We start from the raw sequence: 55,910 nt of genomic DNA, 5'->3' as shown, positions 1-55,910 counted from the left end.
CTTCCGCGCTTGCCATCCGGCTCGGATTTGCCGATCTGCCGGTCAATGCCGGCTGGCTGCACATGATCGGTATTTCACTGCTCTGCGGCATCGGCTTCACCATGAGCCTGTTCATCGGCCTGCTCGCCTTCGCCAGCGACGTCGCTCTGCAGGACGCGGTCAAGGTCGGCATCCTCGCCGGCTCTTTCATCGCAGCGATCCTCGGCGCCGCTGTGCTGCTGGTTGCGCCGGCCGCGAGCGGGGCGGAGGAGGCGGAAGAATAATCGCGTGGCGCCTTCGGCCTGAGGCCACCGTCTCCCCGAGGGCGCTATCCGTGCGCAATCATGACGTGGCGGACTGCGGTATAGTCCTCCAGCGCATATAGCGACATGTCCTTGCCGTAGCCGGATTGTTTCAACCCGCCATGCGGCATCTCGTTGGTCAGCATGAAATGGGTGTTGATCCAGGTGCAGCCATATTGCAGGCGGGCGGCCGTCGCCATGGCGCGCGAAACATCCTTGGTCCACACCGACGACGCCAGGCCGTAGTCAGAATCATTGGCCCAGTTCACCGCTTCGTCGACTTCGGAAAAGCGGGTGACCGAGACCACCGGGCCGAACACTTCGCGGCGCACGATCTCGTCCTCCTGCAGCGCGCCGGCGACGACGGTCGGCTGGTAGAAGAAGCCGGAGCCCTCACCCGGCTTGCCGCCCGTAGTGATCTCGATGTGCTTGAGCTCCGAGGCGCGCTCGACGAAGCTCGAGACGCGGTCACGCTGGCGACGCGAAATCAGCGGGCCGATCTCGTTCTCGGTATCATCGGGGCGATCATACTTGAGGGTCGAGACCGCAGCGGAGAGATCCGCGACAAGTTTGTCATAGATCTTCTTGCCGGCATAGATGCGGCAGGCGGCGGTGCAATCCTGGCCGGCATTGTAATAGCCGAAGGCGCGCAGGCCGTTGACCACCGCACCGAGATCGGCGTCGTCGAAGACGATGACCGGCGCCTTTCCGCCGAGCTCGAGATGTGTGCGCTTGACCGATTTAGCGGCGGCCTGCAGCACCTTCTTGCCGGTGGCGACGTCGCCGGTGATCGAGATCATGTTGACCTTCGGATGGTTGATCAGCGTGTTGCCGACGCTGTCGCCGCGGCCGAGCACGACGTTGACGACGCCTTCCGGCAGGATCTCGACGAGGATTTTCGCCAGCTTCAGCGCGGTCAGCGGCGTCTGTTCCGACGGCTTGAAGACGACCGTGTTGCCGCCGGCAATCGCCGGCGCCAGCTTCCAGGCCATCATCATCAGCGGATAGTTCCACGGCGCGATCGACGCCACAACGCCGATGGCGTCGCGGCGGACCATCGAGGTGTGGCCGGGAATGTATTCGCCGGCGACCTGGCCAGGCATCGAGCGGACCGCGCCGGCAAAGAAGCGGTAGCAGTCGACGATCGCCGGGATCTCGTCATTGAGCACGGCATTGATCGGCTTGCCGCAGTTCAGCGCCTCGAGCGCCGCGAAATCCGTTGCCGCAGCCTCGATGCGATCGGCGATCTTCAGGAGATAGCCGGCGCGCTGCGCCGGTGTTGTGCGGGACCAGGTGACGAAGGCTTTTTCGGCGGCAAGTACGGCCGCCTCGATCTGCCCGGGGCTGGCCTCGGGCAGATTGAGTATGGTCGCCCCGGTCTTCGGGTTGAGGATCGGTTCCTCGGTCTCGGTGCCTTTTTCGAATTTCGAGCCGATCAGCATCTGCGTGTCCATGGAAGTCTCTCCCTTATGAACGAGATTATTTGCCCGAACCGGCGATCTGGTCGCCGTCGCGGGTCAGGTAATAGGCAGCGAGGATGGGAAGCAGCGTCACCAGCACCACGACCATGGCCACGACATTGGTGACCGGACGCTGGCGCGGACGGATCAATTCTTCGAGCATCCAGATCGGCACCGTCTGCTGCTGGCCGGCGGTGAAGGTGGTGACGATGACCTCGTCGAAGGACAGCGCAAAGGCAAGCATGCCGCCGGCCAGCAGCGCGGTTGCGATGTTGGGCAGCACGACATGCCGAAAGGTCTGGAAACCATCGGCGCCGAGGTCCATCGACGCCTCGATCATCGAGCCGGACGTGCGGCGGAAACGGGCGACCGCATTGTTGTAGACGACGACCACGCAGAAGGTGGCGTGGCCGAGCACGATCGTCCAGAACGAGAACGGGATTTCGGCCAGCGCGAAGGCTGAGCGCAGCGCGATGCCAGTAATGATGCCGGGCAGCGCGATGGGCAGGATGACCAGCAGCGAGATGGTTTCGCGGCCGAAGAATTTTGTGCGCGACACGGCAGCGGCGCACAGCGTGCCGAGGACCAGCGCGATGGCGGTCGAGATCGCCGCGACCCGCACCGACAGCGATAGCGCCTGCCAGACGTCGGGGCGATTCCAGGTGACGGCGAACCATTGCGTGGTCAGGCCCGGCGGCGGCCAGACGAAGCTCTTCTCCTCGGTGGTGAAGGCATAGACGAAGATCAGCAGAATCGGCAAATGCAGGAAAAGCAGGCCGCCGGTGGCAGCGAGCTTCAGTCCGATCGGCGCGGATGGGCCACGGTCAGAGCGCATCGAAGGCCCCCATGCGCTTGGCGCCCCAGAGATAGAAGCCCATGATGACGATAGGCACCACGGTAAAGGCGGCGGCGAGCGGGATGTTTCCGGCGGTGCCTTGCTGCGAATAAACGGCCTGGCCGATGAACAGCCGCGAGGTGCCGATGATCTGTGGGATGATGTAGTCGCCGAGCGTCAGCGAGAAGGTGAAGATCGAGCCGGCGACGATGCCGGGCAGCGCCAGCGGGAACAGCACGTTGCGGAAGGTCTGCCCGGGCGAGGCACCGAGATCGGACGAAGCCTCGACCAAATTGCCCGGCACGCGCTCGAGTGCGGCCTGCACCGGCAGGATCATGAACGGCAGCCAGACATAGACGAAGACGATGAAGGTGCCGGTTGAGGAGACCGACAGCGAGTTGCCGCCGACGACCGGCAGCGACAGCCAGGCGTCGAGCAGCCACAGAAGATGCAATTTGGCCAGTAGCCACGTCAGGATGCCTTCCTTGGCGAGAATCAGCTTCCAGGCATAGATCTTGACCAGGTAGCTCGACCACAGCGGCAGCATGACGCCGAGATAAAACAGCGCCTTCCAACGGCCGCGCGCATAGCGCGCCGCGTAATAGGCGATGGGAAAGGCGATGACCGCCGCCGCCAGCGTCACCAGCGCCGCCATCGTCACCGTGCGCAGGATGATGTCGAGATTGGCGGCCTGCAGCAGGTCGCCATAAGTCTTCAGCGTGAACTGCCGGTTGATCAGGCCGGAGAACTCGTCGATCGAAAAGAAGCTCTGCAAAAGCAGTGCGAAGAGTGAGCCGATATAGACGATGCCGAGCCACAGGACCGGCGGCAGCAGCATGAGCAGAAGCAGGAATTGCGGCCGGCGCCAGAAGAGGTCGGAGAGCGCGCCACGCAGGCCGCCGCTTCCCGGCAGGATGGCGGGCGCCGTGGCCCGCGGCATGGCAGCGTCCAGGCTCATCCGAGATCGTCCATCAGATGTAACTGCTCGCGGTTGAAGGTGAGCGCCACCGCCTCGCCTTCCCGGGGCAAGGCAGCACCCGCCGGCACGATGACATGCAGCCGCAAGCCCTCTGCATCGAGTGCCAGTCTTGTCGTGGCGCCGAGATAATTGGTCGACACCAGGCGGGCGGCAACGCCGTCGCCCTTGGCCGCCCGGCCGATGCGAATGGATTCGGGCCGCAGGCTGCCCCAGCGATGCTGGCCGGCATAGCGCTGGACGAAATCCGGCGGCAACACGTTGGACGAGCCGACGAAATCGGCGACGAAGCGGGTCTTGGGGCGCTGATAGATGTCTTCCGGCGTGCCGATCTGCATGATCTTGCCATCGTTGAACACGGCGACGCGGTCGGCCATCGACAGCGCTTCGCCCTGGTCGTGGGTGACGAACACGAAGGTGATGCCAAGCGCCTTCTGCAGCGATTTCAACTCCTCCTGCATGTTTTCGCGAAGCTTGAGGTCGAGCGCGCCGAGCGGCTCGTCGAGCAGCAGCACCTTGGGCTGGTTGACCAGCGCACGGGCGAGCGCGACGCGCTGGCGCTGGCCGCCGGAAAGCTGGCCAGGGCGACGCGCCCCGTAGCCGGGAAGCCGCACCAGCGCCAGCGCGTCTTCCGCCGCCTTTTGCCGCTCCGGTCTGCCGATGCCCTTGACCATCAGCCCATAGGCGACGTTGTCGAGCACGTTGAGATGCGGGAACAGCGCATAATCCTGGAACACGGTGTTGACGTTGCGGCGATAGGGCGGCACGCCCTCGGCGCGTTCGCCGAAGATCGAGATCGAACCCGCCGTCGGCTGCTCGAAACCGGCAATGAGGCGCAGGCACGTCGTCTTGCCCGAGCCGGAAGGCCCGAGCATGGCGAAGAACTCGCCCGGCACGATGTCGAGATCGACCGCGTCGACCGCACGCACGCTGCCGAAATGGCGGGAGACTTTTTGGAAGGAAACGGCGGAGGTCATGGGGCTGTCCTGATCTGTCAGGCTCATTAAATTTTCATGCGGTTGCGCCGCCCCTCTTCCGTCTGCCGGCACCTTCTCCCCGTATGGTGGACGGGGAGAAGGGAGGCGCTCTAACGCTGGCGGCCCCCCGTTCTTCACCGGGAGAGGGTAAGGGTGACGGGCAGCGCCGGGCTTCGTAGGTGAGGCGAACTCACCGCCCGCCGATGACGCCGATATAGTCCGACACCCAGCGGTAGTAGGGTACGCACTGGTCGTTCTGGGTGGCGCATTTCGAGACCGGCGTCTTCCAGAACTTGATCTTGTCGAAATTGTCGTAGCCGTTGGTCTTGCAGCCTTCTTCGCCGAGCAGTTCGTTGCCCTTGCAGGCGGCAGGCACCACCGGCAGCGAGCCGAACCAGGCGGAGACGTCGCCCTGCACTTTCGGCGACAGCGAATGCTCCATCCACATGTAGGCGCAGTTCGGGTGGGCAGCATCGGCCTCCATCATCGTGGTGTCGGCCCAGCCGGTAACGCCCTCCTCGGGGATGGTCGAGGCGACCGGCTTCTTTGCCGCGATCAGCGTGTTGACCTGGTAGGGCCAGGAGCCGGAGGCGACGACGCCTTCGTTCTGGAAATCGTCGACCTGGATGGCGGCGTCGTGCCAATAGCGTCCGACCAGCGTACGCTGGACCCGCAGAAGGTCGAGCGCGGCCTTGTACTGGTCTTCGGTCAGTTCGTACGGATCCTTGATGCCGAGCTCCGGCTTGTGGGCCATCAGGTAATTGGCAGCATCGGCGATGTGGATGGGCCCGTCATAGGCCTGGACGCGGCCCTTGTTCGACTTGCCGTCGGGAAGCTTCATTTCCTCGAAGACCACCTTCCAGCTCTTCGGCGCCTCCTTGAACACTTCGGTGTTGTACATCAGCACGTTCGGCCCCCACTGATAGGGGACGCCGTAATGGACGCCGCCGACGGTAAACCAGGGTGCATCCTTCAGCCGGTCGTCAACCGTCTTCCAGCTCGGGATGAGATCGGTGTTGATCGGCTGGACACGCTTGCCTGCGACAAGGCGCAGCGAAGCGTCGCCCGAGGCGGTGACGAGATCGAAGCCGCCCTCGTTCATCAGCGAGACCATCTCGTCGGAGGTGTTGGCGGTCTTGACGTTGACCTTGCAGCCGGTTTCCTTCTCGAACGAAGTGACCCAATCATAGGCCTTGTCGGTTTCGCCGCGCTCGATATAGCCCGGCCAGGCGACGATATTGACCTCGCCTTCGCCTTTGCCGAGCTCCTTGACCTGGGCGATGGCCTGGCCGGAGAAGCTCAGCGCGACCGTCAAGGCAGTGCATGATTTCAGCAATGAATTCATCGTCGATCTCCCATTTTTGCATGACCTCGAAACCGGTTTCGGGCTTCGGAAGAAGATCATGCGCCCGTTCAAAGACATTGGATGCGCGGCTCTGAGGCCGTGCTCCGGCGGCAGCTTTGTTCCCTGACCGAAAAGTGCTGCGAAATTTCCGGTTTCGCAAATTCATTTATCAGAAAGCCGATATCGATTTTTCCGATACGTCAGCGGCCGATCTTCTCGGGTCGTTGGCGCACGATGCGCTGCGACTGGGCAAGTCCGATGAAGTCGCGCGCCGCTTGCGGCAGGCCGGAGCCGCGCCGCCAGACCATGCCGACCTGGACGACCGGCAACGACCCCGAAATATCGCGCGATTCGATGCGGTCGCCTTCCAGCGACCATGGCCGGTAGACGAGATCGGGCAGCAGCGCCACGCCGGCGCCGGTAGCGACGAGGCTGCGCACCGCTTCGACCGAGCGGGTGCGGAAGGCGACATGCGGCTTGGCGCCGATTGCCGTCAGCAGCTTTCCGGTATTCTCCTCGATCTCGTCGACGGTCAGCATGATCAGCGGTTCCGAGGCGATGTCGCCGATGCCGATGATGTCGGCACCGGCCAAGGGGTGGCCGAGCGGCAGCCACAGCCGGTAGGCCGAGACTTCGAGGATTTCGGACTGCAGCGCGGTGCGGTCGCGCAGGTTCGAGGTTGACCATGACGGCAATGTCGAGCTTGCCGCCGATCAACAGATGCTCGAGATAGTCGCCATTGTCCTCGATCGCCGAGACCTCGACACCCGGATAGGCGCGGCGGTAGCGGGCAAGAAGATCGGAAAGAACATAGCCAGCGACCAACGAGGTGACGCCAAGTTGCAGCCGCCCGCTTGCCGCGATCCGTTCGCCGAAGAAGGCGCGGCGCGCATCGGAAACGTCCGCCAGGATCTTCCTCGCATGGCGCAGGAACTGGTGGCCTTTGTGGGTGATGTTCAAGCCGCGCGGGTGGCGCTCGAACAGCTCGACGCCGAGATCGTGCTCCAACTCCTTGATCGCTTCGGTGACCGAGGATTGCGAGATCGACAGGTTCTGGGCGGCGCCCGACACTGTGCCCTGCTCGGAGACGGCGATGAAGAACTGCAATTGGCGGATGGTGAAAGCCATGGCCGGACTAAACACGGCCGAGGCGGCGCTGGGAAGTGGTGCTGGTGCCGATCTGCCGATAGAGCTCAGCCCTCGCTTCCGCCGTCCGCAATGCTGAGCCGCGCGCCGGCCTGGACGAGGGCGGCGGCGATGTCGTGCGGCGGCGGCCAGTCGGTGGCGAGTTCGGAAAAGCCGCCGAAGCCGCAGACCTGAACAAGGCCCTGGCGGCCGAATTTGCTGTGGTCGGTGACGACAAGCGAACGCTGACCGCGCGACAGCACCATGCGGGCGAATTCGGCCTCTTCCAGATCATAGTCCATGACGCCGGTGACGGCATCGACCGCACCGGTCGATATCACCGCATGGCTGACGGAAAAGCGGCTGACGAATTCGATGGCCGAGACGCCGAAGGCAGCACCGGAATCGCTGCGCAGCTCGCCGCCGGCCATATAGACCTTGTTGCCGTTGACGGTGGCCAGTGTGCGGGCGATGTCGGAGGAGTTGGTGACGACCGTCAGCCGCCGGTGGCCGAGCAGTTCCCGGGCCAGGAAAGAGGTGGTGGTGCCGGTGTCGAGCATGATGGACTCGCCGTCGCGGATGGTGGCGGCGACCATGCGGGCAATAGCCCGCTTGGCATCGGCGTTCTCGCGCATGCGCCGCTCGAACGGCGCTTCGCCGGCAAACGACGGCAGGCCGATGGCGCCGTGCATCTTGAGGACGGAACCGTCGCTGGTCAGTGGCTTGACGTCGCGGCGTACCGTCTCCAGCGAGACGCCCAGCCGGTCGGCCAGGCTGGCAATGGTGACAGTGCCTTCCTCCTTGAGGAGGCGCAGGATTTCGCCATGCCGCTTCGAGTGGACCATCGGTTCCATCCGGTCGGATTGTTGCAGCGTTGACCGTTTCTACGGCATAAACGCCACTAACTTCAATAAATTTCACAAAATTCGGGCAAAAACGCAGAAAACACCACAATTTCGCGTTGACAACGCGTCCAGCGTGGCGCGACATTATCGCTGTGACAGGCTCGGAACGGAGGACTACGGCTGAGCCGCACGAAAAATCGCCTGCCCGAACGCCCGGGAAACTGTTGGTGCAAGGGTGCCGAAATTCAGGATCCGCGGGGGCGGATGCCGGCGTCGAAGAACCCGGCACAAAGGGGCTCGTCGGTGCGGTGCGGGATACCGATCCCGAGATCTGCACCGACGAGATCTTCGCGTTGCCGCCATTCCTCCGTCCGATTGTCATCGCTGGCCAGCCGTGACATGCGTGGGAAATTGACCCAATGTTGGACGAGATCGTGACTGTCGAAGACCGCATCCGCGCGCTGCCTTGCTGGACCGGCAGCATCGACATTGCGCCGCTGCCGGGTGGACTGAGCAATGCCAATTATCTGGTCAAGGACGCGGCCGGGCGGCACGTCGTACGGCTCGGCCAGGATTATCCGTTCCACCATGTCTTTCGCGAGCGCGAGATGATGACCGCGCGGGCAGCGCACGCGGCAGGCTTCGCTCCGGCCGTCCACTACACCGGACCGGGCGTCATGGTGACGGAGTATCTCGGCGCCAAGGCCTACGTCGCGCAGGACGTGCGCGCCGATCTCGGCCGCGTTGCCGCGTTGCTGCGCGGCTTCCACCGGGAGATGCCCAGTCACATCTCCGGCGCCGGCTTCATGTTCTGGGTATTCCATGTCATTCGCGACTATGCGCGCACGCTGGAGGAAGGCCGCAGCCGCAAGCTGGGCGAATTGCCACGCCTTTTGACCCTGGCGGACGAGCTCGAGCGCGCGCAAAAACTGCTGCCGATCGTCTTCGGTCACAACGATCTTCTGCCGGCCAACATAATCGACGACGGTCACAGGCTGTGGCTCATCGACTTCGAATATGCCGGCTTCAACACCGCGATGTTCGACCTTGCTGGCGCGGCTTCGAACGCCGGCATGAGCGACGAGGAATCCTTCGCCTTCCTGACCGCCTATTTCATGAAGGAGCCAGACCCGGCGATACGGCGCTCGCACGCCGCCATGCAATGCGCGTCGCTGCTGCGCGAGGCGATGTGGGGCATGGTTTCCGAGCTCTACCTCGATGCTCCCGGTGTCGACTACGCCGCCTACGCGGACGAAAACCTGGCGCGGCTCGAAGCCGCCCTGGAAAACTACAGGACAAAATACGGGACGCGGACATGACCTTGCCCGCCCAGGCCGGGATCGTGGTCATCGGCGGTGGCATCATCGGCTGTTCGACGGCCTATCATCTGGCGCGCGACCACAAGGCCGAAATCGTTCTGCTCGAACAGGGCAAACTGACCTCGGGTTCGACCTGGCATGCTGCTGGGCTGGTCGGCCAGCTACGCTCGTCGGCGTCGATCACGCGCGTGCTCAAATATTCAGTCGATCTCTACAAGGGGCTGGAAGCCGAAACCGGCCTCGCCACCGGCTGGAAGATGACTGGCTGCCTGCGCCTCGCCACCAATGCCGACCGCTGGACCGAGTATGAGCGGCTGGCAACGACGGCCAAGAGCTTCGGCATGGACATGCATCTGCTGTCGCCGGCCGAGGTCAAGGAAATGTGGCCGCTGCTGGAAACCGGCGACCTCGTCGGCGCGTCCTGGCTGCCGACCGACGGTCAGGCAAGCCCTTCCGACATCACCCAGTCACTGGCCAAGGGCGCGCGCATGCATGGCGCAAAATTGTTCGAGGAGGTGCGGGTCACCGGCTTTGAAATGACCAACGGCCGGATCGTCAAGGTTAGGACGACCAGGGGCGATATCGCCTGCGAAAAGGTGGTGAACTGCGCCGGGCAATGGGCGCGGCAGGTGGGTGCGCTGGCCGGCATCAACGTGCCGCTGCAGCCGGTGAAGCACCAGTACATCATCACCGAGAAGATCGTCGGCCTGGCGACCGACGCGCCGACAATTCGCGACCCCGATCGCCGCACCTATTTCAAGGAGGAGGTCGGCGGGTTGGTGATGGGCGGCTACGAGCCGAACCCGCAGGCGTGGACGACCGGTCTGCCCGGCGGCGATGTGCCGGACGATTGGGAGTTCCGGCTGTTCGACGATGATTACGATCATTTCGAGCAGCATATGAGCCAGGCGATCGAGCGCGTCCCGGCGCTTGCCAATGTCGGCGTCAAACAGATGATCAACGGGCCGGAGAGCTTTACGCCGGACGGCAATTTCATCCTCGGCGTGGCGCCGGAATGCCCCAATATGTTCGTCGGCGCCGGCTTCAATGCCTTCGGCATCGCGTCCGGCGGCGGCGCCGGCTGGGCGCTGGCGCAATGGGTCGTCGACGGCGAGGCGCCGCTCGATTTGTGGGTGGTCGATATCCGCCGCTTCTCCGACCTGCACCGCGACCGGAAATGGATCGGCGACCGCACGCTGGAAGCCTACGGCAAGCACTACACGATCGGCTTCCCGCATGAGGAATATGCCAGCGGACGGCCGCGCATCGTCTCACCTTTGTACGAGCGGCTGCAAAAACATCGCGCCGTGTTCGGCTCGAAACTTGGCTGGGAGCGGCCGAACTGGTTCGCACCGGCAGGCATCGAGCCGAAGGACGTCTATTCGATGGGCCGGCAGAACTGGTTTTCACCCGTCGGCGACGAGCATCGCCATGTGCGCGAAAAGATCGGTATTTTCGACCAATCGTCGTTTGCCAAATACGAAATGACCGGAGCCGACGCGCTGACGGCGCTGGACTGGATCTGCGCCAATGACGTCGCCAAGCCGGTCGGCCGTGTGACCTACACACAGCTCCTCAATACGCGCGGCGGCATCGAGGCCGATTTGACCGTGGCGAGGCTCGGCGAGGAAAAATTCTACATCGTCACCGGCACCGGGTTCCGCACGCACGATTTCTCCTGGATTGCCGATCATATCGGCAGGGAGTTCGACGTGACGCTGACCGACATCACCGAGGATTTCGGCACATTGTCGCTGATGGGGCCACGCGCACGTGATGTGCTGTCGGCGGTGACCGATGCTGACGTCTCGAATGCCGCCTTTCCGTTCGGCCATGTTCGCGAGATCGCCATTGCCGGCCACGCCGTGCGGGCACTGCGCGTCACCTATGTTGGCGAACTAGGCTGGGAATTGCATGCGCCGATCGCGGCGACAGGCGAGGTTTTCGACGCGCTGATGGCGGCGGGCGCTACCCACGACATCCGCCCGGTCGGCTACCGGGCGCTGGAATCGCTGCGGCTGGAAAAAGGCTACCGCGCCTGGGGCGCCGACATCACGCCCAACGACACGCCGCAGGAGGCCGGCCTCGGCTGGGCGGTGAAGCTCAGGAAGAACACCGATTTCCTCGGCCGGCGGGCGCTTGAAAAGCTCGGTGGCTCGACGCTCAGGAAACGCTTTGCCGGCTTCACTGTCGACGATCCCGACGTCGTGCTGCTCGGGCGCGAGACCATCCTGCGCAACGGCCAGGCGGTCGGTTATCTCACCAGCGGCGGCTATGGCTACACCATCGGCAGGAACATCGGCTACGGCTATGTGCGCAATGCCGATGGCGTCGACGATGATTTCCTCACCTCGGGCGACTACGAGCTGGTGGTGGCAATGGAACGGACGCCGGCTAAGATTCACCTCGAGCCGCTTTACGATCCGACGGGAGCAAGGGTGAAGGCGTAGAGCCTTCCGCCTCAGTTCACGATGAGCACCAGCCCCCGGCTCGGCACCGTATCGGCCTCGCCTGGCATCGAGACATAGGGCGGCGTCTCCTCGGCGCGGGTGACGATGCCTTGCGCCTCGAGCTCGGCGATCCGCGCGGCAAAGCCCGTGTCCCACAGCGTGTTCTTCACCGTCAGTACGATCACTCCGCCCGGCCGGCAGATGCGGATCAGCTCGTCCAGCCCCTCGGCTCCGACATGGCCCGACGTGAAGACGCCGGCTGAGATGATCCCGGCATAGGCATCGTCCACGAAGGGCAGCGGCCCGCCAAGCGCCAGGCAGTGCAGCGCCGAATAGATACCTTTGCGCGCCGCTTGCGCCAGCATGCCTTCCGAGATGTCGAGCGCCTCGACCTGCGGATAACCGGTAATGGCGAGCCACTCGCCGATGAGCCCGGTGCCGGCGCCGGCATCGAGCAGAGGTGCGGCGCCGCGCGGCAGATGGCGGGCCAGCAAGGCAAGGCAGATGGTGGGATGGCGATAGCCGGCCGCCGACATGTCGGCGTCGTAAGTGCCGGCCCAGCTGTCGTAGAGCGCGGCTACGTCTTCCGGCCGCTTCGCCGCATAGGCTGCGGCGAGTGCGCTCTGCTGTTTGCTGTCCGTCATTGCTGTTTCGTCGCCCGGTATTGATCCGCTACGCGATGATAGCCAAACGGTGAAAACTGTGGAACCGTCGTCGCGACAATAAAGATGGGAAAAGGAGCGAAAGCCATGGCGGATGACCAGGCACGCGCCGCGCTTGCGGCCATTCCGATGCTGGCCGGCTATGACGGCCCGCTGGAACGGCTCGGCGGCCTGACCAACCTCGTCTTCAGAGGTAAGGATTTCTGCCTGCGTATCCCCGGCAAGGGTACCGAGGAATACATCAACCGCGCCAACGAGGCAGTGGCGGCCCGGGAAGCGGCGAAGGCCGGCGTCAGCCCGGAAGTGCTGCATGTCGATGCCGAGACCGGCGTGCTGGTGACCCGCTTCATCGCCGGCGCCGAGACGATGTCGCCGGAAAAATTCAAGACCCGACCGGGCAGCCCGGCACGCGCCGGCAAGGCCTTTCGCAAGCTGCACACATCCGGCGCGGTGTTCCCCTTCCGCTTCGAGCTGTTCGCGATGATCGACGATTATCTGAAAGTGCTGTCAACCAAGGACGTCGCCCTGCCTGCCGGCTACCACGATGTGGTCCGCGAGGCGGAGGCAGTGCGCTCAGCACTTGCGGCTCAACCTCTGCCGATCGTCGCCTGCCACTGCGACCCGCTCTGCGAAAACTTTCTCGATACGGGCGACAGGATGTGGATCGTCGACTGGGAATATTCCGGCATGAACGATCCGCTCTGGGATCTCGGCGACCTCAGCGTCGAAGGGCAATTCGACGCCGCGCAGGAGGAGGAAATGATGCTGGCCTATTTCGGCGGCGAGCCGAGACCGGCGGAGCGCGCCCGCATCGTCATCTACAAGGCGATGTGCGACCTTTTGTGGACGCTGTGGGGACTGATCCAGCTTGCCAACAAAAATCCGGCCGACGACTTTCGCGCCTATGCAGACGGCCGGTTTGCGCGCTGCAAGGCACTGATGGAGATGCCGGAATTTTCGCGGCATCTCGCAGCGGTGCGCCGGGGTTAATTCACACCCTTCGGCACGTTCTCGGGCGGCACCACGGTTTCGACCACCTTCTGGCGATGGAAAATGAACAGGCCGGCCATCACGACGATGGCCGAGCCGATCAGGATGCGCGGCCCAGGCACATCGCCGAAGAAGGCGAGGCCGAAGACCACTGCCCACAACAGCAGGCTGTAATGCAGCGGCGCCAAGGTCGAGGCCGGCGCCAGCTTCAACGCCCTGGTGATCATCAGATGCGCGCCGCAGGAGACGATGCCGAGAAGCAGCATGGCGCCGAAATCGAGCGAGGACGGCGTCCTCCAGCTGCCGAGGGTCAGCGCAGCGCCGACCAGCAGCGTGCCGATGGTTTGCCAGGTGACCAGCGAAGTGTCGCTGGTGCCGCGCAGCCGCCGATTGAGGATGATGGCGAAGGCAAAGGAAATGCTGCCGGCGAGCGCGAACATCGAGGACAGCGAGAACGCGGCCGACGACGGCTTCAGCATGATCAGCACACCGCAGAAACCGAGCAGGATAGCCGCCCAGCGGCGCCAGCCGACCCTTTCGCCGAGCAAAAAGTGCGACAGCGCCGCGACGTAGATCGGCCCGGCCATGTAGAAGCTCATCACATCGGCGAGCGGCAGATAGACGACCGCCGCGTAGAACAGCGCCGTGTCAAGCGTCGTCATCACCACGCGCAGCAGCTGCAGCTCCGGCCGCTCCATGAGAAACAGCTTGGCCGCACCCTGATGGGCAATCATCGGCCCAAGTATGAAAAACGCGCCGATCGAGCGGATCAGCACGACCTGGCCGACGGAAAAACTGGCAACCAGCCACTTGCCCATCGCATCGTTCAGCGCAAACAGGAAATCGCCGGCGAGCATCAGCAGGATGCCGGCCAGCAGCGCGTTCCTGATCGTCGAATTATGGGCTGCGGGCTGCGCCATTCCGTTACCGGTTCCTCGCCGTGGGGTACGGTGACCCGCGTCGTAGTCGCAAGCTGCGGCCATGACGAGGCGAAAATCGAGAATTCGGTAAGACCAGCGCCGGAAATCGGCTGGACTAATGCATGTCGCGCAAAAGTGTGCAGCGGTTTTGCGACAACGACATGCATCAACACAGGAACTTAAGCGCGTCGCATGAGGCCGGTCGAGCGCGACGCGCTTTAAGCGTGACGCCGGTTCACCGTGCCCGGCCTTCCGGCGATCGAAAGCCGCGTGTCCTGCCGGCTGCGCTCGGCCACCACCTTGCCCCTGGCAATGACGCAGAGACGCTCTGGGCGCAGCCGCAGCGCCTCGACTGGGTTGCCGGCATCGAGAACGACCAGGCTGGCGCGCTTGCCGACCGCCAGGCCAAGGTGGTCGAGGCCCATGATGGCGGCATTGACGTTGGTGACCATGTCGAAGCAGCGCGCCATCTCGGCCGGGCTCGACATCTGGGCGACATGCAGGCCCATGAAGGCGACGTCGAGCATGTCGGCGGTGCCCAGCGAATACCAGGGGTCGAGCACGCAATCCTGGCCCCAGCCGACGCGGATGCCGTGCGCCAGCATCTCCTTGACCCGCGTTAGCCCGCGGCGCTTGGGAAAGGTGTCGTGGCGGCCCTGCAGCATGATGTTGATCAGCGGATTGGGGATCGCCGAAACGCCGGCCTCGGCAATCAGCGGCAATAGCTTCGAAACGTAGTAATTATCCATCGAATGCATCGATGTCAGGTGCGAGCCGGCCACTCTGCCCTGCAACCCGAGCCGCTGCGTCTCATAGGCCAACTGCTCGATGTGGCGCGATAGCGGATCGTCGGTCTCGTCGCAATGCAAGTCGACCATCAGGCCGCGTTTGGCCGCGATCTCGCAGAGCTCGGTGACGGAGCGCGTGCCGTCGGCCATTGTGCGCTCGAAATGCGGAATGCCGCCGACTACATCGACGCCTATGTCGAGCGCCCGGATGGTGTTGCTGCGCGCCGTCGGCGAGCGATAGAAACCGTCCTGCGGGAAGGCGACCAATTGCAGGTCGATATAGGGGGCAACGGTCTTCTTCACGTCGAGCAGCGCTTCGACCGCCAGCAGGCGGTCGTCGCAAACATCGACATGGGTTCGGATGGCGAGCAGGCCCATCGACACCGCCCAGTCGCAATAGGCAAGCGCACGGTCGCGCACCGCCTCATGGGTCAGAAGCGGCTTCAGCTCGCCCCACAGCGAAATGCCTTCGAGCAACGTGCCCGAGACATTGATGCGCGGAATGCCGAGCGAAAGCGTTGCGTCCATATGGAAATGCGGATCGACGAAAGGCGGCGAGACCAGATTGCCACGGGCATCGATCGCCGTGCCGGCGCTGACGTTCAGCTCGGGCTCTATCGCTGCGATCGTTTCGCCGACGATGCCGATATCGGCGATCCTGCCGTCCGGCAGCGTGCCGCCGCGCACCACAAGGTCGAAATCCATCTGTCGTTACCCCTTTGAAGAGTATGCCTATTCCGGCACGTACCGCACCGCCCCCTTGGCGGCACTTGTCGCCATCGCCGCATAGGCGCGCAAGGCCGTCGTCACCTTGCGCTTGCGCTTTTCCTCGGGCTTCCAGGCAGTTGGCCCCTTCGCCTCCATCGCCGCACGACGGGCGGCGAGCTCCGCGTCGCCGACAGCAAGCCTGATGGTGCGGTTGGGGATGTCGATCTCGATCGTGTCGCCTTCCCTGACCAGCCCGATCAGCCCGCCTTCAGCCGCTTCCGGCGAGACGTGGCCGATCGACAGGCCGGAGGTGCCGCCGGAAAAACGACCGTCGGTGATCAGTGCGCAGGCTTTGCCGAGGCCCTTCGATTTGAGATAGCTGGTCGGGTAGAGCATTTCCTGCATGCCGGGGCCGCCGCGCGGGCCTTCATAACGGATAACGACGACATCGCCGGCCTTGATCTCGTTCGACAGGATCGCCTTGACGCTGGCGTCCTGGCTTTCGAAGACTCTTGCCGGACCGGTGAATTTCAGGATGGATTCATCGACTCCGGCCGTCTTCACGATGCAACCGTCGAGCGCGAGATTGCCTTTCAGCACGGCAAGGCCGCCATCCCTTGAGAAAGGATGTTCGGCCGAGCGGATGACGCCCGTCTCGCGGTCGAGATCGAGATCGTCCCAGCGGCGGTCCTGGCTGAAGGCGACCTGCGTCGGCACGCCGCCGGGTGCCGCGAGAAAGAAGTCGCGGACATTCTGGCTTGACGTGCGGGAGATATCCCAGTGGTCGAGCGCTTCGCCGAGGCTTGCGGTGTGCACCGTCGGCAGATCGCGGTTGATCAGCCCGGCGCTATCCAGCTGGCCGAGGATCGCCATGATGCCGCCGGCGCGGTGGACGTCCTCCATGTGGACGTCGGCCTTGGCCGGCGCCACCTTGCACAGCACCGGCACCCGCCGCGACAGCCGGTCGATGTCCTCCATTGTGAAGTCGACCTCGCCCTCATGTGCTGCGGCGAGGATGTGCAGCACGGTGTTGGTCGAGCCGCCCATGGCGATATCGAGCGTCATGGCGTTCTCGAAAGCGCCCTTCGACGCGATGCTGCGCGGTAGCGCGGTGTCGTCGTCCTGCTCGTAATAGCGCTGGGCGAGATCAACGATCAGATGGCCGGCCTCGACGAACAGGCGCTTGCGGTCGGCATGCGTGGCCAGCGTCGAGCCGTTGCCGGGCAGCGACAGGCCGAGCGCCTCGGTCAGGCAGTTCATCGAATTGGCGGTGAACATGCCCGAGCACGAGCCGCAGGTCGGACAGGCCGATCGCTCGATGATCTTGACGTCCTCGTCGGACACCTTGTCGTCAGCGGCCGCGACCATGGCGTCGACCAGGTCAAGCGCCTGGCTCTTGCCGGCGAGCACCACCTTGCCGGCCTCCATCGGTCCGCCGGAGACGAAGACGGTCGGGATGTTGAGGCGCAGCGACGCCATCAGCATGCCCGGCGTGATCTTGTCGCAATTCGAGATGCAGACCATGGCGTCGGCGCAATGCGCGTTGACCATGTATTCGACCGAGTCGGCGATCAATTCTCGCGACGGCAGCGAATAGAGCATGCCGTCATGGCCCATGGCGATGCCGTCGTCGACGGCTATGGTGTTGAATTCCTTGGCGACGCCGCCGGCCTTTTCGATCTCGCGGGCAACCAGCTGGCCTAGGTCCTTCAGATGGACATGGCCGGGCACGAACTGGGTGAAGGAATTGACCACGGCGATGATCGGCTTGCCGAAATCCGAATCCTTCATGCCGGTGGCGCGCCACAGGCCGCGGGCGCCGGCCATGTTGCGGCCATGGGTGGTGGTGCGGGAACGGTAGGCGGGCATTGAACTGTCCTTGCTGTCTGCTCGCGCCGCACAGGCGCGGAAAACCGGAATTGAGCCGCAGGCCTTATAGACGCCAAGCTCTGGTCTGGCCACAATTTTGCGCTGCGCCAGGGCGCGGAACGAGCGCCAGCCAAAGACGCAGCCGGTCCAGGCCGTAAAAAAGTCAGAGGTGCTGTCGGATCGGGTTTCGCTTGAGCGTCCTTGGGCAGACGGCGGGGTCGGCCATCAATCGCCAGCCGGCCGTTTTGCGAGTGAAAACAAAGCCAAAACCAGTCCGAGGAGCAAAAGATGCAAAAGATCACCCCCTGCCTATGGTTCGACGACCAGGCCGAGGAGGCCATGAACCATTACATCTCCATCTTCAAGAATTCGAAGGTGCTGAGCGTGATGCGCTGGCCCAAGGGCAGCGGCGATAATGAGGGCAAGGTGCTGATGGTCTCATTCGAACTCGACGGCGTTCAGTTCCAGGCGCTCAACGGCGGGCCGCAATTCAAGTTCACCCAGGCAGTCTCGCTCTCCATCGACTGCAAGACGCAGGAAGAGGTTGACTATTTTTGGGACAGGCTCATCGCGGGCGGTGGCGAGCCCAGCCAGTGCAGCTGGCTGAAGGACAAGTTCGGCCTCTCCTGGCAGGTCGTTCCCGAGCAGTTGCCCAAGCTGCTACTGGACCCCGACAGGGAAAAGGCTGGCCGCGTGATGCAGGCGATGATGCAGATGAGCAAGATCGACATCGCCAAGATCGAAGAGGCAGCCAAGGGGTGAATGGAACGCGATCTTTCCTTCTCCCCCTGTGGGAGAAGGTGGATCGGCGCGAAGTGCCGAGACGGTTGAGGGGTGCTGGACGGAATGAGACGTTGGTGTTTCCTGGAACACCCCTCATCCGTCGCCCTCGGCGACACCTTCTCCCACAAGAAGGGGAGAAGGGAAGGGGCGCATCAGGCCGCTTTGTCGCGGACCTGATAATCCTTTACCGCCGCAAAGCGGATCGCCTTCCAGCGTTCAGCCTCGTAATTGAGCGAGAAGGCGTGCTGGGCGAGGAACACCGGGTCGTTGTCGAGGTCGCGGGCAATGTCGCCGCGATGCGCCTCGATGAAGCGCTGGAGATCGGCTTTGTCGGCGGAGATCCAGCGGCAGACCGAAAAGCGCGACATCTCGAAATCGACCGGCAGTGTGTATTCGAAGTTCAGCCGCTCTTTCAGCACATCGAGCTGCAGGGCGCCGACGACGCCGACGATGGCCGGCGAGCCGTCCTCCGGCGAGAACAATTGCACGACGCCTTCCTCGGCCATCTGGTGCAGCGCCTCCTTGAGCTTCTTGGCCTTCATCGCGTCGCCGAGGCGGACGCGGCGCAGGATTTCCGGCGCGAAATTCGGCACGCCGCGAAACAGGATCTCCTCGCCTTCGGTCAGCGTGTCGCCGATGCGCAGCGTGCCGTGATTGGGAATACCGACGACGTCGCCGGCAAACGCCTCGTCGGCGGTGACGCGGGTGCGGGCGAAGAAGAATTGCGGCGCCGACAGGCTCATCGGCTTGCCCGTGCGCACCAGCTTGGCCTTCATGCCGCGCTCGAGCTTGCCGGAGCAGACGCGGACGAAGGCGATGCGGTCGCGGTGGTTGGGGTCCATATTGGCCTGGATCTTGAAGACGAAGGAGGTCATCTTGTCCTCGGTCGCCTCGACCTTGCGCGTGTCGGCCTCCTGCGCGCGCGGCGGCGGCCCATAGGCACCGAGCGCCTCGATCAGGTCGCGCACGCCATAATTGCGCAGCGCCGAGCCGAAATAGACCGGTGTCAGATGGCCTTCGCGAAAGGCTTCCAGATCGAGCGGGCGGCAGGCCTCGCGCGCCAGCTCCAGCTCCTCGATGAAAGCCTCCCGGTCGTTCTCCGGCAAGAGACCGGCGACACGGTTGGAATCGGGGCCGTTGACCGGCGTGCGCTCCTTTTCAGCGTCGCCCTTGCGCACAGCATTCAGCGCCAGATGGTAGGTCCCGCAAAAGGTCTTGCCGCGGCCGATCGGCCAGGTGATCGGTGCGGTATCAAGCGCCAGCTTCTGCTCGATCTCGTCGAGGATGTCGAACGGGTCGCGGCTTTCTCGGTCCATCTTGTTGACGAAGGTGATGATCGGGATATCGCGCAGCCGGCAGACCTCGAACAGTTTCAACGTGCGCGGCTCGATGCCCTTGGCGGCGTCGATGACCATCACCGCGCTGTCGACCGCCGACAGCGTGCGATAAGTGTCGTCGGCGAAATCCTCGTGGCCGGGCGTGTCGAGCAGGTTGAAGACAGTGTCCTCATATTCGAAGGTCATCACCGAGGTGACCACCGAAATGCCGCGCTCGCGTTCGATCTTCATCCAGTCGGACCGGGTCTGGATGCGGTCCTTCTTGGCCTTGACCTCGCCGGCAAGCTGGATCGCACCGCCGAACAAAAGCAGCTTTTCGGTGAGCGTCGTCTTGCCGGCGTCGGGGTGAGCAATGATCGCGAAAGTGCGGCGGCGCGATACCGCTTGTTCGATGTATTCAGCCAATTTCATGGAATCCTGTCTGTGGCGCGGGCTTTTAGCAGCGCTTTCTCCGCCTGTCGACGGTTTTGGGCTAATGGGCTCGGCCGAAGGGACATGCCGGTTTGTCGTTGCGACCGAATGGACGATAGGACCCTGTCCTAACGAGCCAACGGCACAGATTGCGGCTGTTCAGATGAGAAGATACTCTCCCGCTATGTCCACGCTACCATGATTGCTTCTGGTAAGGGTGGCTGGTGGCCGACGCCCCTGCCGCCGAGCCAGGTAATCGACTGGATCTCCGAGCGGTTTATGCCGATGTCGCGCAACAGGTAGTCCGGCAGTTCGTAAAGCAATGCGCGGTCACGCCGGATGCGGATGATGCGGGCTAAGGCGCGTGGAACGGCGAGCCACATTTCGACGGTTGCGGCGACGAACCGCGAACTATCGGGATGATCGGCGATTAAATCCGGCTCTGTATGTCCGATCAGCATGGCAATATTTCCTGTGGTTCGAGGGATGGGAGACACGGTTCCGAGATGTCGGCCGCGGAATGTTGGGAGAGCCATGCAATGGCCCTCCTGGGCGCTGCGTAACACCAGTCAAGACATGTCGTGTTCGCAGCTCACATAAGGGTTCCAGTCGGCGAACATGCCGGCCGGATTGTGCCGCCAGTGCCAGACGTGAAGCTCGTAGTAGGGGTCCACGGGATGAACGCCCACCGTCGTCTTGCGCTGGAGAGTGCGTCCGAGAAACTCGGGAACACCCTTGCCCTTCCAGTCCTTCTCGAAGACTATATATTCCATGCCAACGAGCTGCATGGAGCCGTCGGGCTCAGGTTCGTAGGTCAGCACGTCCGGCTCGCCGAGCACCAGCTTGCCGTCACCGGCACGACCGGGATGGATGAAGTGTATACCCATCGTGGCGTGCTCGTCATGTGTCGTGCATTCGAACAACTGCTGGTAACCGTCGGCTTTGGCGACCTCGATGCTGAGGTATTTGGCGGCCATCTCCCGCGACCGGTTGAGGACCGGGTCAGGTATGTCATGAGCATCCGCCGCGCCGCAGAAGAATGCCGAGATTGCCACGGCGAGCACAATATCTGAAAAGTGCTTCACGATCCGTCCCTCCCTGCTAGGCCTGAGCGTAGGCGGTCGTTGGATCGAACCGGCGCTTCACCTGCGTGATCTTTGTGGCGGGGAAGCCGCTCATCTTGGCATGGCGCTGGATGATCGCTTCGTCCTTCGCGAGGTAGACGCAGAACGTTTTGTCATCCGCAACGAACGACTCCACCCACTGAATCTCCGGGCCGAGTTCGGCAAGAACGGCGTTCGAAGCCTTGGATGCCTCGCGAAGCTGCTCTCGCTCGAAAGTGCCGACCTTCGGAATATCCCTTTCAATGATGTACTTATGCATTTTCCTAGTTTCCTTGTGTTGGGTTCAAATGTCGCCGGACGGCCGATCGCTGCCGATGACATCCCCGGGGCTGCTGAGCTAAAATGCTCCTTGGCCGGCCACCACATGGAGAATGACAGGAGGGGCGGCCAACAGTCCTTACGCCGCTCTTATCTTCTTCTGATCCTTTGCCCATTGTCGTAGGAGGAATGCTGCCGATGGGGATGTATTGCTTCGGTGACTTCGAGCTGAACGAGGAAGCTCGCGGTCTTCGTCTCGCCGGCAGGGAGATCGAGGCGCAACCTCTGGTCTTCGATTTCCTCGCCATTCTTCTGCGCCATCGGAGCCGGGCTTTGAGCAAGGAAGAGTTGCTCGAAACGCTGTGGCCGGGCGTCACGGTGACCGAAGCCTCGCTGCAGCGTGTTGCCAGCCTGGCTCGCAGCATCCTTCGCCAGGGCGGCATGGAAACGGCACTGCGCAACCTGCCGCGGTTCGGCTACCGGATGTGTCTCGATCCGCCAGCCGTTTCGGAACGAGCGCCGACTTTCCCTGATCCGTCGACTGCGCATTCGAGCGCTAGCTTGCAGATCTTGGCCGCGCGGGCGGCGGCTTCGGCCAGGAAATGGTATGAGGCCGCGGCTTTGTTCGCCGAAGCGGACACTGCCGACGAGCTGGTCACCGCCGATCTCGAGGAATGGGCACTGGCTCTGGAATGCATGGGGCGGCCGGCCGAAGCCATCCCGCCGCTGACGCGTGCCGTGAGGGCATACAGCATTGCTGGGCAAGGTTCGCGGGCCGCTGCTCCGGCAATCACACTTGCGCGGATCCACCTAGAGCGAGGAGAGCTTGCCGTCGCCAAGGGCTGGCATCAGCGCGCGGCAGCATTGATCGGCACCGCCACCGATAGCCGGGAGCACGGCCTTTGGTGTTGGATGGGGTCGCGGATCAAGGCAGCGGACGCGGAACCGGAACAGGCGCTGGCGTTTGCCGAGCAGGCCTGCGTCGTCGGCAAACATCTGGAAGATCCGGTCGTGGAGTCGCTCGGCCTTGTCTATCGCGGTTTTTTCAAGCTTTGCCTTGGCGACAGCCAATCCGGACTGGAAGATCAGGACGCCGCCGCCGCCCTCGGTTTGTCCAGCGACGTCGATCCGGTGGTCGGCGGAATTCTCTATTGCAACGTCCTTTGGGCCTGCCGAAATTTCGGCGACTGGTCGAGAGCAAACCAGTGGACCCTCGGTTACGAGAATTGGTGCAGGGGCCACGGGCTAGAGGATCTGTCGGGCTCGTGCCGGTTGCATCGGGCCGAGGTGCTCGGCGTGCACGGCACGCTGAAGGAAGCGGAAGCATTGGTGCGCACTGCCCTCGACCAACTTGCGCTCGATGCGCCTTGGGCGATGGGCGACGCGTTGCGTGTGTTAGGCGACATCCATCTTGCGGCAGGGGACCTCACCGAGGCGGAAGCTGCGTATCGTGGCGCCCATGCGGTCGGCTGGGACCCTCAGCCGGGCCTTGCATTGCTGCAGCTCGAGCAAGGACAGGCAGAAGCCGCGTTCAGCGCTCTCGAGCGGTCCCTGATCGGGTCCGCCTGGCCGACCTTGCAGCGTCGGGGTTTGATTCTCGCCACTCTGGCAAAGGTGGCGGCACGAACGGATCGACTGGAGCGCGCGAAGCAGGTCATCGCCGAACTGGAAACCCAGCCACAGCGCTGGCCGATGGCATCTATCCGGGCGCTCACCTCGGAAGCCAAGGCCGAGCTTTTCATACGGGAAGGCCGCTTGGCCGAGGCAATTGGAGAACTGCAAGTTGCATACTCGCGCTGGAATGAGATCGGTTCGGCGGTTAATGCCGCCGACGCCCGGCTCTCGCTTGCGGCTTTGCTCATTCAACTGGGTGATCGCACCGGCGCAGAATTGGAACTTGGCACCGTGCTGACGGTCGCAAGGAAAGTCGATTCGTTACGGCTTATGCGCCGATACGAAACCTTGAAAGCGCTGCTCGGCGGCACAAATAGAGAGGCACCCGCGTAAGAAGCTGCGGCGGCGTGATAACGTCACGCCGGTTCGGCGGCATGGCTCTCGAAGGCTATCTCGGGAATCCACTCGGCAACGGCGGTACCGATCCTGTCGGCATGGTCCTCCTGCAGATAATGCGCGCCGGGTCCGAGATCGATCAACCGGCAGTTCTTCAGGCCGGCTGCGAATTCCCGTGCCGCCTGCGGCGAGACGAGGGCGCCCGGATCGCCTGAGAAAAGCAGCTTCGGGTAGGAGGAAGCCCGGAGCGCCCGATGGTCGTTCTCACTGATGGCGGCGACATCGGCGGGCTGGCCTTCGATCGGCAGGTCGCGCGGCAGCCTCAGGATCGGCTTGCGCGATCGCGGTGTCGGGAACGGCGCCCGATAAGCTGCCATTTCAGCATCGCTCATCGTGTGCAGAACCGAGGCCGGCAGCACCTTTTCGACGAAAACATTGTCTTCCAGAACAAGCTTCTCACCGATGCCAGGCGTGCGCATTGCCTTGAACAATTCGCGCGCCTGCGGACGCTGGTGGAAATCGTCCCAGCTCTCGAAGGGGCGGATGAATTCCATGAAAGCGAGGCCGAGGATCCGCTGCGGCCGCCGGGCGGCGAGATGGAAGGCAAGGGCGGTACCCCAGTCCTGCGCGACGACCACCATGTCGGTGATGCCAAGCGTCTCGATGAAAGCGTCGAGATACCGGACGTGGTCGAAGAAGCGATAGTCGATGTCCGGCTTGCCGGATTGGCCATAGCCGATCAGGTCGGGCGCTATGCAGCGGCCGAACGGCGCTACATGCGGGATGATGTCGCGCCAGATGTAGGACGACGTCGGGTTGCCGTGCAGGAAGAGTACTGTCGGGCCAGCCGTGCCTGCCTCGACATAGGAAATGGTGGAATCGAGTACCGCGACTTGCGAGCGCGGCAACATTCTGCGCTTTTCGAGTTTCGGGTTCATCGGATCAGCTCCTTTTTGCGAAGACTGTTTTGAAGACGATGTTCTTGAAACGCTCCAGCGGTTCGGGACTGCGCTCCACCTTCATGCGCAGCATCGCGCCTTGCCAGGAACTCAAAAGGAAATCGGCGAGATCCTCGGCATCGAACGCGTCGGTGATATCGCCGGCCGCCTGGCCCTCGGCGATGCATTCGGCAAAGGGCTTGCGCCAGCGTTCGAAAATGGCGACGAGTTGCAGCCTCAGCGCCTCGCTGTGAGCCGCCGTCTCGAGGCTGAGATTGCCGATCATGCAGCCCCGTGCCCAATCATGCGCCTCCAGCTTCGACGTGATGATTTCGAGATAGCGGCGCAAGCGCCCGACCGGGGGCGTGCCGTCCCGGGCGAGGGCCTGCTCCACCAAACCGCTCACATAGGCGAAATAGCGGTCCAGCACCTCGCCGGTGAACGCCTCCTTGGAGGCAAAATGATTGGTGAAGGACCCCGGGCGGGCATCGGCCGCGGCGACGATGTCGCGTACGCCGGCGGCCGAATAGCCGGAACTCCAGATGGTCTTGAAACCGGCGTCGAGAAGCTTTTCGCGAAGTGAATGTCTAGCCATGCCGGTATAATACGTACGTACGTATTAAAGTCAAGAAGCATATTTTATACCGCGCGCTCTTGGCAGAACCCACGGGCAATGGCATCGCAGTGGTGGCGTTGGAACGAGGAGTGAAGCATGGCAGCGGCGAAACAAGTCATCGTCATCGGCGCCGGCATCATCGGCGCCTCCATCGCCTGGCACCTGACCAGGGCCGGAGCAAAGGTGACGGTCATTGCCGGCAGCGGTGCCGGCGGCGTCGCGACGCCGAATTCCTTTGCCTGGATCAATGCCAGCTGGGGTAATCCGCAGCCTTACTTCCGGCTACGGACTCGATCGATGGCCGAATGGACGCGATTGGCGAACGAGGTGCCGGGCATCCCGTTGCAATGGTGCGGTGGCCTGTGCTGGGACCTGCCCGCGGCCGAACTGGAAGCCTATGCCGCCGAACATTCCTTATGGGGCTATGGCATCGAGCGTGTCGACCGCGCCGCCGCAGCACGCATCGAGCCCAATCTGACCGGGCTTCCCGACTTCGCCCTTCATGTCGCCAAGGAAGGTGTCGCCGAGCCGGTCGCCACCACGCAAGCACTGCTGGCCGACGCCGGACGGCGCGACGCGCGGCTGCTGACGGGAGTTACCGCGACCGCGCTTGTGCAGGCCAACGGCAGGATTGCCGGCGTCGATACATCCGGCGGGCGGATTGCTGCCGACGAGGTGGTGATCGCGGCCGGAGCCGGCTCTCCTGCACTAGCGGCAACAGCCGGAATAGAACTACCGATCGAGACGCCACCCGGCCTGATCGTGCATTCGCGCCCCTACGAAAAGCTGCTCAACGGGCTGGTGATCGGCGACCGACTGCATATGCGCCAGACGGCGGAAGGCCGCGTCATCGCCGGCTCGGATTTCGGCGGCGCCGATCCCGGCATGGATGCCGCGGCCACCGCCCGCGACCTGTTTGCAGCGATGAAGGCGATGCTGCGCGGCGCGGATGGGCTGGAACTCGATTTCCACACCATTGGCTACCGGCCGACGCCGGTCGATGGCTTTCCCATCATAGGCCGCGCCGAAGGCACGGGCGGCGTCTACGTCGCCGTTATGCATTCCGGCATCACGCTGGCGCCGGCCGTCGGCCTGTTCGCCGCCCGCGAAATCCTCGACGGCGAGCGCGATCCGCTACTTGATCCCTACGGGCTGGCGCGGTTTACTCAATAACCGGGCGGCCGGCGAAAGCCGCCGGCCAGCGGCTCGATGGCCCTGGCGATCCCGAGCAGGCGCGACTCCGACCAGCGTTTGCCAACAAGCTGTAGTCCGATGGGCAGGCCGTCGCGATCCTGTCCGCAGGGCAGCGACAGTGCCGGGTGGCCGCTGTAGTTGAACACCGCGCCATAGGCCGGCAGCATCCAGTAGCTTTGCTTCTCGCCGTCGACCTCGATCGGCGTTCCCGGCTCGCAATGCGCGAAGGCGGTGACCATGGCGACCGGGCACAGCAAGGCGTCGCAACCGTCGAAGAACCGTTCCCATGCCAGGATGGAGCGGTCGCGGCGGGCGAGCGCCTCGAACCAGCGCGAGACCGGCGTCGGCTTCTCCGGCGGTTCGGGCTGCGCCGCCTCCAGCATCATGCCGATCAGGACGCCGCCCTGCTTCAGGTCGTCATGCAGGTCGAACTCCGGCAATTCGGCTTCCTCGACGATGGCGCCCGCAGCCTGAAGCTCTTTTGCCAGACTTTCGACCGCCGCGCTGATCTCGCCGGCCACTGGAAAGCCCGGAAAGGACGGCGCGACGGCAATGCGCAAATTTTTGAGGTCCAGCTCCGGCATGGTTTCGACCGGGACCGGCGCAAGGTCGGTATCGCTTCCATCCGGCCCGGCGATGAGGCCGTAGATGAGCGCCAGGTCCTCGACGCTGCGCGCCAGCGGTCCGAGGCAGGACATCAGCCGCACGCTGCGCGGCGCCCCGACTGGATCGGGGAAGGCGCCGGCGAGCGAGACGCGGTGCTCGGTCGGCTTGAGGCCGTAGACGCCACAAAAGGCGGCCGGCAGCCGGATCGAATCCTGCATGTCGGTGCCGACCTCGAACGGCGTCATTCCGGTGCTGAGCGCCGCCGCTGCACCGCCACTGGAGCCGCCGGCGGTGCGCTGGAGATCCCAGGGATTGCCGGTGCGGCCGAATAGCGGATTGCTCGACTGCCAGTCGCCCAGCATCGTCGCCACGTTCGTCTTGCCCACCAGTATGCCGCCTGCCGCCTTTAGCCGGACAACGACCGAACTGTCTGCCCTCGGGGCATAGTCGGCGAAGGCCGGGAAGCCGACGGTGGTTCTCATGCCAGCGGTTTCGTGCGTGTCCTTCAGTGTGAACGGCAGGCCATGCAGCGGCCCAAGTGCCTCGCCGCGCGCCTGCGCTTCGTCGGCTTTCTTCGCTCGAGCGCGAGCCCCCTCCCTGTCGAGCGTGACGACGGCATTGGCCGCCTCATTGTGCCTGTCGATCTGCGCCAGATGCTCGTCCAGCACTTCTATTGCGGAAACCGTACGGTCGCGGATGGCCGCGGCCAGTTTGGTGGTCGAGGAAAAGACGATATCCATCATGACCGCTCCGGGCTATCGCGTCGCGCTCCTCAAAATGGTGGATTGCGGCGCGGCTTCAAGCCTGGCTCGGCATTTCGACGACGGCGGCGCTTGATCGGGATTGCGCTGCCGGGATGTTTTGAGGGGGCGCTGTACCGCGCCCTCGCCGCGATCGGCACCTCTACGGCTTACCGTCCCCGGTTATGCGTCCGTTCGTAGAGCTCACGGATGATGCCGCTTGCCGTGGTCTCGAACAGAAACGGCAAGAAAGCATGAATGAGCGCGGCAAAGGCCGCCATGAACAATCGCGACGAGAACCATGCGGCGAAAGCCATATGGCCGAAATAGCTCTCGCCGACCGCGGCCGGGTGAGAGGTGAAAAGTCTTGCAAGCCGTGCTGTCATGTCGATCCCTCCTGCCGGCATGAGAGCCAGCGATGAATATCCTGCCACGGCTATCAGGTTCATCGGTCTCAAATTGTCCTTGTCTAAAGCCAAATTTTGGGACAAATATCCCACATGATGGTGGAAATTGACGAAATAGACCGGAGATTGCTGGCCGAACTGCAACGCGACGGCACGCTGTCCGTCGACCAGCTCTCGGCAAGAATATCGCTGTCGCGTAATGCCTGCTGGCGCCGGGTCAAGCGGCTGGAGGAAGACGGCGTCATTACCGGTCGGGTGGCGCTGGTCGACGCCGACAAGCTCGGACTCGGCCTCTCGGTGTTCATCCTGATCCGCACCTCGAACCACGATCCCGACTGGCTGCAAAGATTCCGGGCGGCGGTGACCGGCTTTGCCGAGATCACCGGCGCCTACCGCATGTCCGGCGATCTCGACTATGTGCTGCGCGCCCGCGTCGCCGATGTGAAGGCCTATGACCGGCTCTACCAGCGGCTGATCGCCAAGGTGGCGCTGTCGGACGTTTCGGCCTCTTTCGTCATGGAGGAGATCAAGGAGACCACGGTCGTTCCGATGGAACTGCGCTGAGGCGGAACTGCGCTGAAAGAAAGCCGTTGATAGCATTGCCGCCGAGTTGACTGAACCAGCGTTCGCGACGATAGGATCAGCCTTATGCGCGCAGCACCTTATCCTACCTCCGTCATCGGTCCGGCTGTCGGTTTCGTCAGGCTCCCGCATGGCGAGGGCTTGCCGCTTCCCGCCTATGAGAGCTCGGGCGCCGCCGGCATGGACCTGCGCGCCGCCGTCCCCGACGACAGGCCGCTTTTGATCCTGCCGGGAAAGCGCGCGCTGGTGCCGACCGGGCTGGTCCTGGAAATTCCGGAGGGCGTCGAAGGGCAGGTCCGGCCGCGTTCGGGCCTCGCCTTCAAGCACGGGCTCACCTGCCTCAACACGCCGGGCACCATCGACAGCGACTATCGCGGCGAGGTCAAGGTGCTGCTGATCAATCTCGGCGACGAGGATTTCGCGGTGACGCGGGGCATGCGGATCGCCCAGATCGTCTTCGCCCCGGTAACGCAGGCGACCGTCGAGGAGCGCACATTGGCCGGCGGCACAGCGCGCGGCTCGGGCGGCTTCGGATCGACCGGCACCGCTTGATGAAAATACCCAAACTCGTCATCTTCGATTGCGACGGGGTTCTGGTCGATACCGAGAACCTGGCCAATCGGCGCCTCGCCGAATGGTTGACCGCGGCAGGCTTTCCGGCCAGCTTCGAATATTGCCGCAAGAATTTCTCCGGCCGCAGCATGGTCTCGGTGCAGAAGGAAGTCGAGGCGACCGGCGTCAGCCTTGGCGCCGATTTTGTCGAGCGCTGGAACGCCGGCCTGCTGGACCTGTTCGCACATGGCATCGAGGCAATCCCCTACGTTCGCGAGTTCATCGAAACCGTGCACGCCGCCGGCACCGCCACCTGCGTCGCCTCGTCGGCACGGGTGTCGAAAATGCACATCACACTCGGCCAGACCGGGCTGCTGCCGCTGTTCGAGCATGCGCTGTTCAGCTCGACCATGGTCTCGCGTGGCAAGCCGTTCCCCGACCTCTTCCTGCATGCGGCAGCGACGATGGGCTTCGCGCCCGCCGACTGCATCGTCATTGAGGACAGCGTCGCCGGGACGACAGCCGGCATCGCCGCCGGCATGCGCGTCTATTCCTACCACGGCGACCCGCTTTCCGACCGCGATGGACTGATCGAAGCTGGCGGTATCCTGTTCGACGACATGCGTGAACTGGCCGGGCTGGTGCCGATCCACTGACCGCCTTGGCGCAGGCTGCATGCGCATCCGGTCTCAGACCGGGCGTGGGGCTCCAAGTACTCGGTCGACCGTGTCGCGTATGAGAGTGCGCAGCTTGGCCGGCCTGTCGAGATGACTGACGACAAGGAGCCCGTCGGCCGCCACCGTTAGCGCGTCCGCTGTGCGGTCCGGATCGGGATTTGCATCCGCGATCAGCAGATCCCTGAGGATGCCCCACTTCCAGTGACGATGCTGATCGATCGCCTGGCGAACCGGGCTGCTGGGATCGGGGTATTCGGCAGCGGCGTTCTGAAACGGGCAGCCGCGGTAGCCCGGCTGGTCTGCCGCATCGGCGATGAGATCGAATATGGCAAGGATCATCTGGCGAGGTGGCCGCCGCCCAAGGCGCGCGATTGCCGCCCGTCCTCCCTTGCTGAGCTCCTCGATGTAGGCGCGGACCAGATCGTCCTTGGCCGCGAAGTGATGATAGAACGTCGCCTTGGCAACGCCGGCCTCGGCGATGATGCGGTCGATGCCGACCGCGCGCACCCCCTCCAGAGAAAACAGCGCGGTCGCCGTATCGAGGATGCGACGGCGCGCAAGACTTTCGGGACGATCGTTGATTCGGGGTGCGGACATGCCTTGACTATATAGCAGACAGGTCTGTATACATCCATATGTAGACAGACAGGTCTACCTACTAATGGAGGAAAGGCGAACATGGCTTCGATAGTCAGGGAAATCATCGTAGATGCTTCACCGGAAAGCGTATGGGCGACGGTCGGCGACTTCGCCGGCGGCGCCCAACGGATAGCCCCAGGCGTTTTCGTGGACTGCAGGGTGGATGAGGACGACGTACGGGCCCTTACTTTCGCCGACGGCAAGATTGTGCGAGAGCGGCTCATCGCCCGCGACGAGCAGAGCCGGCGCATCGTGTGGGGATGGCTCGGCGATGAGGTGACCCACGATAACACCTCCATGCAGGTCTTTGCCGAGGGCGAGGGCCGGAGCCGCCTGGTCTGGATCCACGACACTCTGCCGGACGAACTCGGCGCGTGGCTCGCAGCCGCCATGGATCAGCTGGTGCCTGTTTTCCAGCTGACCCTGGCAACCGAAGCCAAACCAACATAGCGGGGGAACGCCAGGTGTTTCCTCTTGGCCGCAAAATGCTCTAGCTTGCGCGCGCCCGACATAACGAGCGCGCGCATGGCCTTCTCCCTGTTTCGTTTCATCCTTGCCTGCCTGCTGCTGCCTTGTCTTTGGACGACGGCCAGCGCCGAGGCCGTCAGTTTCCCGGAGCTCGGCAGCGCCGTCCCCGGCCACGGCGATGTCACCTATCTCGACCTCGCCAGGATGGTCATTCCCGATCTGACCGCGGACAAGGACGGCTTTTTCCGGGGTTCGACGCCGATCGAGATGCGCCACATCGCTGGTCCGGACTACGACGGCTCCCCGCCGGCGACGTCGGGTCTTTCCAACGCCGGCGTGCTCGGCATCAAGGCCGGCGGCAAGGAGCGGCTGACCATGCTGTTCGACCTTGGCGACTCGCCTGACAGCGCCGAGGGCTATGCCGTGCTGGCACTCTACGACATCACCGGCAAGCCGGCGCTGCTCGACGCGGTCAATGTCGCCGTCGACCGCATCACCTATCTTCGCGATCCGGGCAAGCTGCCGATCGGGCCTGGTGACGACGCCATCATCAGCATGAGCATGCATTTCAATTCGAGCCAGGGCTATGGGATCACGCCGCTGATCATGGTCCGCAACGACAGGTTCGAGCTGATCGACATGATCTATACGTTCGACGAAAACCTCTGCACTCATAGGAGGACACAGAATGCGGCGTTCCAGGTGATGGCCGACGGCCAGCCTTATGCGGCCATCAAGGTCACAGTGACGGACGCGACGCTACCGGGAGAAGAAAGCTGCGACGGCCAGCAGCCGCCAAAGGCGTCTTCGCGCGACATTTCCGTCACCTATCATTGGGACAAAAATGCTTCGCGCTACGTCAAGGATTCCGATGCGCTGGACCGATTGGCAGATGACAACGCCAAACGCTTCTGAGCCAACCGCATTTGTTTGCCCGGCGCCTTCCGCCGGGCTAGAATTTGCCTCACATTCTGCACTGGAGGGGAGCATCCATGGACAAGGGTAAGATTTTTCGCGACCTGCATGCCTCGATCTTCGTCATGGCCAATTCCTGGGACGTCGGGACGACCAAGCTCTTGGCGTCGTTCGGCTTCAAGGCGCTGGCCACGACCAGCGCCGGCTTTGCCTTTTCGCGCGGCCTGCCCGATGGTGCGGTGACGTTCGAGGCGATGATCCATCATTGCCGTGAAGTGTCGGCGGCGACCGGGCTGCCGGTTTCGGCCGATCTCGAAAAGGGCAAGGGCGACAGCGCAACAAGTGCCGGCGAGACCATCTTCGCCGCCGAGGCGGCTGGCCTCGCCGGCTGCTCGATCGAGGACCATACTGGCGAGCCCGACAAGCCGATCTATGATTTTGCGCATGCCGTCGAGCGCGTCGCGGCGGCGGCAGAATCGGCACGGGCACTGAAACGCGATTTCGTCTTCACCGCGCGGGCCGAGAATTTCCTGTGGGGCAAGCCCGATCTTGACGATACGATCAAGCGGCTGCAGGCCTTCGAGAAGGCCGGCGCCGACGTGCTCTATGCACCGGGGCTGGGCGACATCGAGATGGTGCGAACCGTCTGCTCGGCGCTGACCAAGCCGGTCAACGTCATGGCCAAACCCGGCTTCACCATCGCCGACCTGGCCATGGCAGGGGTAAAGCGCGTCTCGCTCGGTCCATGGCTCACCAATTTCGCCTTCGGCATGCTGGAGACCGCGGCGCGCGAGATCCAGCAGGATGGCACCTTCGGCTTCACCCGCGCCGCCATGCCGTTCGGCAAGCTGCAGGCGCTGTTTGCCAAATCTTCAGCCTAGGTCGGGCCCGGCGAATGACCCTCACCGTCGTCGACATGCACACCGGCGGCGAGCCGCTGCGGATCGTCACCGGCGGCTACCCTGACATTCCCAAGGGCACGATCCTCGAAAAGCGTGCCTATGTGCGCGACCATCTCGATCATCTCAGAAAGGTCCTGATGTTCGAGCCGCGCGGCCATTACGACATGTATGGCGCGCTGCTGGTGGAGCCCGACCTGCCGGGCGCCGACCTCGCGGTGCTGTTCATGCACAATGAGGGCTATTCGACGATGTGCGGCCACGCCATCGTCGCGCTCGGCCGCTACGCCGTCGACGAGCGGCTGGTGGCGCCACGCGAGCCGCTGACGACCGTCAACATCGAGGCGCCATGCGGGCTGATCTCGGCTGCGGTCGAGGTGAGGGATGGCAAGGCCGGTGCGGTGTCCTTCGAAAGCGTGCCGGCGTTTCTGTTCGCCCGCGACCGGCGGATCGAGCTGCCGGGCTATGGTCCGGTCGGCTTTGACATCGCCTATGGCGGCGCGTTCTATGCGCTCGCCGACTGCCGCCAATTCGGGCTGGAATTCGGCAGGAATTGGGTGCGCGATTTCGTCGATGCAGCGACCGCGCTGACCGATAAGCTCAAGGCCGAATTGCCGCTGTCGCATCCCGACCATGCAGATCTCGCCTTTCTCTACGGCACCATCCTGACCGACGGACAGGATGCGTTCTCCGATACGCCGACCAAAAACATCTGCGTTTTCGCCGAAGCCGAGGTCGACCGTTCGCCGACCGGCTCGGGCGTCACCGCGCGGCTGGCGGCAATGCACGCCAAAGGCCAGATCGAGATTGGCCGGACGCGGCTGTTCGAGAGCATCGCCGGCTCGCGCTTTTCCGGCGCGGTCGCACGCACGGCCACAGCCGGGCCGCATGATGCCATCATCGCCCGCGTCGGCGGCCGCGCCTATTACTCAGGACGTGCCGAATTCATCGTCGAGGACGATGATGACCTGGGCAGGGGTTTCCTGCTGCGCTAGCTCCCTTCCGGCACCGAGATCGCCTTGTGCAGATGCACCATCATGGCGGCGGCGAACAGCGGCGTCAAAAGGTTGAGCAGCGGCACGGCCAGGAAAGCGGCGACGACCAGCCCGGCCAGGAATACGGTGACCGCGTGCTTTCTGCGCAGCGCCCTGGCCTCGGCCTCCGGGCGAAAGCGCATGGTGGCGAACTCGAAGAACTCGCGCCCGAGCAGATAACCGTTAACGATGAAAAAGGCGGCGATGTTGATGCCCGGCACCAGCAGAAGCAGCAGAGCGATGATGTTGCCACGGCGTTTCCAATTCCATGTCAAACATGCCCGTGGCTGATATCTCCGAATAGGCGGAGACCGCCCAAGTCGCAAGCGCGGCTTCCTAGCGCGCGACCTTCGCCTGGGGAATGGTCATCGCCGCCACGCCGACGACGACCAGGGCCATTCCCCACCACGCGCTCGGACCAAGGCTTTCGCCAAGGAGCACGGCTCCGATGGCAACGCCGATCGGCACCCGCAGATAGGCTTGCGAGGTGGTGCCGACGGAGCCCAGCGTATGGAGGAGGCGGAAATAGATCGAGAAGGCCAGCGCGGTCGAAAACACCGAAAGCCCGAGCAGCGCAAGGACCGAAGCTGTCGATGGCGCCAAGGTCCATGGCCGGTCGAACGCAAGGCTCAAAGGGATCAGCATCGCGGCGCCGCAGAGCATCGAACCGGCGGCCGGCACCATCGGGTCGAGCCCCCTGAAGCCGCGGCCGAAAACGGCAGCGCCGGCGTAGCAGATCGTCGCCGCGACCACGGCAAGTTGCGGCAAAGATTGCTGTCCGAGGCCGCCAAGCGCCGGGGCGCCGACAACGAGGCATATTCCGGCGATTCCCGCCGCGACACCGAACAGCTTGCGCATGGTCGCCGGTTCATGGCGGGTGATCATGGCGGTCAGCAAGAAGGTGAAGATCGGCGAGGTCGCATTCAGGATCGTGGCCAGCCCGGCATCCAGCGAGCGCTCGGCCCAAGCGATCAGCGTGAACGGCACGACGCTGTTGAGGCATGCCTGGAATGCAAACCGGCGCCAGCTTGCGGCATCACGCGGCAAGGCCAGCCCGCGCCAGCGGATCAGGGCGAACAGGATGCCACCCGCCATCAGGGTTCGCGCGGCGATCAGCGTTACCGGCGGGATCGTCGCGACGCCGATCTTGATGAAGCTGTAGGATGCGCCCCACAGCAGCGCCAATACGACGAGCAGCAGCAGTTCGATCCTCGTGTCGGTTTTCATGGACATGGCCGGCTGGAACCTCTGGGCATCGCTCATCTCAGCGATGCTTGTAAGCCAGGCACGCGGGAAATGCTTCGGCCGCCATCCAACGATGGTCGCTATGCTGACATTCGTCGGATCGCCGCTAGGCAAAGCCGCATCAAACCGCTAGACCCGCCCGCGCCCGGCGTGGCAGAAAGCCGGTGGCTTTTGGCGGAGACATGAATTGATGCCGGACTATGACGTGCTTTGTATCGGAAATGCCATCGTCGACATCATCGCCCAGTGCGACGAGGCGTTCCTGGAGACCAACGGCATCATCAAGGGCGCGATGAATTTGATCGACACAAGGCGCGCCGAACTGCTCTACAGCCGCATGGGCCCGGCCATCGAAGCCTCGGGCGGCAGCGCCGGCAACACGGCGGCGGGCGTTGCCTCCTTCGGCGGCCGCGCCGCCTTCTTCGGCAAGGTCTCCAACGACGCGCTCGGCGAAATCTACGCGCATGACATCCATGCCCAGGGCGTCGCCTTCGACACAAAGCCGCTCAACGGCGAACCGCCGACGGCGCGCTCGATGATCTTCGTCACGCCGGACGGCGAGCGCTCGATGAACACCTATCTCGGCGCCTGCGTCGAGCTCGGCCCGGAGGACGTCGAGGCCGACAAGGCGTCGGGCGCCGCCGTCACCTATTTCGAGGGCTATCTGTGGGACCCGCCGCGCGCCAAGGAAGCGATCCGGCAGACGGCGAAACTCGCCCACGCCGCCGGGCGCGAAGTGTCGATGACCCTGTCGGACTCGTTCTGCGTCGACCGCTACCGCGACGAGTTCCTCGATCTGATGCGCTCCGGCACCGTCGACATCGTCTTTGCCAACAGCCACGAGATCAAGTCGCTCTACCAGACCGCGTCCTTCGACGAGGCGCTGGCGCAGATCCGCAAGGATTGCAAGATCGCCGCCGTCACCCGCTCGGAAAAGGGCTCGGTGATCGTGCGCGGCGACGAGACCGTCACCATCGAGGCGACCAGGATCCGCGAGCTGGTCGACACGACAGGCGCCGGCGACCTCTATGCCGCCGGTTTCCTCTATGGCTACACGCAAGGCCGCAGCCTGAAGGCGTGCGGCGACCTCGGCTCGCTGGCGGCCGGGCTGGTCATCCAGCAGATCGGCCCAAGGCCACGGCAGAATCTGCGCCGCGAGGCCGAACAGGCGGGGTTGCTGTAGCGCGGCGCCTCTTCCCTTCCCCCACAACAAGGGGAGAAGGAAGAGGTGCCGCTACGTGCTTCTCAAGCTCCCGCGCTATACGCCGCGATCGCCGCCATATTGACGATGTCTGAGTCCTTGGCATTGAGCGAGACGATCTGAACCGGCTTGTTCAGGCCGACCAGCAGCGGGCCGATGACGGTAGAGCCGCCGAGTTCCTGCAGCATCTTGGTCGAGATCGAGGCCGAGTGGAAAGCCGGCATCACCAGCACGTTGGCCGGGCCGGTCAGCCTGATGAACGGGTACTGCGCCATGGCGCGGGCGTTGAGCGCCACGTCGGCGGCCATTTCGCCGTCATACTCGAAATCGACGCGGCGCTTGTCGAGGATGCGCACCGCTTCCTGGACGCGCTCGGAGCGCTCGCCCTGCGGATGGCCGAAGGTCGAATAGGCGAGCATGGCGAGCCTCGGCTCGTAGCCCATGCGGCGGGCAAAGCCGGCGGCCTCCTCGGCGATGTCGGCGATCTGCTCAGCATTCGGCATGTCGTGCACCGCGGTGTCGGCAACGAGGACGGTGCGACCCCGCGCCAGCACGATCGACACGCCGATGACGCAGTGCCCGGGCCTTGCGTCGATGACGCGGCGGATATCGTCGAGGGCCGTCGAATAGTTGCGGGTGACGCCGGTGACGATGCCGTCGGCATCGCCCAGCGCCACCATGCAGGCGGCGAAATGGTTGCGGTCGTTGTTGATCAGCCGCTGGCAGTCGCGGAACAGGAAGCCTTTGCGCTGCATGCGCTCGTAGAGATAGTCGGCGTAGACCGAGTTGCGCCGCGACAGCCGCGCATTGATGATCTCGATGCCTTGCTTGCCGAGGTCGATGCCGGCGTTGCGCGCGTTTTCCTTGATGATGTCGTCGCGGCCGAGCAGGATGGCGGTGCCGAGCCGCTGGTTCACATAGGAGACGGCGGCGCGCATCACCTGCTCCTCCTCGCCCTCGGCAAAGACGATGCGCTTGGGCTGGCGGCGCACCCGGTCGTAGATGCGCTGCAGCGTCGATGCGATCGGGTCGCGGCGGGCGGAAAGCTCCTGCGCGTAGCGGTCCAGATCGAGGATCGGCTTGCGGGCGACGCCGGAGTCCATCGCCGCCTTGGCGACCGCGATCGGGATCGCCGAGATCAGGCGCGGATCGAACGGCACCGGGATGATGTAGTTTGGACCAAATTTCGGCCGCATGCCCTGATAGGCGGCGGCGACGTCGTCGGGCACGTCCTGGCGCGCCAGTTCGGCGAGCGCTTTGGCCGCGGCGATCTTCATGTCGTCGTTGATGGTGGTTGCCCGCACATCGAGCGCGCCGCGGAAGATGTAGGGGAAGCCAAGCACGTTGTTGACCTGGTTGGGATAGTCGGACCGCCCCGTCGCCATGATGGCGTCGGTGCGGATCTCGGCGACCTCCTCCGGCGTGATCTCGGGGTCGGGATTGGCCATGGCGAAGATGATCGGGTTCTTGGCCATCGACTGCACCATCCTGGTGGTCAGCGTGCCCTTGGCCGAGAGGCCGAGGAACACGTCGGCGCCGTCCAGCGCTTCGGCCAGCGAGCGCGCACCGGTTTTCACGGCGTGCGCCGATTTCCACTGGTTCATGCCTTCGGTGCGGCCCTGGAAGACCACGCCCTTGGTGTCGCATAGGATGATATTTTCTGGCGCAAAGCCCATCGCCTTCATTAGTTCGATGCAGGCGATGCCGGCAGCGCCGGCGCCGTTGCAGACCATTTTCGTGGTCTTCATGTCGCGGCCGGTGATTTCCAGCGCATTGATCAGGCCGGCGGCCGAAATGATGGCGGTGCCGTGCTGGTCGTCATGGAAGACCGGTATGTCCATCAGCTCGCGCAGCCGCTGCTCGATGATGAAACACTCCGGCGCTTTGATGTCCTCGAGGTTGATGCCGCCGAAGGAGGGGCCGAGAAAACGCACGCAGTTGATGAATTCGTCGGCATCCTCGGTGTCGACCTCGAGATCAATGGAATCGACGTCGGCGAAGCGCTTGAACAGCACCGCCTTGCCTTCCATCACTGGCTTCGAAGCAAGCGCGCCGAGATTGCCGAGGCCAAGGATGGCGGTACCGTTGGAGATGACGGCGACCATGTTGCCGCGAACCGTATAGTCGAAGGCGCGGCTCGGATCCTCGGCAATGGCGAGAACCGGCACGGCAACGCCCGGCGAATAGGCGAGGCTGAGATCGCGCTGCGTCGCCATCGGTTTTGTTGCGACGATCTCCAGCTTGCCCGGACGTCCCATGGCATGGAATTCCAATGCCTCCTGGGCGCTGACGGAGGGCCCGTTGCTTTCGGATTTCTTGGCCATGATGCTTTCGGTTCCTCGCCCGTACGGCACCGCTTGAGATGGGTGCGCATGCTTTCTTTTGTGGAAGGTTCGGGATTAAGGCTACACTTCGCCGCTGTAAACCGCCAAGCATGGCCTGGAAAATTTTGGAAGCAGCTTCTTGAACGACGAGACGCCCATTCGAAGCGACAATGCCACGCCGGCCTTCGCGCCGGCGACGCCGATGATGGAGCAGTATATCGAGATCAAAGCGGCGAACCCGGATTCGCTGCTGTTCTACCGCATGGGCGATTTCTACGAGCTGTTCTTCGACGACGCCGAGAAAGCAAGCCGGGCGCTCGGTATCGTGCTGACCAAGCGCGGCAAGCACCAGGGGCTCGACATCCCGATGTGCGGCGTGCCGGTGCATGCCGCCGACGATTATCTGCAGAAGCTGATCGGCCGGGGGTTCCGCGTCGCCGTCTGCGAGCAGATCGAGGATCCGGCGGAGGCCAGGAAGCGCGGCGGCAAATCGGTGGTGCGCCGCGACGTGGTGCGGCTGGTAACGCCCGGCACCATCACCGAAGACAAATTGCTGGCGCCGTCAGAATCGAATTTTCTGATGGCGCTGGGACGGGTCAAGGGCGGGGCCGAGCATTCCTTTGCCTTGGCCTGGATCGAGATCTCGACCGGTGTCTTCCGCGTCGCCGAGACCACCGCCGACCGGCTGCTCGCCGATGTCTTCCGCGTCGACCCGCGCGAGCTGATCGTCGCCGAGCCGGTGTTTTACGACCCGGAGCTGAAACCGGTCTTCGACGTGCTCGGCCGCGTCGCCAGCCCGCAGCCGCCGTCGCTGTTCGATTCGGCTTCGGCCGCCGGCCGCATCGCCCGCTTCTTCGAGGTGGCGACCCCTGACAGTTTCGGCTCGTTTTCGCGCGCCGAGCTGTCGGCGATCTCAGGCGTCATCGCCTATGTCGAAAAGACGCAGAAAGCCGAGCGGCCGCCGCTGTCGCGGCCGGAGCGCGAGGAGCAGGGCTCGACGCTGTTCATCGACCCGGCGACGCGCGCCAATCTGGAACTGCTGCGCACGCTGTCCGGCAGCCGCGACGGATCGCTGTTCAAGGCGATCGACCGCACGGTGACCGGCGGCGGTGCAAGGCTGCTCGCCGACCGGCTGATGGCGCCGCTGACCGATCCGGCGGCAATCGCTGCAAGGCTGGACTCGGTGTCGTTCTTCCGCTCCGAGACGCGCCTTTGCCAGGCGGTGCGGGCAAGCCTGAAGAGCGTTGCCGACATGCCGCGCGCGCTGTCCAGGCTGGCGCTCAACCGCGGCGGCCCGCGCGACCTCGGCGCGCTGCGCGCCGGTTTCGAAGCGGCCGGCGCCATCGCCGAACTGTTCGGCCAAATCGCCTTGCCGGGCGAACTGGCCGCGGCATTGGGAGCTATCAAGGCGCTGCCCAATGAACTGGCGGCGCATCTGGCGCAGGCGCTGAGCGACGAGCTGCCGTTGCTCAAGCGTGACGGCGGCTTCGTCCGCGGCGGCTACCACGCCGAACTCGACGAGATGCGGGCGTTGCGCGACGAGTCGCGAAAAGTGATCGCCGGGCTGGAGCGCTCGCTGATCGACGAGACCGGCATCCGCTCGCTGAAGATCAGGCACAACAATGTGCTGGGCTATTATATCGAAGTCACCGCCAATCATCATGCGCTGATGACCGGCAGCGACGGCGCCAGGGCGCGCTTCATCCATCGCCAGACCATGGCCAACGCCATGCGCTTCACCACCACCGAACTCGCCGAACTGGAAACCAAGATCGCCAACGCGGCCGACCGGGCGCTGGCGATCGAGCTTGCCGCTTTCGAGGCGCTGACGGCGCAAGTGGTCAGCCACGCCGACAGGATCCGTGCCGGCGCCGAAGCGCTCGCCGTGCTCGACGTTTCAGCCGCACTTGCCTTGCTTTCCGAGAGCGAGGCCTGGTGCCGGCCGCTGGTCGATGCGAGCCTTGCCTTCGAGATTTTGGGCGGACGCCACCCGGTGGTCGAACAGGCGCTGCGGCGTTCCGGCGAAGGCCCGTTCGTCGCCAATGATTGCGATCTGTCACCGCAAGGCGATGCCAAGGCCGGCGCGATCTGGCTGCTGACCGGCCCCAATATGGGCGGCAAGTCGACCTTCCTCAGGCAAAACGCGCTGATTGCCATCCTTGCCCAGACCGGCTCCTTCGTGCCTGCGGCATCAGCCCATATCGGCGTCGTCGATCGGTTGTTTTCGCGGGTCGGCGCCTCCGACGACCTGGCGCGCGGCCGCTCGACTTTCATGGTCGAGATGGTCGAGACGGCGGCGATCCTCAACCAGGCAGGCGAGCGCGCACTGGTCATCCTCGACGAGATCGGCCGCGGCACCGCCACTTTCGACGGCCTGTCGATTGCGTGGGCGGCGGTCGAATATCTGCACGAGAAGAACCGCTGCCGGGCGATCTTCGCCACGCATTTCCACGAAATGACGGCGCTGGCCGGGAAACTTACACGGCTCCACAACGTCACCATGCGGGTCAAGGAATGGGAAGGCGACGTGGTCTTCCTGCACGAGGTCGGCAAGGGTGCGGCCGACCGTTCCTACGGCGTCCAGGTAGCGCGGCTGGCCGGCCTGCCGGAAGCCGTCGTCGGCCGGGCCAAGGAAGTGCTGCACCAGCTCGAAGCCGGCGAGGTCTCGGGCAAGGCCAACCGTCTGGTCGACGACCTGCCGCTGTTTTCGGTGGCGGCGCAGCGGGAAGCGTCGAAGCCGGCGAAGAGTGATGGGCTGGGTTTGGCGCTAGCGGAGATCAATCCCGACGAGATAACGCCAAGGGAGGCGCTGGAGGCGCTGTACAGATTGAAGGGGATGCTGGCGAAGTAGGGCTTCTGCAATCGGAGCGGCGTCGGCGAAACCGCCAATCTCCCCCTCGAGGGACCCACGAGGGGGAGATTGGCAGCTTCACCCTCAAATCATCGCCAAGCCCGACTTCCGCCTCGGCGGTGGGAAGGCGCGGTCAATTTCGGCGAAATCTTCGCTCGTGAGCTCGATGTCCAACGCCGCGACATTCTGCCGGACATGCTCCGCGCGGCTAGCTTTGGGAATCGCGATCACGCCCTCCTGCGCCATCACCCATGCAAGTGCGATCTGCGCCGGCGTCGCACCGTGGCGGGCGGCGATGGCATCTAACCTGGCGTTGCGCGCCAATACCCCCTGATCGACCGGCGAATAGGCCATCAGCGGCATGCCGCGTTGCCGGCTCCACGGGGCGAGGTCGAACTCGACGCCGCGCTGCGACAGATTGTAGAGCACCTGGTTGGTCTGGACGTTGCCGCCGGCCGGCAACCGAACCAGCTCTTCCATCTCATCGGTATCGAAATTGCTGACGCCCCAATGGCGGATCTTGCCGGCCGCCTTCAACGCTTCGAACGCCCCTACCGTTTCCATCAAAGGAACGCTGCCCGGCCAATGCAAGAGATAGAGATCGATGCGGTCGGTGGCGAGATGCCTCAGGCTGTTCTCGCAGGCCCGTTTCACGCCGGCGCGCGAGGCATTGGACGGCAGCACTTTGGAGACCAGGAAAACCTCGTCGCGGTGCCCGGCGATGGCCTCCGCCACCACCTGCTCGGCACCGCCGCTGGCATACATTTCGGCGGTGTCGATCAGCGTCATGCCGAGATCCAGCCCTAGCTTCAGGGCATTGGCCTCGTCGGCGCGGCGGCGGGTATCCTCGCCCATCTTCCAGGTGCCCTGGCCGAGCACCGGCACGGCTTCGCCGCAGGGCAGGGTGGTCGTTCTTATCGTCGATGGCATGGCATGCTCCAGTCCGAGGCCCGGATAGCACCATAGCCGCCAAGGGAAATCCAGGTGAAACAGAAATCCAGGTGAAGCCTCTCGTCCGGATTCCCCGACAGCGTGACGCCTACTTCACCGGATGGGCGGCGAGCCAGTCCTGCATCTGCTTGATCTCGGCTTGCTGCGCGGCGATCACTGCTTCCGCCAGCTTGCGGATTTCCGGATCCTTGCCATTGGCGAGCTCGATCTTGGCCATATCGATGGCCGCCTGGTGATGCGGGATCATGCCGCGGGCGAAATCGACATCGGCATTGCCGGAATATTCGATTGCCATCATGTCGGTATGCATCTTGTCCATCGCCGCCTTGTAGCCCTCGGTCGAGGGGCTCTGCGCGCCCATTGCGCCCATGTCGTGCTTCATCTCCTCGGCTTGTGCCGGAACGCTTTCGAGGAAAACAGCAAGCAACATTCCCGCCGCCATCATCAGCAGCACGATCTTCTTGGCCAAGGTCATTCATCGTCTCCTTTTTTGAACAGGGTCTATCTGGAAGTTTTACTCAGAGTTTCAACGTCCTGAGCCGCAATGCGTTGGCGATGACCGAAACCGAAGACAGGCTCATCGCCGCCGCCGCGAGCATCGGCGACAATAGCGTGCCGGTGAGCGGATAGAGCACGCCGGCAGCGACCGGCACGCCAAGCACATTGTAGAGGAAAGCGAAAAACAGGTTCTGGCGGATGTTGCGGATCGTCGCGCGGGCCAGCGTCCTGGCCCTGACGATGCCGTTGAGATCGCCCTTGACCAGCGTTATTCCCGCGCTTTCGACCGCAACATCGGCGCCTGTGCCCATCGCGATGCCGACATCGGCGGCGGCAAGTGCGGGCGCATCGTTGACGCCATCGCCGGCCATGGCGACGCCCGCACCGCCGGCACGCAATTCCTCGACCAGCGCGTTCTTCTGTTCGGGCAAAAGCCCGGCACGCACCGCGTCGATGCCGAGCTTGGCTGCGATGGCCTTGGCGGTGCGCTCATTGTCGCCGGTCGCCATGACGATCTTCAGCCCACTGTCATGCAGCGCCCTGATCGCCTCGGCGGTCGTCGCCTTGATCGGGTCGGCGACGGCAACGAGGCCGGCGAGCTTGCCTGCGACAGCGACGAACATCGCGGTCTTGCCATCGGCCTGCAGCGCCTCGGCACTGGCCAGGACCGATGCCGTGTCGATGCAGAGATCGGCCATCATCGCGGCATTGCCGAGCGCCACTTTCTGTCCCGAGACCGTGCCGGAAACGCCCTTGCCGGTGACGGCCTCGAAGCCGCTCGCGTCGGGGACCTTCACGTCGCGTTCGTGGGCGCCGTCGACGATAGCCTCGGCCAGCGGATGCTCCGAGCCTTTTTCCAGCCCGGCGGCGAGCGCCAGCAGATCGTCTTGTGCCATGCCTTCGACGGCGACGACGTCGGTCAGTCGCGGCCGGCCTTCCGTCAGCGTTCCCGTCTTGTCGACGATCAGCGTGTCGACCGAGGCAAAACGTTCGAGCGCCGCCGCTTCCTTGATCAGCACGCCGGCATGCGCGCCGCGTCCGGTGGCGGTCATGATCGACATGGGCGTGGCAAGGCCGAGCGCACACGGACAGGCAATGATCAGCACCGAGACCGCCGCGACGATGGCAAAGACCAGGCTGGGTTGCGGTCCGATGATCGCCCAGGCGACGAACGCAATGATCGCAACCAGCACGACAGCCGGGACGAAGTAGAACGAGACGCGGTCGGCCAGCCCCTGGATCGGTGCGCGTGAACGCTGCGCCTTGACGACCAGCTCGACGATGCGTGCCAGCGTCGTCTCGGCGCCGATCTTTTCGGCGCGCATGACCAGGGAGCCGTTCTTGTTGAGCGTGCCGCCGGTGAGGTTGTCGCCTTCGGTCTTTTCGACCGGCAGCGGCTCGCCCGTGATCATCGATTCGTCGATGGAGGAGCGTCCTTCGAGCACAATGCCGTCGACCGGCACGGCATCGCCGGGGCGGATGCGCAAGCGGTCGCCGGCCTTGATCGTATCGAGCGGCACGTCGTTTTCGGAACCGTCCGCGCCGATCAGCCGCGCCGTCTTCGGCGCCAGGTCGAGCAGCGCACGGATCGCCGACCCGGTTTTCTCGCGGGCACGCAATTCCAGCACCTGGCCGAGGAATACCAGCGCGACGATCACCGCCGCCGCCTCGAAATAGACCGGCACGGTGCCGTCATGGCCGCGGAACTGGTGCGGAAAGAGGCCCGGAAACAGGGTGGCGACGACGCTGTAGAGATAGGCGGCACCGACGCCGAGCGAAATCAGCGTCCACATATTGGGGCTGCGGTTCAGGATCGAATCCCAGCCGCGGTGGAAGAACGGGAATGCCGCCCACAGCACCACGGGACTGGCCAGCGCCAGTTCCAGCCAGACCTTCGCACCGTCGTCGATGAAAGCCTGGAACGTCAGGCCGAGCATCGGTGCCATGGCGATGACCAGCAACGGCACGGACAGCACTGCGCTCACCCAGAAACGCCTGGTGAAGTCGACCAGTTCGGGGTTCGGTCCCTCGTCGCCGGTCGGCACGCCCATCGGCTCCAGCGCCATGCCGCAGATCGGGCAGGAGCCGGGCTTGTCGCGGATGATTTCCGGGTGCATCGGGCAGGTGTATTGCGTACCTTTCGGCATCGCCTGCGGCGCCGGCCTGTCGCCGAGATACTTTGCCGGCTCGGCCTCGAACTTCGCCTGGCAAGCGGCGGAGCAGAAATAGAAACCCTGGCCCGCGTGCCGCAAAAAGTACCTGGCCGTGGCGCGGTCGACGCTCATGCCGCAGACGGGATCGGTGGCCGTCAGGTATTTTTCCGGCTCGGCGATGAATTTCGAGCGGCAGCTTTCGCTGCAGAAATGATAGCGATGGCCGCCATGCTCGGCGGTCGGCTTGCCGGCAGCCGGATCGACGGTCATGCCGCAGACCGGATCGCGGACGACGGCGTCCGCAGCAGAGGTGGCGCCTTTTGCCGAGCAACAGCTGCCATGGGCGTGATGATGGTGGTCGGAATGCGTCATGCCGAAAGCCCCTGTATTTCGATGTTGCGGCGGAGGTAGTGCTTCCAGTAACTGGAAGGTCAAGGGCCGATTTTCGATTTTTCGCAGCCAATCCCAAACCGAACCGGCTGCGGGCACGAGACGATCGTCCAGTTCCACCGCTGCGGAGAACGCGTCCGTCAGCCCCATACCCAGCGCCGCGAAAACGCGCTATAGACGCCGCCGAAACGGCGAGGCCGAACGGCATCTATGGCAAGAATATCACTGAAGCTCGAGGAATTGGTCGACGGCGAGGCCTTGCGTCGCGAGATGACCGAAGTGACCGCGGCCACGGCAGGCGACGGTTCGGGCAAGGCCGCGCGCAGCGGTGTTCTCAAGCTCCTCAAAAGCCAACTCGCCGACGGCCGCACGGTCGCCGAACGCATGCTGATGGACGACGGCAGCGGCACCGCCTGCGCCGCCCGGCTGTCGCATCTGATGGACGAGATCATCCGCGCGCTCTACGATTTCGCCGCCACCCACGTCTATCGCGTGAAAAACCCGTCATCCGCCGAGCGCATGGCGGTCGTCGCCGTCGGCGGCTACGGCCGCGGCACGCTGGCGCCGGGCTCCGACATCGATCTCCTGTTCCTGCTGCCCTACAAGCAGACGCCGTGGGGCGAGCAGATTGTCGAATACATGCTCTACATGCTGTGGGATCTGGGGCTGAAGGTCGGCCACGCCACGCGCAACATCGACGAATGCCTCAGGCTGTCGCGCACCGACGTCACCATCCGCACCTCGATCCTGGAAGCGCGTTTCCTATGGGGCGAGCAAAAACTCTATGACGAGCTTTTGCAGCGCTTCGACCACGAAGTGGTGCGCACCACCGGCCCCGAATATGTCCAGGCCAAGCTCGCCGAACGCGACGAGCGCCACGCCAAGGCCGGCGAGAGCCGCTATCTGGTCGAACCGAACGTCAAGGACGGCAAGGGCGGCCTGCGCGACCTGCAGACGCTGTTCTGGATCGGCAAATATTTCTACCGGGTGCGCACCGGCGAGGAACTGGTCGACAAGGGTGTCTTCACCGACGCCGAATACAGGGAATTCCAGAAGGCCGAGGACTTCCTGTGGGCGGTGCGCTGCCACATGCATTTCCTCACCGGCAAGGCCGAGGAGCGGCTGCATTTCGACATTCAGCGCGACATTGCCGAGCGGCTCGGCTACACCACCCATCCCGGCCTGTCGGCGGTCGAGCGCTTCATGAAGCACTACTTCCTCGTCGCCAAGGACGTCGGTGACCTGACCCGCATTTTCTGCGCCGCGCTCGAGGAGGAGCAGGCCAAGCATGTGCCGGGCTTCAACCGCATTTTCCTCACCTTCTCGCGGCGCAAACGCAAGCTCGCCGGCACGGCCGATTTCATCGTCGACAACCACCGCATCAACATTGCCGACGACGATGTGTTCGAGCGCGATCCGGTCAACCTGCTCAGGCTGTTCTGGTTTGCCGACAGGCACGGCCTGGAATTCCACCCCGATGCGCTGAAGCTTCTCACCCGTTCGCTCGGCCTCGTCGGCAAGGCGCTCAGGCGCGACGAGGAGGCCAACCGGCTGTTCCTCGACATCTTGACCTCGGACCGCAACGCCGAGCTCAATTTGCGGCGCATGAACGAGGCCGGACTGCTTGCTAAGCTAATCCCGGACTTCGGCAAGATCGTCGCCATGATGCAGTTCTCGATGTACCACCACTACACGGTGGACGAGCATTTGATCCGCTGCATCGGCGTGCTGGCCGAGATCGAACGCGGCGACGGCGAAAAGGTCCATCCGCTCTCCCACTCGCTGATGCCGGGGCTGAAGAAGAGCCGTGAGGCGCTCTATGTCGCCGTGCTGCTGCACGACATCGCCAAAGGCAGGCCGGAGGACCATTCGCAAGCCGGCGCCAGGATCGCCCGGCGCATCTGCCCGCACATGGGGCTCTCGCCGGCCGACACCGAAACGGTTGCCTGGCTGGTCGAGAACCACCTCGTCATGTCGATGACGGCGCAGACCCGCGATCTCAACGACCGCAAGACGATCGAGGACTTTGCCGCCATCGTGCAGTCGGTCGAACGGCTGAAGATGCTTTTAGTGCTTACCGTCTGCGATATCCGTGGCGTCGGGCCTGGTGTCTGGAACGGCTGGAAGGGCCAGTTGCTGCGCACGCTCTACTACGAGACCGAGCTTTTGTTGACCGGCGGGTTTTCGGAGGTGTCGCGCGCCAAACGGACGGCGGCGGCGCGCGAACAACTGGCCGAGGCGCTTGCCGACTGGCCGGAAAAGGCCCGCAAGCGTTATGTCGGCCAGCACTACGAGAACTATCTGCTGGCGGTCGATCTTCCCGACCAGCTCCGCCATGCCGAATTCATCCGCGAAGCCGACCATGCCGGCAAGAAGCTCGCCACCATGGTGAAAACCCACCAGTTCGAGGCGGTGACCGAGATCACCGTGCTGGCGCAGGACCATCCGCGCCTGCTCTCGGTGATTGCCGGCGCCTGTGCTGCGGCCGGCGGGAACATCGTCGACGCGCAGATCTTCACCACCTCGGATGGCCGCGCGCTCGACACCATCCTGATCTCGAGGGAGTTCGACCGCGACGAGGACGAGCGCCGCCGCGCCGAGCGCGTCGGCCGGCTGATCGAGGACGTGCTGTCGGGCAAGAGCTGGCTGCCTGAAATGATCGAGAAGCGCACCAAGCCGCGACGCGGCGCCAAGGTTTTCCGCATCCCGCCACGCGCCGAGATCCGCAACACGCTGTCGAACCGGTTCTCGGTGATCGAGGTCGAGGGGCTGGACAGGCCGGGCCTTCTGTCGGAGATCACCGGCATGTTGTCGGACCTGTCGCTCGACATCGCCTCGGCCCACATCACCACCTTCGGCGAAAAGGTCATCGACACGTTCTACGTCACCGATCTCACCGGCCAGAAAATCGACAGCCCGTCGCGTACGGCGACCATCCGCAACAGGCTGATCGCGGTGCTCGAGGGCACGGCGTCCGAGCGCGGCAAGACCAAAACGGCCGCCGAGTGACTGTCACCTTCCATTTGCCCCAATCCCACAGGCAGTCTTCAAGCGCATGAGCCTTGTCAAGAAATTCGCCACGGTCGCTTCCGGCACGCTGATGAGCCGGGCCCTCGGCTTCGGCCGCGAGATGCTGATGGCGGCCGCACTCGGCACCGGGCCGATCGCCGACGCCTTCAACGCCGCCTTCCAGTTCCCCAACACCTTTCGCCGGCTGTTCGCGGAAGGCGCCTTCAACGCCGCCTTCGTGCCGCTGTTCGCCAAGGAGATCGAGACGCACGGCACCGACGGCGCCAAGCGTTTTTCCGAAGAGGTGTTCGGCGTCTTGTTCACGGCGCTTCTGGCGCTGACCATTGCCATGGAACTGGCGATGCCGCTGATCGTGCGCTACCTGGTGGCGCCGGGCTTTGCCGATACGCCGGGAAAATTCGAAACGACGGTGGCGCTGGCGACCGTCATGTTCCCCTACCTGATCTGCATGTCGCTTGGCGCCATGATGGCCGGCATGCTGAACTCGCTGCGCCGCTACTTCGCCGCCGCGGTGGCACCGGTGTTCCTCAACGTTATCCTTATCGCCGTGCTCGCCTATGCCTGGTACAAGGGTTCGGACGCCCGCACCGTTGGTTTCGGCCTGGCCTGGGGTGTGCTGGCGGCCGGCCTGGTGCAACTGGCGATCGTCTGGGCGGCGGTGCGCCATGCCGGCATCTCGATCGGCTTCCGCCGGCCGAAGATGACGCCGAACGTCAAGCGGCTGCTGATCCTGGCGCTGCCGGCGGCTATCACCGGCGGCATCACCCAGATCAACCAGCTGATCGGCACCGCGATCGCGTCGGCGCAGGACAGCGCGGTGTCGTCGCTGGCCTATGCCGACCGCGTTTACCAGCTGCCGTTGGGCGTCGTCGGCGTCGCCGTCGCCATCGTGCTTCTGCCGGAACTGTCGCGGGCGCTGAAATCAGGCAATCTGGTCGAGGCCGCCAATCTGCAGAACCGCTCGGTCGAGTTTACCCTTTTCATGACGTTGCCGGCGGCGGCCGCCCTGCTGGTCATGTCCGAGCCGATCGTGCGGCTGGTCTATGAGCGCGGCGCCTTCGCCGCCAACAATTCGACGCCGACGGTCGCGGCAATACTGGCGATCTTCGGCCTCGGCCTGCCGGCCTTCGTGCTGATCAAGGCGTTTACCCCAGGCTATTTCGCCCGCGAGGACACGCGCACGCCGATGATTTTTGCCGCCATCTCGGTGGCGGTTAACATTACGACGGCGCTGACGCTGTTTCCGACCATGGGCGCGCCCGGCATTGCCGTTGCCTCCGCTGTCGCCGGCTGGGTCAATGCGGCGATGCTGCTCGCCGTGCTGATCCGGCGCGGCCATTGGGGCCGCGACGTGCCGCTCATGAGACGCATCCCGCGGCTGGTGCTGTCGGCGGCGGTGATGGCCGCGGCGCTCTATTTTGCCGAAGACTGGTTCGCCGCAAGTCTCGGCTCCGGCTCGCCACTGGTGATCAAGGCGGTAACCCTGCTTGCGCTCGTCGCCGGCGGGGCGCTGCTTTACTTCGTCACCGCCTTCGCCACCGGCGGCGCCGATTTCGGCATGATCCGCCGTAATATCGGGCGCAAGGCGTCCCAGCCGGTCAAGGAGCAATCTCCGGATCCGTGAGTGGGAAAATTCATCAGCGCCAATTTTGTTCTTGCTTTGTGCCGGCAGCTATGCTACTAATCTCGGTATGGTGCTAATTGGCTCCAACGACCCGCCCACCGAGGCGGGTTTTTATTTCTGGTCGGCGCCATCCCTCAAACAGCCTTCTGTTCGGCCGACGTCAAAGCCTGGGCGCCCTGGCCAACGCCCCTCTTGATCGTCTCCTCGCTCTCGTCCATAAGCGCGCCGTCGCAAGACTTTCGCCGCGCGCGAAACGGCCCTCCACAAGCCAGGGAAACACCATGACCGATCAGCCCGCCTTCAAGCCACTCGTCTTTTCCGGCGTCCAGCCAACCGGCAATCTGCATCTCGGCAATTATCTCGGCGCCATCAAGAAATTCGTCGCCCTGCAGGACACCTCCGACTGCATCTACTGCGTCGTCGACCTGCATTCGCTGACCGCACAACTCGTCCATGAGGATCTTCAGGATCAGACGCGGTCGATCACCGCGGCGTTTCTCGCCTCCGGCATCGACCCGACCAAGCACATCGTCTTCAACCAGTCGCGGGTGATGCAGCACGCCGAGCTTGCCTGGATCTTCAACTGCGTGGCGCGCATCGGTTGGATGAACAGGATGACGCAGTTCAAGGACAAGGCCGGCAAGGACCGCGAGAACGCCTCGCTCGGCCTGCTCGCCTATCCCTCCCTGATGGCCGCCGACATCCTCGTCTACCGCGCCACCCACGTCCCGGTCGGCGACGACCAGAAGCAGCATCTGGAGCTGACCCGCGACATCGCGCAGAAATTCAACAACGACTTTTCGGACCGCATCGCAGCGCTTGGCGTCGGCGTCGAGATGCAGGTCGGCGAAGAGACGGTGAACGGCTATTTCCCGCTGACCGAGCCGGTCATCGGCGGCCCGGCAGCGCGCATCATGTCGCTGCGCGACGGTTCGAAGAAGATGTCGAAATCCGATCCGTCGGACCTGTCGCGCATCAACCTGACTGACGATGCCGACGCCATCTCGAAGAAGATCCGCAAGGCCAAGACCGACCCGGAGGCTTTGCCCGGCGAACTGGAAGGCCTTGCCGGCCGGCCGGAAGCGGAGAACCTCGTCGGCATCTATGCCGGCCTCGCCGAAATATCGAAAGAGGCGGTGCTGCAAGAGTTCGGCGGCCAGCAGTTTTCGGTGTTCAAGCCGGCGCTTGCCGATCTCGCCGTGGAAAAGCTGGCGCCGATCGCCGGTGAGATGCGCCGCATCTCCGGCGACCGCGCCTATGTCGACGCGGTGCTGCGGGATGGCGGCGAGCGTGCCGGCACATTGGCCGAAGCGACCATGAAGACCGTGCGCGACATTATCGGCCTGCTGCAAGGCTAATGCATGTCGCGCAAAGTGTGCAGCGGTTTGCGATAACGACATGCATAAAACAAGAACCTGAAGCGCGTCGCTGGTCGAACGCGACGCGCTTCAAGCCGCACCAGCATTGCCACAGCCGCCTGTCGCTTGCGGGCGGGCTGTGGCGGTGGCAGATTGCGACCGAAACCATCGAACAGGGTGAATATGGTCTCCAAACGCCTCAGCCGCGAAGCCGGTCATCGCCGCAAGTTCCTGGCGATCATCGACGACACGCCGGAATGCGAGCGCGCCGTCGCCTACGCCTCGAAGCGGGCGCAAAGCACGGGCGGCGTGCTTGTGCTGCTCTATGTCATCGAGCCGGATGATTTCCAGCACTGGCTGGGCGTTGAGAAGATCATGCGCGAGGAGGCGACCGCCACGGCGCGTGCCGCACTCGACAGCTATGCCAACAAGGTGCGCCAGAAGCTCGGCATCGAGCCGGAACTGGTGGTGCGCGAAGGCAAGCCGACCGAAGAGATTCACAAGCTGATCGAGGAAGACCAGGACATCGCCATCCTGGTGCTGGCGGCAGGCGCCGGCAAGGAGGGGCCGGGGCCGCTGGTCGGCGCGGTCGCCGGCAAGGGCGCCGCCTTTCCGATTCCCGTCACGGTGGTGCCGCAGAACCTGTCCGACGAGGAGATCGACAGCCTCGCCTGAGTGCGCCTCGCTCGGGGCCGGGGAAAACATTCCGCCGGCCAGCCGTTCCCGGCGATGGCTTTCGCTTGAATGTCGGGCGGATAAAGCCTAATTAGAACTATTCCAAACTAGCTGCCCGAAATGGGCACGGAGACGGCCATGTTCATCCAGACCGAGTCGACACCAAACCCGGCGACGCTGAAATTCCTGCCCGGCAAGGAAGTGCTGCAAGAAGGCACGGCCGATTTCCGCGATGCCGACAGTGCCGCGACGGCTTCGCCGCTGGCCGGCCGGCTGTTCGAGATTCCCGGCGTCACCGGCGTCTTCTTCGGCTATGATTTCATCACCGTGACCAAGGACGGCCCCGACTGGCAGCATCTGAAGCCGGCTATCCTCGGTGCCATTATGGAGCATTTCATGTCCGGCGCCCCGGTGATGGCCAAGGCCGGCCCCGCCGCCGAGACCAGCCAGACCGGCGAATTCTACGACAAGGCCGACGAGGAGCTGGTCGTCACCATCAAGGAGCTGCTCGACACGCGGGTGCGCCCGGCCGTGGCCCAGGATGGCGGCGACATCACCTTCCGTGGCTTCGAGAACGGCACAGTGTTCCTGCACATGAAGGGCGCCTGCGCCGGCTGCCCGTCGTCGACGGCGACGCTGAAGCACGGCATCCAGAACCTGCTCCGGCACTTTGTGCCGGAAGTGCAGCACGTCGAACAGGTCTCCTGACGCGCCGTTCCATTGTCAACATCGATAGACAACAAAAAACCGGGCAAAAGTGCCCGGTTTTCTGTTTGCGACGTCTGTGTGTTGCCTAGACGGTCCGCGTATAAAGCTCTTCTTGTTTGACCATGGTCTTGTCCGAAATCCCACTTTTCGGGATCATGGTCTTACAGAACGATGACCTTGGCGCCGACCGAGGTGCGGTCGTAGAGGTCGATAATGTCCTGGTTCATTAGCCGGATGCAGCCCGACGACATCGCCTTGCCGATCGAATTCCATTCCGGGCTGCCATGCAGGCGGTAGCCCATGTCGCCGCCCTTGTTGAACAGGTACATGGCGCGCGCGCCGAGCGGGTTCTTCAACCCCGGCTCCATGCCGCCGGCAAACTTGGCCAGCTCCGGCTGGCGCTTGATCATCTGCGAAGGCGGTGTCCAGGTCGGCCATTCGCGCTTCAGCGCGATACGGGCGGTGCCGTGCCATTCGAAACCCTCACGGCCGACGCCGATGCCGTAGCGCATCGCCTGGCCGTCGCCCATGACGAAGTAGAGAAACTTGTTCTGCGTATCGACGATGATGGTGCCCGGCTTTTCCTTGGTGTCGTAGTCGACGATCTGCCGGCGGTATTTGAACGGCACCTTTTCGATCGGAACGCGCGGCAGGTGATAGCCGGCATCGGTCACCGCGCCGTAATTGTTGGTGAAGATCTGCGAGCCGATGGTGCTGCAACCGGCGACAGCCGTCGACAGCGCCAGGGCTGCGACGATTGCAAGTGACTTCATGCGCATGAAAAGGTCCGATGCCCTGCCCAAACAACAGCGGCTCGAGTCGGCCGCTTTTTCATCTTCATTCATGCTGGCATTTGCTTTGCTTGCCAAGCGGGCGATGCCTATATCCTTGGGCTTGCGTGCTGGTAAACCTGCGACTATGGCATTTCGGCAACAGCCGCCGCAGGATTATGTTGCAAAATCAATGGGCCAAGAACAAGAACCAGGAGACGAGGACATCACCGTGAATGTCGGTTACGCTGCCTGGCGCTCCGGCCTGCGGCCAAGACCATCCGTTGCTACGAGGAGATCGGCCTGAAACGCGGCCGCTGCGGGGGAAAGCCCAGACGGGTCGAGTTCAATAAAGGACGCCGCGAAGCACGGTCCAAGCCAGAAGCCCGAACGTGCCGATCACCACCAATGCACCAAGGACCGTGCCGATCTTTTCAGGCAGTCCATCGGGGCGACCAGGATCGTCGGCCATTCAACTATCGATCATGACGTAGGCGGCACCAAACACGGCAACGATGATTGCGCCAAGCACCGCCCATCCTCTGATGGCCGAGCGGATTTCCTCCGGCGTCGCTGATTTCCGGACGTCATCTTCCGTCATCTAATGCTCCTCGTAGAATCCGTGGTCGACATTGAAAGCGCAAGCTGCCGGCGCTGCCAAGAGCCGCAGCGGACTCTTTTGCGCAAAAGTTTAGGAACGTGCGCCGTTCGCGAGCAAGCGTTACCTAGCCTTCCACACTCCGCAAAGCGCGGGCGGCGGTCACGATCCCGGTGGGCGATACCGGATCGACTTCGCTTTCCCAAGCGCCTCCATCGTCTCTTCGACACTTAACAGCACGGTGGTCTCGTACGAGCTGAGTGCGCCGCCGGCGCCGATGGCAAGCATGACCGATGCCATGGACACGTTGTCCGGCGCCTCCCACAGGTTCCAGCCATCGTACTCTCCGAAGGCATACCAGAACCCGTGCAGCTTTCCGCCGACCGACTCGATGTAGGAACGGGCAGCCTCGCGTCTATCCTCGGGATTATCCATCAAGCGCGCCCAGGTTTCGGGCCTGTAGCTGAATCGTGTGAGATACATCGGCATGGTTCGTCTCCTCCCAGAGCTGCCCCCACGAAGACAGTTAAGCGCTCCAATCCGGGAGAAGGCGAGTCGTTTCCGAGGCGTAGTACCGCTGGCTTAGTTGCGGGGCCGCTAATAGACCTGTTTCAATTGCCTTTCCCAAGGGGAGTAAGGTCAATGGCCGCATATCTCATTGCTGATGTAGATATAACCGACGCCGCCGTTTTCGAGGAATACCGCCGGGATGTGCCGGCAACCGAAGCCCGCTATGGGGGGAGGTACATCGCTCGCGGCGGCGCCACCAAAGTTCTGGAAGGCGATTGGGAACCTCATCGCCTCGTCATTGTCGAATTCCCGGACATGGCTTCCCTCCTGGCATGGTACGACTCTCCGGAATACGGCCGCCTCAAAGCCATCCGCGAACGCTGCGCAAAGACGAGAATTATTGCTCTGGAGGGCTTGATGCCGGTTAGCTAGAGGCTGGGTTTGTCAACCGGATAATCACCTGAAAAACCGGGTTCAAACCGTGAACAAAATCTGGCATGGTGCGGCCATGCCGATCATCTCGCCGATTCCCCTCAACCCGCTCATCGACGGCCGCCAGTCGGAGCGCGCCATGCTGGTCAGGCGCGGCGTGCAGCGGCTGCTTAAGGACATGGGCGCGCATGTCTTGCCCGAACTGTCGCTGGCCACCGGGCGGCGCGCCGATCTCGTGGCTCTGACCCGCCAGGGCGACATCTGGATCATCGAGATCAAATCCTCGATCGAGGATTTCAGGGTCGACCGCAAATGGCCGGACTACCGGCTGCATTCCGACCGCTTGTTCTTCGCCACCCATCCCGGCGTACCCCAGGAAATCTTTCCGGAAGAATGCGGCTTCATTCTCTCCGACGGCTATGGTGCCGAGATTTTGCGCGATGCGCCCGAGCACCGCATGGCGGCCGCGACACGCAAGGCGCTGATGCTGAGGATCGCGCGCGCTGGTGCCGCGCGGCTGCTGGCGGCGGAACTTGCCGGGGTGTCCGTGCCGGCGCTGGAAGGTGAGAGCGAGTAGGGGGTCTCCCTCATAGTGTCGCGCTGCCCCTCATCGGGCTGCCGCCACCTTTTCCCCGTAAGTGACGGGGAGAAGGGACTAAGCCGGACTGCTATTCCACGATGCGGCAGATGTTCCACAGGCTGGTGTCCGACACGCCGTAGGGCTCCATTTCCTTGCCCATTTGGCGTGCGCGTCGATCTAGAGCGGCGGACTTTCATGTGAGTCCATAGCCTGCGGCAGTGAAGTAGTTTCTGCATTCTGTTGGAGAGAAGAGATTGCAGATATCGCCAATG

52 protein-coding genes and 3 pseudogenes (1 of these 55 running past the window's edge) are annotated in these 55,910 nt (G+C 63.8%); 25 read left to right on the top strand and 30 right to left on the bottom strand.

Translation table 11 applies throughout. From position 1 onward, the window contains the following. On the top strand, positions 1–263 hold the end of the coding sequence (gene nhaA / locus NKH98_RS20560; RefSeq protein ID WP_352901049.1) for a Na+/H+ antiporter NhaA. Its footprint begins 931 nt before the window's first position; 263 of the gene's 1,194 nt are visible here — the last part of the coding sequence; the start codon falls outside the window, past its left edge; its stop codon occupies positions 261–263. Between the two features lie 44 nt (positions 264–307). On the opposite strand, the gene NKH98_RS20555 is transcribed toward nhaA, so the two are convergent. The 7 genes and pseudogenes from NKH98_RS20555 to NKH98_RS20525 all read right to left on the bottom strand — a co-directional run bounded on the left by NKH98_RS20555 (position 308) and on the right by NKH98_RS20525 (position 7,844). Further along, positions 308–1,735, bottom strand: coding sequence for a gamma-aminobutyraldehyde dehydrogenase (locus tag NKH98_RS20555; protein WP_352901048.1), 1,428 nt, complete (start codon positions 1,733–1,735; stop codon positions 308–310). Positions 1,736–1,760: 25 nt separating this feature from the next. Further along, positions 1,761–2,576, bottom strand: a complete 816-nt coding sequence (locus NKH98_RS20550) for an ABC transporter permease (RefSeq protein WP_352479858.1) — start codon at positions 2,574–2,576, stop codon at positions 1,761–1,763. Then, on the bottom strand, positions 2,566–3,516 hold the full coding sequence (locus NKH98_RS20545; RefSeq protein WP_254816389.1) for an ABC transporter permease: 951 nt from the start codon (positions 3,514–3,516) through the stop codon (positions 2,566–2,568). Before NKH98_RS20545 ends, NKH98_RS20550 begins: the two co-directional genes overlap by 11 nt. Before the next feature lie 14 nt (positions 3,517–3,530). Beyond that, entirely contained in the window at positions 3,531–4,529 is a 999-nt protein-coding gene (locus NKH98_RS20540; protein WP_254816125.1) for an ABC transporter ATP-binding protein, read from the bottom strand. A gap of 190 nt (positions 4,530–4,719) precedes the next feature. Further along, positions 4,720–5,874: an ABC transporter substrate-binding protein gene (locus tag NKH98_RS20535; protein WP_352901046.1), complete on the bottom strand. Its 1,155-nt coding sequence runs from the start codon at positions 5,872–5,874 to the stop codon at positions 4,720–4,722. Positions 5,875–6,074: 200 nt separating this feature from the next. Then, positions 6,075–7,002, bottom strand: a pseudogene (locus tag NKH98_RS20530) (LysR family transcriptional regulator). 65 nt (positions 7,003–7,067) lie between these two features. After that, positions 7,068–7,844: a DeoR/GlpR family DNA-binding transcription regulator gene (locus tag NKH98_RS20525; RefSeq protein ID WP_352901044.1), complete on the bottom strand. Its 777-nt coding sequence runs from the start codon at positions 7,842–7,844 to the stop codon at positions 7,068–7,070. A 434-nt stretch (positions 7,845–8,278) separates the two neighbouring features. On the opposite strand from NKH98_RS20525, the gene NKH98_RS20520 reads away from it, so the two are divergent. Both NKH98_RS20520 and NKH98_RS20515 read left to right on the top strand, forming a co-directional pair. Continuing rightward, positions 8,279–9,163, top strand: coding sequence for a phosphotransferase (locus tag NKH98_RS20520; protein WP_254816390.1), 885 nt, complete (start codon positions 8,279–8,281; stop codon positions 9,161–9,163). After that, a complete protein-coding gene (locus NKH98_RS20515; RefSeq protein WP_352901042.1) occupies positions 9,160–11,613 on the top strand; it encodes a GcvT family protein in 2,454 nt (817 codons plus the stop codon). Before NKH98_RS20520 ends, NKH98_RS20515 begins: the two co-directional genes overlap by 4 nt. An 11-nt stretch (positions 11,614–11,624) precedes the next feature. Here NKH98_RS20515 and NKH98_RS20510 read toward each other — a convergent pair whose 3' ends face one another. Continuing rightward, complete coding sequence (locus tag NKH98_RS20510; protein WP_352506950.1) at positions 11,625–12,257, bottom strand: class I SAM-dependent DNA methyltransferase; 633 nt, start codon at positions 12,255–12,257, stop codon at positions 11,625–11,627. A 105-nt stretch (positions 12,258–12,362) separates the two neighbouring features. Here NKH98_RS20510 and NKH98_RS20505 point away from each other — a divergent pair, with 105 nt between their 5' ends. Then, positions 12,363–13,265 (top strand): phosphotransferase, encoded by a 903-nt coding sequence (locus NKH98_RS20505; RefSeq protein WP_352808016.1) that lies wholly within the window; start codon positions 12,363–12,365, stop codon positions 13,263–13,265. On the opposite strand, the gene NKH98_RS20500 is transcribed toward NKH98_RS20505, so the two are convergent. From NKH98_RS20500 to ilvD, 3 genes are all read right to left on the bottom strand, one after another. Then, the gene (locus NKH98_RS20500; RefSeq protein ID WP_352901039.1) at positions 13,262–14,185 is read right to left on the bottom strand and encodes a DMT family transporter; all 924 of its coding nucleotides are present in this window, start codon (positions 14,183–14,185) and stop codon (positions 13,262–13,264) included. The two genes, NKH98_RS20505 and NKH98_RS20500, sit on opposite strands and share 4 nt — an antisense overlap. A 218-nt stretch (positions 14,186–14,403) precedes the next feature. Further along, entirely contained in the window at positions 14,404–15,678 is a 1,275-nt protein-coding gene (locus NKH98_RS20495; protein ID WP_352479866.1) for an amidohydrolase family protein, read from the bottom strand. A gap of 27 nt (positions 15,679–15,705) precedes the next feature. Then, positions 15,706–17,550: a dihydroxy-acid dehydratase gene (gene ilvD / locus NKH98_RS20490; protein ID WP_352808019.1), complete on the bottom strand. Its 1,845-nt coding sequence runs from the start codon at positions 17,548–17,550 to the stop codon at positions 15,706–15,708. 288 nt (positions 17,551–17,838) lie between these two features. Between ilvD and NKH98_RS20485 the strand changes: the two genes are divergently transcribed. Beyond that, on the top strand, positions 17,839–18,312 hold the full coding sequence (locus NKH98_RS20485) for a VOC family protein (protein WP_352702460.1): 474 nt from the start codon (positions 17,839–17,841) through the stop codon (positions 18,310–18,312). Between the two features lie 173 nt (positions 18,313–18,485). On the opposite strand, the gene NKH98_RS20480 is transcribed toward NKH98_RS20485, so the two are convergent. The 4 genes from NKH98_RS20480 to NKH98_RS20465 all read right to left on the bottom strand — a co-directional run bounded on the left by NKH98_RS20480 (position 18,486) and on the right by NKH98_RS20465 (position 21,464). Then, positions 18,486–20,081: a peptide chain release factor 3 gene (locus NKH98_RS20480; RefSeq protein WP_502894286.1), complete on the bottom strand. Its 1,596-nt coding sequence runs from the start codon at positions 20,079–20,081 to the stop codon at positions 18,486–18,488. Positions 20,082–20,263: 182 nt separating this feature from the next. Next, positions 20,264–20,542: a DUF1127 domain-containing protein gene (locus tag NKH98_RS20475; protein WP_352901037.1), complete on the bottom strand. Its 279-nt coding sequence runs from the start codon at positions 20,540–20,542 to the stop codon at positions 20,264–20,266. Positions 20,543–20,650: 108 nt separating this feature from the next. Continuing rightward, positions 20,651–21,166: a hypothetical protein gene (locus NKH98_RS20470; RefSeq protein ID WP_352901034.1), complete on the bottom strand. Its 516-nt coding sequence runs from the start codon at positions 21,164–21,166 to the stop codon at positions 20,651–20,653. 16 nt (positions 21,167–21,182) lie between these two features. Next, positions 21,183–21,464, bottom strand: coding sequence for a DUF4242 domain-containing protein (locus NKH98_RS20465; RefSeq protein ID WP_352901032.1), 282 nt, complete (start codon positions 21,462–21,464; stop codon positions 21,183–21,185). Positions 21,465–21,652: 188 nt separating this feature from the next. Between NKH98_RS20465 and NKH98_RS20460 the strand changes: the two are divergent. Both NKH98_RS20460 and NKH98_RS20455 read left to right on the top strand, forming a co-directional pair. Continuing rightward, positions 21,653–21,937, top strand: a pseudogene (locus NKH98_RS20460) (winged helix-turn-helix domain-containing protein); the annotation flags it as partial. A gap of 147 nt (positions 21,938–22,084) precedes the next feature. Beyond that, on the top strand, positions 22,085–23,470 hold the full coding sequence (locus NKH98_RS20455; RefSeq protein ID WP_352901219.1) for an ATP-binding protein: 1,386 nt from the start codon (positions 22,085–22,087) through the stop codon (positions 23,468–23,470). A gap of 23 nt (positions 23,471–23,493) precedes the next feature. Here the strand turns inward: NKH98_RS20455 and NKH98_RS20450 are convergent, their stop codons facing one another. Both NKH98_RS20450 and NKH98_RS20445 read right to left on the bottom strand, forming a co-directional pair. Continuing rightward, complete coding sequence (locus tag NKH98_RS20450; RefSeq protein ID WP_352901030.1) at positions 23,494–24,411, bottom strand: haloalkane dehalogenase; 918 nt, start codon at positions 24,409–24,411, stop codon at positions 23,494–23,496. A 4-nt stretch (positions 24,412–24,415) separates the two neighbouring features. Further along, entirely contained in the window at positions 24,416–25,006 is a 591-nt protein-coding gene (locus tag NKH98_RS20445) for a TetR/AcrR family transcriptional regulator (RefSeq protein ID WP_352702454.1), read from the bottom strand. Positions 25,007–25,123: 117 nt separating this feature from the next. Between NKH98_RS20445 and NKH98_RS20440 the strand changes: the two genes are divergently transcribed. Next, on the top strand, positions 25,124–26,200 hold the full coding sequence (locus NKH98_RS20440) for an NAD(P)/FAD-dependent oxidoreductase (protein WP_352901027.1): 1,077 nt from the start codon (positions 25,124–25,126) through the stop codon (positions 26,198–26,200). On the opposite strand, the gene NKH98_RS20435 is transcribed toward NKH98_RS20440, so the two are convergent. Next, positions 26,194–27,567 (bottom strand): amidase, encoded by a 1,374-nt coding sequence (locus tag NKH98_RS20435; RefSeq protein WP_352901204.1) that lies wholly within the window; start codon positions 27,565–27,567, stop codon positions 26,194–26,196. The two genes, NKH98_RS20440 and NKH98_RS20435, sit on opposite strands and share 7 nt — an antisense overlap. Before the next feature lie 170 nt (positions 27,568–27,737). Next, entirely contained in the window at positions 27,738–27,953 is a 216-nt protein-coding gene (locus NKH98_RS20430) for a DUF6356 family protein (protein WP_023717932.1), read from the bottom strand. A 114-nt stretch (positions 27,954–28,067) separates the two neighbouring features. Between NKH98_RS20430 and NKH98_RS20425 the strand changes: the two genes are divergently transcribed. The 3 genes from NKH98_RS20425 to NKH98_RS20415 all read left to right on the top strand — a co-directional run bounded on the left by NKH98_RS20425 (position 28,068) and on the right by NKH98_RS20415 (position 29,764). Further along, a complete protein-coding gene (locus NKH98_RS20425) occupies positions 28,068–28,538 on the top strand; it encodes an Lrp/AsnC family transcriptional regulator (protein WP_352901024.1) in 471 nt (156 codons plus the stop codon). An 84-nt stretch (positions 28,539–28,622) separates the two neighbouring features. Next, a complete protein-coding gene (gene dut / locus NKH98_RS20420) occupies positions 28,623–29,108 on the top strand; it encodes a dUTP diphosphatase (protein ID WP_254816143.1) in 486 nt (161 codons plus the stop codon). Next, positions 29,108–29,764, top strand: a complete 657-nt coding sequence (locus NKH98_RS20415) for an HAD family hydrolase (protein ID WP_352901022.1) — start codon at positions 29,108–29,110, stop codon at positions 29,762–29,764. The genes dut and NKH98_RS20415 overlap by 1 nt, the downstream gene beginning before the upstream one ends. 33 nt (positions 29,765–29,797) lie before the next feature. Here the strand turns inward: NKH98_RS20415 and NKH98_RS20410 are convergent, their stop codons facing one another. Then, complete coding sequence (locus tag NKH98_RS20410) at positions 29,798–30,382, bottom strand: TetR/AcrR family transcriptional regulator (protein WP_352901020.1); 585 nt, start codon at positions 30,380–30,382, stop codon at positions 29,798–29,800. Positions 30,383–30,463: 81 nt separating this feature from the next. On the opposite strand from NKH98_RS20410, the gene NKH98_RS20405 reads away from it, so the two are divergent. The 4 genes from NKH98_RS20405 to NKH98_RS20390 all read left to right on the top strand — a co-directional run bounded on the left by NKH98_RS20405 (position 30,464) and on the right by NKH98_RS20390 (position 33,701). Continuing rightward, a complete protein-coding gene (locus NKH98_RS20405) occupies positions 30,464–30,874 on the top strand; it encodes an SRPBCC family protein (RefSeq protein WP_352901019.1) in 411 nt (136 codons plus the stop codon). A gap of 75 nt (positions 30,875–30,949) precedes the next feature. Continuing rightward, positions 30,950–31,807 carry a hypothetical protein gene (locus NKH98_RS20400; RefSeq protein ID WP_352901017.1) on the top strand — a complete coding sequence of 286 codons (858 nt, stop codon included), beginning with the start codon at positions 30,950–30,952 and terminating at the stop codon, positions 31,805–31,807. Between the two features lie 77 nt (positions 31,808–31,884). Then, positions 31,885–32,688, top strand: coding sequence for an isocitrate lyase/PEP mutase family protein (locus tag NKH98_RS20395; RefSeq protein ID WP_352901015.1), 804 nt, complete (start codon positions 31,885–31,887; stop codon positions 32,686–32,688). Positions 32,689–32,702: 14 nt separating this feature from the next. Next, positions 32,703–33,701, top strand: coding sequence for a proline racemase family protein (locus NKH98_RS20390; protein WP_352901014.1), 999 nt, complete (start codon positions 32,703–32,705; stop codon positions 33,699–33,701). Here the strand turns inward: NKH98_RS20390 and NKH98_RS20385 are convergent. Further along, positions 33,698–33,991, bottom strand: a pseudogene (locus NKH98_RS20385) (EI24 domain-containing protein); the annotation flags it as partial. The gene NKH98_RS20390 and the pseudogene NKH98_RS20385 sit on opposite strands and share 4 nt — an antisense overlap. Before the next feature lie 85 nt (positions 33,992–34,076). Beyond that, positions 34,077–34,967, bottom strand: coding sequence for a DMT family transporter (locus NKH98_RS20380; RefSeq protein WP_502894285.1), 891 nt, complete (start codon positions 34,965–34,967; stop codon positions 34,077–34,079). Between the two features lie 208 nt (positions 34,968–35,175). Here NKH98_RS20380 and NKH98_RS20375 point away from each other — a divergent pair, with 208 nt between their 5' ends. Then, positions 35,176–36,168, top strand: coding sequence for an adenosine kinase (locus NKH98_RS20375; protein WP_352901011.1), 993 nt, complete (start codon positions 35,176–35,178; stop codon positions 36,166–36,168). Positions 36,169–36,230: 62 nt separating this feature from the next. Here NKH98_RS20375 and NKH98_RS20370 read toward each other — a convergent pair whose 3' ends face one another. After that, complete coding sequence (locus tag NKH98_RS20370; RefSeq protein ID WP_254816156.1) at positions 36,231–38,510, bottom strand: NADP-dependent malic enzyme; 2,280 nt, start codon at positions 38,508–38,510, stop codon at positions 36,231–36,233. Between the two features lie 202 nt (positions 38,511–38,712). On the opposite strand from NKH98_RS20370, the gene mutS reads away from it, so the two are divergent. Beyond that, positions 38,713–41,361 (top strand): DNA mismatch repair protein MutS, encoded by a 2,649-nt coding sequence (gene mutS, locus NKH98_RS20365; protein WP_352901201.1) that lies wholly within the window; start codon positions 38,713–38,715, stop codon positions 41,359–41,361. Positions 41,362–41,445: 84 nt separating this feature from the next. Here the strand turns inward: mutS and NKH98_RS20360 are convergent, their stop codons facing one another. From NKH98_RS20360 to NKH98_RS20350, 3 genes are all read right to left on the bottom strand, one after another. Beyond that, positions 41,446–42,291, bottom strand: coding sequence for an aldo/keto reductase (locus NKH98_RS20360; protein WP_352901008.1), 846 nt, complete (start codon positions 42,289–42,291; stop codon positions 41,446–41,448). A 109-nt stretch (positions 42,292–42,400) separates the two neighbouring features. Next, the gene (gene copM, locus NKH98_RS20355) at positions 42,401–42,787 is read right to left on the bottom strand and encodes a CopM family metallochaperone (protein WP_352455040.1); all 387 of its coding nucleotides are present in this window, start codon (positions 42,785–42,787) and stop codon (positions 42,401–42,403) included. A gap of 43 nt (positions 42,788–42,830) precedes the next feature. Then, positions 42,831–45,335 carry a heavy metal translocating P-type ATPase gene (locus NKH98_RS20350; protein ID WP_352901006.1) on the bottom strand — a complete coding sequence of 835 codons (2,505 nt, stop codon included), beginning with the start codon at positions 45,333–45,335 and terminating at the stop codon, positions 42,831–42,833. A gap of 228 nt (positions 45,336–45,563) precedes the next feature. On the opposite strand from NKH98_RS20350, the gene NKH98_RS20345 reads away from it, so the two are divergent. The 5 genes from NKH98_RS20345 (at position 45,564) to NKH98_RS20325 (ending at position 52,748) form a co-directional block, all read left to right on the top strand. After that, positions 45,564–48,362 carry a [protein-PII] uridylyltransferase gene (locus tag NKH98_RS20345; RefSeq protein WP_352901004.1) on the top strand — a complete coding sequence of 933 codons (2,799 nt, stop codon included), beginning with the start codon at positions 45,564–45,566 and terminating at the stop codon, positions 48,360–48,362. 46 nt (positions 48,363–48,408) lie between these two features. Then, positions 48,409–50,007, top strand: a complete 1,599-nt coding sequence (murJ, locus tag NKH98_RS20340; protein ID WP_352901001.1) for a murein biosynthesis integral membrane protein MurJ — start codon at positions 48,409–48,411, stop codon at positions 50,005–50,007. A gap of 281 nt (positions 50,008–50,288) precedes the next feature. Further along, positions 50,289–51,365, top strand: a complete 1,077-nt coding sequence (trpS, locus tag NKH98_RS20335; RefSeq protein ID WP_352900999.1) for a tryptophan--tRNA ligase — start codon at positions 50,289–50,291, stop codon at positions 51,363–51,365. Between the two features lie 183 nt (positions 51,366–51,548). Then, positions 51,549–52,040, top strand: coding sequence for a universal stress protein (locus tag NKH98_RS20330; protein WP_023717912.1), 492 nt, complete (start codon positions 51,549–51,551; stop codon positions 52,038–52,040). 138 nt (positions 52,041–52,178) lie between these two features. Then, on the top strand, positions 52,179–52,748 hold the full coding sequence (locus tag NKH98_RS20325) for a NifU family protein (protein ID WP_023676386.1): 570 nt from the start codon (positions 52,179–52,181) through the stop codon (positions 52,746–52,748). A 161-nt stretch (positions 52,749–52,909) separates the two neighbouring features. On the opposite strand, the gene NKH98_RS20320 is transcribed toward NKH98_RS20325, so the two are convergent. Next, entirely contained in the window at positions 52,910–53,527 is a 618-nt protein-coding gene (locus NKH98_RS20320) for a L,D-transpeptidase (RefSeq protein ID WP_254816165.1), read from the bottom strand. Here NKH98_RS20320 and NKH98_RS20315 point away from each other — a divergent pair. Further along, positions 53,520–53,825 (top strand): hypothetical protein, encoded by a 306-nt coding sequence (locus NKH98_RS20315; protein ID WP_352900996.1) that lies wholly within the window; start codon positions 53,520–53,522, stop codon positions 53,823–53,825. The two genes, NKH98_RS20320 and NKH98_RS20315, sit on opposite strands and share 8 nt — an antisense overlap. A gap of 39 nt (positions 53,826–53,864) precedes the next feature. Here NKH98_RS20315 and NKH98_RS20310 read toward each other — a convergent pair whose 3' ends face one another. The 3 genes from NKH98_RS20310 to NKH98_RS20300 form a co-directional block, all read right to left on the bottom strand. Next, entirely contained in the window at positions 53,865–53,990 is a 126-nt protein-coding gene (locus tag NKH98_RS20310; protein WP_352467528.1) for a hypothetical protein, read from the bottom strand. Continuing rightward, on the bottom strand, positions 53,991–54,119 hold the full coding sequence (locus NKH98_RS20305; protein ID WP_352476055.1) for a hypothetical protein: 129 nt from the start codon (positions 54,117–54,119) through the stop codon (positions 53,991–53,993). A gap of 159 nt (positions 54,120–54,278) precedes the next feature. Then, positions 54,279–54,605, bottom strand: a complete 327-nt coding sequence (locus tag NKH98_RS20300; protein WP_352476054.1) for a GYD domain-containing protein — start codon at positions 54,603–54,605, stop codon at positions 54,279–54,281. Between the two features lie 153 nt (positions 54,606–54,758). On the opposite strand from NKH98_RS20300, the gene NKH98_RS20295 reads away from it, so the two are divergent. After that, positions 54,759–55,058, top strand: a complete 300-nt coding sequence (locus tag NKH98_RS20295) for a DUF1330 domain-containing protein (protein WP_352476053.1) — start codon at positions 54,759–54,761, stop codon at positions 55,056–55,058. Between the two features lie 76 nt (positions 55,059–55,134). After that, complete coding sequence (locus tag NKH98_RS20290) at positions 55,135–55,635, top strand: MmcB family DNA repair protein (protein WP_254816394.1); 501 nt, start codon at positions 55,135–55,137, stop codon at positions 55,633–55,635. Positions 55,636–55,910 lie beyond the last annotated feature (275 nt).

The sequence above is a fragment of the Mesorhizobium sp. M0833 genome (assembly GCF_040319905.1).
Lineage (GTDB): Bacteria > Pseudomonadota > Alphaproteobacteria > Rhizobiales > Rhizobiaceae > Mesorhizobium.
This window is presented reverse-complemented; position numbering and strand designations above follow the sequence as displayed.

What these genes read in the sequence shown, in the direction of transcription:
- NKH98_RS20555 (WP_352901048.1), bottom strand. Translation starts at nt 1,735, where the DNA reads ATGGACACGCAGATGCTGATCGGCTCGAAATTCGAAAAAGGCACCGAG.
- NKH98_RS20550 (WP_352479858.1), bottom strand. Translation starts at nt 2,576, where the DNA reads ATGCGCTCTGACCGTGGCCCATCCGCGCCGATCGGACTGAAGCTCGCT.
- NKH98_RS20545 (WP_254816389.1), bottom strand. Translation starts at nt 3,516, where the DNA reads ATGCCGCGGGCCACGGCGCCCGCCATCCTGCCGGGAAGCGGCGGCCTG.
- NKH98_RS20540 (WP_254816125.1), bottom strand. Translation starts at nt 4,529, where the DNA reads ATGACCTCCGCCGTTTCCTTCCAAAAAGTCTCCCGCCATTTCGGCAGC.
- NKH98_RS20535 (WP_352901046.1), bottom strand. Translation starts at nt 5,874, where the DNA reads ATGAATTCATTGCTGAAATCATGCACTGCCTTGACGGTCGCGCTGAGC.
- NKH98_RS20525 (WP_352901044.1), bottom strand. Translation starts at nt 7,844, where the DNA reads ATGGTCCACTCGAAGCGGCATGGCGAAATCCTGCGCCTCCTCAAGGAG.
- NKH98_RS20515 (WP_352901042.1), top strand. Translation starts at nt 9,160, where the DNA reads ATGACCTTGCCCGCCCAGGCCGGGATCGTGGTCATCGGCGGTGGCATC.
- NKH98_RS20510 (WP_352506950.1), bottom strand. Translation starts at nt 12,257, where the DNA reads ATGACGGACAGCAAACAGCAGAGCGCACTCGCCGCAGCCTATGCGGCG.
- NKH98_RS20505 (WP_352808016.1), top strand. Translation starts at nt 12,363, where the DNA reads ATGGCGGATGACCAGGCACGCGCCGCGCTTGCGGCCATTCCGATGCTG.
- NKH98_RS20500 (WP_352901039.1), bottom strand. Translation starts at nt 14,185, where the DNA reads ATGGCGCAGCCCGCAGCCCATAATTCGACGATCAGGAACGCGCTGCTG.
- NKH98_RS20495 (WP_352479866.1), bottom strand. Translation starts at nt 15,678, where the DNA reads ATGGATTTCGACCTTGTGGTGCGCGGCGGCACGCTGCCGGACGGCAGG.
- ilvD (WP_352808019.1), bottom strand. Translation starts at nt 17,550, where the DNA reads ATGCCCGCCTACCGTTCCCGCACCACCACCCATGGCCGCAACATGGCC.
- NKH98_RS20485 (WP_352702460.1), top strand. Translation starts at nt 17,839, where the DNA reads ATGCAAAAGATCACCCCCTGCCTATGGTTCGACGACCAGGCCGAGGAG.
- NKH98_RS20480 (WP_502894286.1), bottom strand. Translation starts at nt 20,081, where the DNA reads ATGAAATTGGCTGAATACATCGAACAAGCGGTATCGCGCCGCCGCACT.
- NKH98_RS20475 (WP_352901037.1), bottom strand. Translation starts at nt 20,542, where the DNA reads ATGCTGATCGGACATACAGAGCCGGATTTAATCGCCGATCATCCCGAT.
- NKH98_RS20465 (WP_352901032.1), bottom strand. Translation starts at nt 21,464, where the DNA reads ATGCATAAGTACATCATTGAAAGGGATATTCCGAAGGTCGGCACTTTC.
- NKH98_RS20450 (WP_352901030.1), bottom strand. Translation starts at nt 24,411, where the DNA reads ATGAACCCGAAACTCGAAAAGCGCAGAATGTTGCCGCGCTCGCAAGTC.
- NKH98_RS20445 (WP_352702454.1), bottom strand. Translation starts at nt 25,006, where the DNA reads ATGGCTAGACATTCACTTCGCGAAAAGCTTCTCGACGCCGGTTTCAAG.
- NKH98_RS20440 (WP_352901027.1), top strand. Translation starts at nt 25,124, where the DNA reads ATGGCAGCGGCGAAACAAGTCATCGTCATCGGCGCCGGCATCATCGGC.
- NKH98_RS20435 (WP_352901204.1), bottom strand. Translation starts at nt 27,567, where the DNA reads ATGGATATCGTCTTTTCCTCGACCACCAAACTGGCCGCGGCCATCCGC.
- NKH98_RS20430 (WP_023717932.1), bottom strand. Translation starts at nt 27,953, where the DNA reads ATGACAGCACGGCTTGCAAGACTTTTCACCTCTCACCCGGCCGCGGTC.
- NKH98_RS20425 (WP_352901024.1), top strand. Translation starts at nt 28,068, where the DNA reads ATGATGGTGGAAATTGACGAAATAGACCGGAGATTGCTGGCCGAACTG.
- dut (WP_254816143.1), top strand. Translation starts at nt 28,623, where the DNA reads ATGCGCGCAGCACCTTATCCTACCTCCGTCATCGGTCCGGCTGTCGGT.
- NKH98_RS20415 (WP_352901022.1), top strand. Translation starts at nt 29,108, where the DNA reads ATGAAAATACCCAAACTCGTCATCTTCGATTGCGACGGGGTTCTGGTC.
- NKH98_RS20410 (WP_352901020.1), bottom strand. Translation starts at nt 30,382, where the DNA reads ATGTCCGCACCCCGAATCAACGATCGTCCCGAAAGTCTTGCGCGCCGT.
- NKH98_RS20405 (WP_352901019.1), top strand. Translation starts at nt 30,464, where the DNA reads ATGGCTTCGATAGTCAGGGAAATCATCGTAGATGCTTCACCGGAAAGC.
- NKH98_RS20400 (WP_352901017.1), top strand. Translation starts at nt 30,950, where the DNA reads ATGGCCTTCTCCCTGTTTCGTTTCATCCTTGCCTGCCTGCTGCTGCCT.
- NKH98_RS20395 (WP_352901015.1), top strand. Translation starts at nt 31,885, where the DNA reads ATGGACAAGGGTAAGATTTTTCGCGACCTGCATGCCTCGATCTTCGTC.
- NKH98_RS20390 (WP_352901014.1), top strand. Translation starts at nt 32,703, where the DNA reads ATGACCCTCACCGTCGTCGACATGCACACCGGCGGCGAGCCGCTGCGG.
- NKH98_RS20380 (WP_502894285.1), bottom strand. Translation starts at nt 34,967, where the DNA reads ATGAAAACCGACACGAGGATCGAACTGCTGCTGCTCGTCGTATTGGCG.
- NKH98_RS20375 (WP_352901011.1), top strand. Translation starts at nt 35,176, where the DNA reads ATGCCGGACTATGACGTGCTTTGTATCGGAAATGCCATCGTCGACATC.
- NKH98_RS20370 (WP_254816156.1), bottom strand. Translation starts at nt 38,510, where the DNA reads ATGGCCAAGAAATCCGAAAGCAACGGGCCCTCCGTCAGCGCCCAGGAG.
- mutS (WP_352901201.1), top strand. Translation starts at nt 38,713, where the DNA reads ATGATGGAGCAGTATATCGAGATCAAAGCGGCGAACCCGGATTCGCTG.
- NKH98_RS20360 (WP_352901008.1), bottom strand. Translation starts at nt 42,291, where the DNA reads ATGCCATCGACGATAAGAACGACCACCCTGCCCTGCGGCGAAGCCGTG.
- copM (WP_352455040.1), bottom strand. Translation starts at nt 42,787, where the DNA reads ATGACCTTGGCCAAGAAGATCGTGCTGCTGATGATGGCGGCGGGAATG.
- NKH98_RS20350 (WP_352901006.1), bottom strand. Translation starts at nt 45,335, where the DNA reads ATGACGCATTCCGACCACCATCATCACGCCCATGGCAGCTGTTGCTCG.
- NKH98_RS20345 (WP_352901004.1), top strand. Translation starts at nt 45,564, where the DNA reads ATGGCAAGAATATCACTGAAGCTCGAGGAATTGGTCGACGGCGAGGCC.
- murJ (WP_352901001.1), top strand. Translation starts at nt 48,409, where the DNA reads ATGAGCCTTGTCAAGAAATTCGCCACGGTCGCTTCCGGCACGCTGATG.
- trpS (WP_352900999.1), top strand. Translation starts at nt 50,289, where the DNA reads ATGACCGATCAGCCCGCCTTCAAGCCACTCGTCTTTTCCGGCGTCCAG.
- NKH98_RS20330 (WP_023717912.1), top strand. Translation starts at nt 51,549, where the DNA reads ATGGTCTCCAAACGCCTCAGCCGCGAAGCCGGTCATCGCCGCAAGTTC.
- NKH98_RS20325 (WP_023676386.1), top strand. Translation starts at nt 52,179, where the DNA reads ATGTTCATCCAGACCGAGTCGACACCAAACCCGGCGACGCTGAAATTC.
- NKH98_RS20315 (WP_352900996.1), top strand. Translation starts at nt 53,520, where the DNA reads ATGCGCATGAAAAGGTCCGATGCCCTGCCCAAACAACAGCGGCTCGAG.
- NKH98_RS20320 (WP_254816165.1), bottom strand. Translation starts at nt 53,527, where the DNA reads ATGCGCATGAAGTCACTTGCAATCGTCGCAGCCCTGGCGCTGTCGACG.
- NKH98_RS20310 (WP_352467528.1), bottom strand. Translation starts at nt 53,990, where the DNA reads ATGGCCGACGATCCTGGTCGCCCCGATGGACTGCCTGAAAAGATCGGC.
- NKH98_RS20305 (WP_352476055.1), bottom strand. Translation starts at nt 54,119, where the DNA reads ATGACGGAAGATGACGTCCGGAAATCAGCGACGCCGGAGGAAATCCGC.
- NKH98_RS20300 (WP_352476054.1), bottom strand. Translation starts at nt 54,605, where the DNA reads ATGCCGATGTATCTCACACGATTCAGCTACAGGCCCGAAACCTGGGCG.
- NKH98_RS20295 (WP_352476053.1), top strand. Translation starts at nt 54,759, where the DNA reads ATGGCCGCATATCTCATTGCTGATGTAGATATAACCGACGCCGCCGTT.
- NKH98_RS20290 (WP_254816394.1), top strand. Translation starts at nt 55,135, where the DNA reads ATGCCGATCATCTCGCCGATTCCCCTCAACCCGCTCATCGACGGCCGC.